54 protein-coding genes and 4 tRNA genes (2 of these 58 cut by a window edge) are annotated in these 57,671 nt (G+C 43.3%); 26 read left to right on the forward strand and 32 right to left on the reverse strand.

Going from position 1 to position 57,671, the window contains the following annotated elements:
• Window positions 1-1,131 carry the 3' portion of a hypothetical protein gene (locus tag EJ419_RS01330; RefSeq protein WP_131283120.1) on the forward strand. The gene continues 228 nt to the left of window position 1, outside the view, so the window shows 1,131 of its 1,359 coding nt (coding positions 229-1,359); its start codon lies off the left edge, out of view; the stop codon is at window positions 1,129-1,131.
• A 32-nt stretch (window positions 1,132-1,163) separates the two neighbouring features.
• On the opposite strand, the gene EJ419_RS01335 is transcribed toward EJ419_RS01330, so the two are convergent.
• A complete protein-coding gene (locus EJ419_RS01335; RefSeq protein WP_131283121.1) occupies window positions 1,164-2,036 on the reverse strand; it encodes a PAC2 family protein in 873 nt (290 codons plus the stop codon).
• Between the two features lie 192 nt (window positions 2,037-2,228).
• Between EJ419_RS01335 and EJ419_RS01340 the strand changes: the two genes are divergently transcribed.
• The 17 genes from EJ419_RS01340 (at window position 2,229) to EJ419_RS01420 (ending at window position 16,028) form a co-directional block, all read left to right on the forward strand.
• Window positions 2,229-2,301 (forward strand) — tRNA-Gly (locus EJ419_RS01340).
• Between the two features lie 24 nt (window positions 2,302-2,325).
• A tRNA-Cys gene (locus EJ419_RS01345) sits at window positions 2,326-2,396 on the forward strand.
• A gap of 11 nt (window positions 2,397-2,407) precedes the next feature.
• Window positions 2,408-2,480: transfer RNA gene (locus EJ419_RS01350), tRNA-Val, on the forward strand.
• 182 nt (window positions 2,481-2,662) lie between these two features.
• Window positions 2,663-4,726, forward strand: coding sequence for a threonine--tRNA ligase (thrS, locus tag EJ419_RS01355; protein WP_131283122.1), 2,064 nt, complete (start codon window positions 2,663-2,665; stop codon window positions 4,724-4,726).
• A 134-nt stretch (window positions 4,727-4,860) separates the two neighbouring features.
• Window positions 4,861-5,475 carry an HIT family protein gene (locus tag EJ419_RS01360; protein ID WP_131283123.1) on the forward strand — a complete coding sequence of 205 codons (615 nt, stop codon included), beginning with the start codon at window positions 4,861-4,863 and terminating at the stop codon, window positions 5,473-5,475.
• A gap of 26 nt (window positions 5,476-5,501) precedes the next feature.
• A complete protein-coding gene (gene pgsA / locus EJ419_RS01365; RefSeq protein ID WP_131283124.1) occupies window positions 5,502-6,140 on the forward strand; it encodes a phosphatidylinositol phosphate synthase in 639 nt (212 codons plus the stop codon).
• A gap of 105 nt (window positions 6,141-6,245) precedes the next feature.
• Window positions 6,246-7,001: a YebC/PmpR family DNA-binding transcriptional regulator gene (locus tag EJ419_RS01370; RefSeq protein WP_131283125.1), complete on the forward strand. Its 756-nt coding sequence runs from the start codon at window positions 6,246-6,248 to the stop codon at window positions 6,999-7,001.
• Window positions 7,002-7,583 (forward strand): crossover junction endodeoxyribonuclease RuvC, encoded by a 582-nt coding sequence (ruvC, locus tag EJ419_RS01375; protein WP_131283126.1) that lies wholly within the window; start codon window positions 7,002-7,004, stop codon window positions 7,581-7,583. It begins immediately after the preceding gene.
• Between the two features lie 82 nt (window positions 7,584-7,665).
• Window positions 7,666-8,307 carry a Holliday junction branch migration protein RuvA gene (gene ruvA / locus EJ419_RS01380; RefSeq protein WP_131283127.1) on the forward strand — a complete coding sequence of 214 codons (642 nt, stop codon included), beginning with the start codon at window positions 7,666-7,668 and terminating at the stop codon, window positions 8,305-8,307.
• A complete protein-coding gene (gene ruvB, locus EJ419_RS01385) occupies window positions 8,307-9,353 on the forward strand; it encodes a Holliday junction branch migration DNA helicase RuvB (protein ID WP_131283128.1) in 1,047 nt (348 codons plus the stop codon). The genes ruvA and ruvB overlap by 1 nt, the downstream gene beginning before the upstream one ends.
• A 36-nt stretch (window positions 9,354-9,389) precedes the next feature.
• Window positions 9,390-9,761, forward strand: coding sequence for a preprotein translocase subunit YajC (yajC, locus tag EJ419_RS01390; RefSeq protein ID WP_131283129.1), 372 nt, complete (start codon window positions 9,390-9,392; stop codon window positions 9,759-9,761).
• A 47-nt stretch (window positions 9,762-9,808) separates the two neighbouring features.
• The gene (locus tag EJ419_RS01395; RefSeq protein WP_131283130.1) at window positions 9,809-10,387 is read left to right on the forward strand and encodes an adenine phosphoribosyltransferase; all 579 of its coding nucleotides are present in this window, start codon (window positions 9,809-9,811) and stop codon (window positions 10,385-10,387) included.
• A 9-nt stretch (window positions 10,388-10,396) separates the two neighbouring features.
• Window positions 10,397-11,608, forward strand: a complete 1,212-nt coding sequence (sucC, locus tag EJ419_RS01400; protein ID WP_131283131.1) for an ADP-forming succinate--CoA ligase subunit beta — start codon at window positions 10,397-10,399, stop codon at window positions 11,606-11,608.
• 11 nt (window positions 11,609-11,619) lie between these two features.
• The gene (sucD, locus tag EJ419_RS01405; RefSeq protein ID WP_131283132.1) at window positions 11,620-12,561 is read left to right on the forward strand and encodes a succinate--CoA ligase subunit alpha; all 942 of its coding nucleotides are present in this window, start codon (window positions 11,620-11,622) and stop codon (window positions 12,559-12,561) included.
• 4 nt (window positions 12,562-12,565) lie between these two features.
• Window positions 12,566-14,044 (forward strand): cell division protein PerM, encoded by a 1,479-nt coding sequence (locus EJ419_RS01410; RefSeq protein ID WP_131283133.1) that lies wholly within the window; start codon window positions 12,566-12,568, stop codon window positions 14,042-14,044.
• On the forward strand, window positions 14,037-15,632 hold the full coding sequence (purH, locus tag EJ419_RS01415; RefSeq protein WP_131283134.1) for a bifunctional phosphoribosylaminoimidazolecarboxamide formyltransferase/IMP cyclohydrolase: 1,596 nt from the start codon (window positions 14,037-14,039) through the stop codon (window positions 15,630-15,632). Before EJ419_RS01410 ends, purH begins: the two co-directional genes overlap by 8 nt.
• Before the next feature lie 123 nt (window positions 15,633-15,755).
• Complete coding sequence (locus EJ419_RS01420) at window positions 15,756-16,028, forward strand: DUF3017 domain-containing protein (protein WP_131283135.1); 273 nt, start codon at window positions 15,756-15,758, stop codon at window positions 16,026-16,028.
• A gap of 86 nt (window positions 16,029-16,114) precedes the next feature.
• Here the strand turns inward: EJ419_RS01420 and EJ419_RS01425 are convergent, their stop codons facing one another.
• Window positions 16,115-17,119 (reverse strand): MIP/aquaporin family protein, encoded by a 1,005-nt coding sequence (locus EJ419_RS01425; protein WP_131283136.1) that lies wholly within the window; start codon window positions 17,117-17,119, stop codon window positions 16,115-16,117.
• 95 nt (window positions 17,120-17,214) lie between these two features.
• On the opposite strand from EJ419_RS01425, the gene EJ419_RS01430 reads away from it, so the two are divergent.
• From EJ419_RS01430 to EJ419_RS01460, 7 genes are all read left to right on the forward strand, one after another.
• A complete protein-coding gene (locus EJ419_RS01430; RefSeq protein WP_131283137.1) occupies window positions 17,215-17,988 on the forward strand; it encodes a pseudouridine synthase in 774 nt (257 codons plus the stop codon).
• The gene (gene der, locus EJ419_RS01435) at window positions 17,985-20,165 is read left to right on the forward strand and encodes a bifunctional cytidylate kinase/GTPase Der (RefSeq protein ID WP_131283138.1); all 2,181 of its coding nucleotides are present in this window, start codon (window positions 17,985-17,987) and stop codon (window positions 20,163-20,165) included. The genes EJ419_RS01430 and der overlap by 4 nt, the downstream gene beginning before the upstream one ends.
• 236 nt (window positions 20,166-20,401) lie before the next feature.
• Complete coding sequence (locus tag EJ419_RS01440; protein ID WP_131283139.1) at window positions 20,402-22,342, forward strand: helix-turn-helix transcriptional regulator; 1,941 nt, start codon at window positions 20,402-20,404, stop codon at window positions 22,340-22,342.
• A gap of 3 nt (window positions 22,343-22,345) precedes the next feature.
• Window positions 22,346-22,741 (forward strand): hypothetical protein, encoded by a 396-nt coding sequence (locus tag EJ419_RS01445; RefSeq protein WP_131283140.1) that lies wholly within the window; start codon window positions 22,346-22,348, stop codon window positions 22,739-22,741.
• A 21-nt stretch (window positions 22,742-22,762) separates the two neighbouring features.
• On the forward strand, window positions 22,763-25,384 hold the full coding sequence (locus EJ419_RS01450) for a DEAD/DEAH box helicase (protein ID WP_131283141.1): 2,622 nt from the start codon (window positions 22,763-22,765) through the stop codon (window positions 25,382-25,384).
• 95 nt (window positions 25,385-25,479) lie between these two features.
• On the forward strand, window positions 25,480-25,827 hold the full coding sequence (locus EJ419_RS01455) for an RNA polymerase-binding protein RbpA (RefSeq protein ID WP_131283142.1): 348 nt from the start codon (window positions 25,480-25,482) through the stop codon (window positions 25,825-25,827).
• A complete protein-coding gene (locus EJ419_RS01460) occupies window positions 25,799-26,536 on the forward strand; it encodes an HAD hydrolase-like protein (RefSeq protein ID WP_131283143.1) in 738 nt (245 codons plus the stop codon). The genes EJ419_RS01455 and EJ419_RS01460 overlap by 29 nt, the downstream gene beginning before the upstream one ends.
• Window positions 26,537-26,678: 142 nt before the next feature.
• Here EJ419_RS01460 and EJ419_RS01465 read toward each other — a convergent pair whose 3' ends face one another.
• From EJ419_RS01465 to EJ419_RS01550, 18 genes are all read right to left on the reverse strand, one after another.
• Entirely contained in the window at window positions 26,679-27,323 is a 645-nt protein-coding gene (locus EJ419_RS01465) for a MerR family transcriptional regulator (protein ID WP_131283229.1), read from the reverse strand.
• A 108-nt stretch (window positions 27,324-27,431) separates the two neighbouring features.
• Window positions 27,432-27,866, reverse strand: coding sequence for an FHA domain-containing protein (locus tag EJ419_RS01470; RefSeq protein WP_131283144.1), 435 nt, complete (start codon window positions 27,864-27,866; stop codon window positions 27,432-27,434).
• Between the two features lie 4 nt (window positions 27,867-27,870).
• On the reverse strand, window positions 27,871-28,767 hold the full coding sequence (locus EJ419_RS01475; RefSeq protein WP_131283145.1) for a DUF881 domain-containing protein: 897 nt from the start codon (window positions 28,765-28,767) through the stop codon (window positions 27,871-27,873).
• 9 nt (window positions 28,768-28,776) lie between these two features.
• Entirely contained in the window at window positions 28,777-29,109 is a 333-nt protein-coding gene (locus tag EJ419_RS01480) for a small basic family protein (protein ID WP_131283146.1), read from the reverse strand.
• A complete protein-coding gene (locus EJ419_RS01485; protein WP_131283147.1) occupies window positions 29,109-30,101 on the reverse strand; it encodes a DUF881 domain-containing protein in 993 nt (330 codons plus the stop codon). The genes EJ419_RS01480 and EJ419_RS01485 overlap by 1 nt, the downstream gene beginning before the upstream one ends.
• Complete coding sequence (locus EJ419_RS01490; protein ID WP_131283148.1) at window positions 30,098-30,796, reverse strand: CDP-alcohol phosphatidyltransferase family protein; 699 nt, start codon at window positions 30,794-30,796, stop codon at window positions 30,098-30,100. Before EJ419_RS01490 ends, EJ419_RS01485 begins: the two co-directional genes overlap by 4 nt.
• Before the next feature lie 191 nt (window positions 30,797-30,987).
• On the reverse strand, window positions 30,988-31,653 hold the full coding sequence (gene rpe / locus EJ419_RS01495; protein WP_131283149.1) for a ribulose-phosphate 3-epimerase: 666 nt from the start codon (window positions 31,651-31,653) through the stop codon (window positions 30,988-30,990).
• An 89-nt stretch (window positions 31,654-31,742) separates the two neighbouring features.
• Window positions 31,743-32,882 carry a prolipoprotein diacylglyceryl transferase gene (lgt, locus tag EJ419_RS01500; RefSeq protein WP_131283150.1) on the reverse strand — a complete coding sequence of 380 codons (1,140 nt, stop codon included), beginning with the start codon at window positions 32,880-32,882 and terminating at the stop codon, window positions 31,743-31,745.
• Window positions 32,883-32,961: 79 nt separating this feature from the next.
• Entirely contained in the window at window positions 32,962-34,155 is a 1,194-nt protein-coding gene (gene rlmN / locus EJ419_RS01505) for a dual-specificity RNA methyltransferase RlmN (RefSeq protein ID WP_131283151.1), read from the reverse strand.
• A 141-nt stretch (window positions 34,156-34,296) separates the two neighbouring features.
• Complete coding sequence (locus tag EJ419_RS01510; RefSeq protein ID WP_131283152.1) at window positions 34,297-35,286, reverse strand: phosphatidate cytidylyltransferase; 990 nt, start codon at window positions 35,284-35,286, stop codon at window positions 34,297-34,299.
• An 84-nt stretch (window positions 35,287-35,370) separates the two neighbouring features.
• Entirely contained in the window at window positions 35,371-35,925 is a 555-nt protein-coding gene (gene frr / locus EJ419_RS01515) for a ribosome recycling factor (protein ID WP_131283153.1), read from the reverse strand.
• Between the two features lie 62 nt (window positions 35,926-35,987).
• The gene (gene pyrH / locus EJ419_RS01520; protein WP_205668799.1) at window positions 35,988-36,704 is read right to left on the reverse strand and encodes a UMP kinase; all 717 of its coding nucleotides are present in this window, start codon (window positions 36,702-36,704) and stop codon (window positions 35,988-35,990) included.
• Window positions 36,705-37,007: 303 nt separating this feature from the next.
• Entirely contained in the window at window positions 37,008-37,862 is an 855-nt protein-coding gene (tsf, locus tag EJ419_RS01525) for a translation elongation factor Ts (RefSeq protein ID WP_131283155.1), read from the reverse strand.
• 30 nt (window positions 37,863-37,892) lie between these two features.
• The gene (gene rpsB / locus EJ419_RS01530) at window positions 37,893-38,705 is read right to left on the reverse strand and encodes a 30S ribosomal protein S2 (protein WP_131283156.1); all 813 of its coding nucleotides are present in this window, start codon (window positions 38,703-38,705) and stop codon (window positions 37,893-37,895) included.
• Between the two features lie 255 nt (window positions 38,706-38,960).
• Complete coding sequence (gene def, locus EJ419_RS01535) at window positions 38,961-39,446, reverse strand: peptide deformylase (RefSeq protein ID WP_131283157.1); 486 nt, start codon at window positions 39,444-39,446, stop codon at window positions 38,961-38,963.
• Between the two features lie 56 nt (window positions 39,447-39,502).
• Window positions 39,503-41,584: an AMP-dependent synthetase/ligase gene (locus EJ419_RS01540; RefSeq protein WP_131283158.1), complete on the reverse strand. Its 2,082-nt coding sequence runs from the start codon at window positions 41,582-41,584 to the stop codon at window positions 39,503-39,505.
• Window positions 41,585-41,704: 120 nt separating this feature from the next.
• Entirely contained in the window at window positions 41,705-42,172 is a 468-nt protein-coding gene (locus EJ419_RS01545; RefSeq protein ID WP_131283159.1) for a hypothetical protein, read from the reverse strand.
• 161 nt (window positions 42,173-42,333) lie between these two features.
• Window positions 42,334-43,455, reverse strand: coding sequence for a GuaB3 family IMP dehydrogenase-related protein (locus tag EJ419_RS01550; protein WP_131283160.1), 1,122 nt, complete (start codon window positions 43,453-43,455; stop codon window positions 42,334-42,336).
• Window positions 43,456-43,750: 295 nt separating this feature from the next.
• Between EJ419_RS01550 and EJ419_RS01555 the strand changes: the two genes are divergently transcribed.
• Window positions 43,751-45,229 (forward strand): type 1 periplasmic-binding domain-containing protein, encoded by a 1,479-nt coding sequence (locus EJ419_RS01555; protein ID WP_131283161.1) that lies wholly within the window; start codon window positions 43,751-43,753, stop codon window positions 45,227-45,229.
• Here EJ419_RS01555 and EJ419_RS01560 read toward each other — a convergent pair.
• From EJ419_RS01560 to EJ419_RS01615, 12 genes are all read right to left on the reverse strand, one after another.
• Window positions 45,204-45,785 carry a M23 family metallopeptidase gene (locus EJ419_RS01560; protein WP_240680297.1) on the reverse strand — a complete coding sequence of 194 codons (582 nt, stop codon included), beginning with the start codon at window positions 45,783-45,785 and terminating at the stop codon, window positions 45,204-45,206. The genes EJ419_RS01555 and EJ419_RS01560 overlap by 26 nt on opposite strands.
• A 150-nt stretch (window positions 45,786-45,935) precedes the next feature.
• Window positions 45,936-46,008 (reverse strand) — tRNA-Asn (locus tag EJ419_RS01565).
• A 191-nt stretch (window positions 46,009-46,199) separates the two neighbouring features.
• Complete coding sequence (locus tag EJ419_RS01570; RefSeq protein ID WP_131283162.1) at window positions 46,200-46,850, reverse strand: nitroreductase; 651 nt, start codon at window positions 46,848-46,850, stop codon at window positions 46,200-46,202.
• A gap of 47 nt (window positions 46,851-46,897) precedes the next feature.
• Entirely contained in the window at window positions 46,898-48,178 is a 1,281-nt protein-coding gene (gene clpX, locus EJ419_RS01575; RefSeq protein WP_131283163.1) for an ATP-dependent Clp protease ATP-binding subunit ClpX, read from the reverse strand.
• A gap of 145 nt (window positions 48,179-48,323) precedes the next feature.
• Window positions 48,324-48,971 carry an ATP-dependent Clp protease proteolytic subunit gene (locus EJ419_RS01580; protein WP_131283164.1) on the reverse strand — a complete coding sequence of 216 codons (648 nt, stop codon included), beginning with the start codon at window positions 48,969-48,971 and terminating at the stop codon, window positions 48,324-48,326.
• Window positions 48,972-48,983: 12 nt separating this feature from the next.
• Complete coding sequence (locus EJ419_RS01585) at window positions 48,984-49,586, reverse strand: ATP-dependent Clp protease proteolytic subunit (protein WP_165496190.1); 603 nt, start codon at window positions 49,584-49,586, stop codon at window positions 48,984-48,986.
• Between the two features lie 70 nt (window positions 49,587-49,656).
• Window positions 49,657-50,955 carry a chloride channel protein gene (locus EJ419_RS01590; RefSeq protein WP_131283165.1) on the reverse strand — a complete coding sequence of 433 codons (1,299 nt, stop codon included), beginning with the start codon at window positions 50,953-50,955 and terminating at the stop codon, window positions 49,657-49,659.
• A gap of 293 nt (window positions 50,956-51,248) precedes the next feature.
• A complete protein-coding gene (gene tig / locus EJ419_RS01595; RefSeq protein WP_131283166.1) occupies window positions 51,249-52,613 on the reverse strand; it encodes a trigger factor in 1,365 nt (454 codons plus the stop codon).
• A 64-nt stretch (window positions 52,614-52,677) separates the two neighbouring features.
• Window positions 52,678-53,976, reverse strand: coding sequence for an HRDC domain-containing protein (locus tag EJ419_RS01600; protein WP_131283167.1), 1,299 nt, complete (start codon window positions 53,974-53,976; stop codon window positions 52,678-52,680).
• Between the two features lie 69 nt (window positions 53,977-54,045).
• Window positions 54,046-54,918, reverse strand: a complete 873-nt coding sequence (gene pflA, locus EJ419_RS01605) for a pyruvate formate-lyase-activating protein (RefSeq protein ID WP_131283168.1) — start codon at window positions 54,916-54,918, stop codon at window positions 54,046-54,048.
• Window positions 54,919-55,050: 132 nt separating this feature from the next.
• The gene (gene pflB, locus EJ419_RS01610; protein ID WP_131283169.1) at window positions 55,051-57,408 is read right to left on the reverse strand and encodes a formate C-acetyltransferase; all 2,358 of its coding nucleotides are present in this window, start codon (window positions 57,406-57,408) and stop codon (window positions 55,051-55,053) included.
• A gap of 161 nt (window positions 57,409-57,569) precedes the next feature.
• Window positions 57,570-57,671, reverse strand: the end of a protein-coding gene (locus tag EJ419_RS01615) for an NAD+ synthase (RefSeq protein WP_165496191.1). The gene runs 1,560 nt beyond the window's last position; 102 of the gene's 1,662 nt are visible here — the last part of the coding sequence; its start codon lies off the right edge, out of view — the gene reads right to left on this strand; the stop codon is at window positions 57,570-57,572.

The following is a 57,671-nucleotide window of genomic DNA, read 5'->3' on the forward strand; positions in this document are numbered from 1 at the left end:
AAAGACCGATCGCAACTCGTGTTCGTTTTCAAAGATGGTTCTTATAAAATTCAAGACAATCATTATATGTTCTTAAAGCAAATCGCTTGGACCGATAAAGGAGTGTTCTATTCCGATAGGAAAAATGATTATTTTATCGATGCGACGACGAATATAATACACGTCACAAAGCATGAAAAGACAGATTTCGAGTACACTACCTATGCATTAGATGATACTCATTCCATGACCATGTACAACAAAGGCTTAGGAGTGAAAAATGATGGTATTCTCAGCGTAGCATCATCACATGGAGATTTTCAAGAAATTACCTATGATACAGGAGATCACTCAGGTTTGGGAGATAATGTTGCTCTATGTGAGAATGGTAATTCATATGAAGTAAGTAACAATAGTTGGACAACCCATCGCGATACTACTGTTATGTACCAATTATCGGAAAAGCATATGCCTGTGTATAAGAAGGTACAAGAAATCACGAGAGTTTCCGCGCGAGATTTTGAAAACTCATCTGACATACTAGCGATAACGCATAATGATCCCGCAATCGAAATCCATGGAGAGGGGAGCCACACGACTGTTTGCAAGGATAACTGGATATATAGCACTATTCAAATTGGTCATGATCTTACTAGCTACTTAAATATGCCGAAAGGATTTCCACTCGGAATTCTTAAATGGAACGCCGTAACCGGAGAACATATCATAATAGTATTACGGGATGAAGAAGGGAATCTTCTGCGTACGCCTTATGGTGATCAGTGGAATTGTATACAACAATCACGAGGGTCTCTATATCGCAACTCGTTTATCATCATGAGTTGCGATAGTGGAACTATCGCGGATGTAGATTTAAGCACTGGAAAGACACGAGAAATTATTACGGGTCTTGTGCCTAAGGAAAAAATGCCAGCTGGCCGCTTTTATCTTGAATGTACGGATAAATATGTTTACCGATCATGGATTCCAATTAATGATAATTTAGGAAAACAGTCTAGTATCACCAAATATTCCAGATATACAAAGGCTGTAATGGAAAAGATAAATATAGACGACAAATTCACGCAGTACGAGCAAACAGACACGGTGCAACCAGGGTACGTAGCTTTCAACCCGAAACTACTTAAGTAAGAATGTGTCGAAAGATGCCATAAAAGATATCATTATTTGTCAGCAAATCCGCGTAAGAATTTTTCCGTTTCTGTAATCAACTCAGAAGCTGCATCAGGGGAAAACGCATTGATTTTTTCCTGATTGTCATAGTACTTTTCCATCGTTGATATATAGTCAGTGATCTCAGAATTAATTGAAGCAACCATATCTGCTTTCGTTTGCCATTTCAAAGAAAGAACTGGTAATGACCCTACTTCTAATGGTTCACCAATATAACGTGATAATTCATCAAGAACACGCAAAATAGCCATCGGATTATCTTGAGAATCAATATATTGCGCATATGAGGGAAGAGAAATCCATAAAGCTCGTGTAGGGAATCCGTATTCTACCGCAGAATAATTAATCATGCTTGTAATTCCAATTGGACCCTCATAAGAATGATCAGTTGCTGTATTGTCGGACACGTCATTGAAATATACAGGTAGTGGTCGCGTATGCGTACAATCAGCAAACATTGATCCGATGGTTATGATTTCGTCAACCTCACGTTCTTCCGCAATAGCCATAGTTTGTTGAGTAAATTCAGTCCAACGGAAATTTGGCTCAGGACCTATTTGAATAAGTAATGTAAGAGAATCACTCACTTCAATTTCCGTAAAAGTATTCTCTGGCCACATGATTTTTCGTTTACCGTCAACATTGAGTATGACCGGGCGCGTAACTGTATAATCGTAGAAACTTCCGCAGCAAATATGATTGACCTCTCGAGATTTTTCTGAATAAACATTAATCAGGTGCTTCAACGTCTGAGTTGACACCTGAGATGCGTCATTCCATCCTTCAAATGCGCACAGCATTACAGTACGATGTGGGGTAGCGGGAATACCCTCATTAGTAAAAATCTCTTCAAATTCACTCATGTTTTAAGAATAAAAGATAATATATGATTTCAGAGTTGTTTCTCGCCACCGGCATATTTTTATGCTCACGATGAATACCTACTAAGAATCTTAATGCCATCGACCAACACGCCGTGACTTGACCCTTAGCATACTGACCGTTATAGTTATATCTCGTGCTCAGCAAGAAGGTTGACTTCAAGCAGAAGCATTGCGGACATAGCTTAGTTGGTAAAGCGCGACCTTGCCAAGGTCGAGACCGCGGGTTCGAGTCCCGTTGTCCGCTCGGTCAGTCGAGTTGACCTCTTACGGTGAGTTAGCCAAGCGGTTAGGCAGCGGCCTGCAAAGCCGTATAGACGAGTTCGACTCTCGTACTCACCTCTCTTATATTTGGGCGGTTGGCGCAGGGGCTAGCGCACTTCCCTGACACGGAAGGGGTCACAGGTTCAAATCCTGTATCGCCCACAATACGTGTTTAATTTCAGTTTAAATTTTTAGAATACTCGTAGTCAACACTCTATTAATCTCGATCAGCACTTCGTGACAACGTATATTTATATAAGTCCTCTCATACTCATAGTCTGTTATTGAACAAACAAGCGGTCTGCACCTGTAACGCGGACCCACGATTGAAAAGGATAAAGACTGTGTCAACAGCTTCTCTTCATATCACCGTTAATGGTGAACCTCAAGAAATTGAATCTCATGTAACTGGTACTGAACTATTCTCCGATAATAAAGACATTATCGCAGTTCGCATCAATGGTAATCCTCGCGATTTGTATGCTCCTTTGTCTGAGGGCGATAATGTCGAGCCGATTTCGATTGACAGCGAAGATGGTTTGGCGATTATGCGTCATTCCGCAACTCACGTTATGGCTCAAGCGGTTCAGCAAATTCGTCCAGATGCAAAGCTGGGCATTGGACCTGTTATTAAAGACGGCTTCTACTACGATTTTGATGTAGATGAACCATTTACTCCTGATGAGCTCAAAGAGATTGAAAAGCGCATGCAGCGCATCATTAAGGAGAGCCAACGTTTCGTTCGTCGCGTAGTAACCGAAGAGGAAGCACGAGCTGAAGAAGCTGACCAGCCATACAAGTTAGAACTTATCGGTGCTGCTGAAGATCAAATTAGCGCTGAGGAAGCTGTAGAAGTTTCTCAAGGAGAACTAAGCTTCTATGACAACGTAGACCGCGATGGTAATGTAGTATGGAAAGATCTATGCCACGGTCCACATCTGCCAAATACTCGTTTTATTAAGGCATTTAAGATTCAGCGTGCAGCAGCTGCGTACTGGCGCGGAAACGAGCATAATCCTATGCTTCAGCGAATTTACGGTACCGCTTGGGCTTCCAAGGATGATTTGAAGTTGTATCTTAATCGTCTTGAAGAAGCTGCTAAGCGTGATCATCGCAAGCTCGGCGCTGAAATGGATCTGTTCTCATTCCCAGATGAGATTGGCTCTGGCTTAGCAGTATTCCACCCAAAGGGTGCTGCGATTATCAACGCTATGAAGGAATATTCTACTGAACTTCACAAGCGTCACGATTATTCATTCGTACAAACGCCTCATATTACTAAGGGTGGCTTGTATGAAACTTCCGGTCATTTGCAATGGTATAAGGATGGTATGTATCCACCAATGCATTTGGATGAGGAACGTGACGAGCAGGGCAACATTACTAAGGAAGGCTTTGATTACTACCTCAAGCCGATGAATTGCCCAATGCACAATTTGATCTTCAAGTCACGTCAGCGTTCTTATCGCGAACTTCCATTACGACTGTTTGAGTTTGGAACGGTTTATCGCTACGAAAAGTCTGGTGTTGTACATGGTCTAACTCGTGTACGCGGTTTGACTCAGGATGATTCTCATATCTACTGCACACGAGAACAGATGCGCGATGAGCTTAAGAGCTTGTTGAACTTCGTATTGAATTTGCTTCGTGATTTCGGTCTTAACGACTTCTACCTCGAGCTTTCAACCAAGGACGAGCATAAGTATGTCGGTTCTGACGAGATTTGGGAAGAGGCTACGAATACTTTAGCTTCTGTAGCAAAAGAATCAGGTCTTGAGCTTGTAGATGACCCAGCAGGTGCAGCTTTCTACGGTCCAAAGATTTCCGTTCAAGCACGCGATGCTCTAGGACGTACCTGGCAGGTATCGACCATTCAGCTCGACTTCAACTTGCCTGAGCGTTTTGACCTTGAATACATTGCCGCAGATGGCACACGCCAGCGCCCAGTAATGATTCACCGTGCGTTGTTCGGTTCTATTGAACGTTTCTTTGCAATTCTTCTTGAGCATTACTCAGGGGCATTCCCAGCATGGCTTGCACCTGTTCAGGTACTTGGTGTCCCAGTTGCTGAAAATTGCTTAGATCATCTTTATTCTGTTATCGAAAAACTCGATAAGAATATGGTTCGTACAGAAGTTGACGCATCAAATGATCGCTTCGGCAAGAAGATTCGCAATGCTTCAAAGTCGAAGGTACCTTTCATTCTTATCGTGGGTGAGGAGGATATGAACAATAATGCAGTATCCTTCCGATTCCGTGATGGAAGCCAGCTCAATGGAGTTAATGTTGAGACAGCTGTCGAATGGATTAATCAGGCTCTTCAATCTCATGGTCTTATTAATTCAGTAGAGGATTTTGCTCAATTCACTGATGCTGAAGTACCACAAGCATCTGTCGAAGACAAGTAAATTTATCCGTACAGTGCGAATTTTAAATATATAGTAAATATATATAGTAAAGACCTTGATTGTATGTATGCAGTCAAGGTCTTTTACTATGCGTAGAGTTCTGTATGTATAGGGTTGAAGGAAGGCGTGTATTTATGTCAAGTAATGATTCTGATGGTATTCGCATTGATGATCCGCATAATTTTCCTCCTCAAGAGGATCACTATGAACGTTTATGGACACCTCAACGAATGAGCTACGTGTTACGCGATAAATCAGAAGAAGATAGGGGCAATAACAATCAGAATGATTCAGCCAATACTAAATCATGTCCATTTTGTGATGCTCTTACGAAAACCGATGAAGACGGTCTTATCGTTTGGCGCGGAAAGAATGTTTTTATCATAATGAATCTTTATCCATACAACAGTGGTCATGTTATGGTGTGTCCTAAGGAACACGTTGCGATGCTTACCGACCTGCATGATGATGTAGTAATTCTTGAATTTGAGAAGGCAACTCAGTTAGCTATGACTGTTATGCGTAATGTCTCTCGTCCCGACGGCTTTAATCTTGGCGTAAATCAGGGTGAAGCTGGGGGAGCAGGTGTTGCTACACATTTGCATCAGCACATCGTACCTCGTTGGAATGGCGATTCGAATTTTATGCCAATTGTTGCCCAAACACGAACCATGCCGATTTTACTGGAAAATCAACGTGTTGCGTATGCTCAAGAGGCAGCACGTATTGCTAACGAATTTGGTCTATAGCTTTTATAGAGCTTCTAGGGATTCTTATGCTTGAAAATTTGCGCGCACCATTTAAAAAAATAATTAATCCGATAGCACGATTCCTCGTGAGGATGCATCTTACTGCCGATTTGATTACTATTATCGGCGCTTTCGGAACAAGCATTTCCATAATACTAACTGCGATATCTGGTCATCTTTTTATTGGCGTCCTGATTAGCACGTTATTTGTTCTTTTTGATTCGCTTGATGGTTCAGTTGCAGCTATTACTACAGGAGGAACGACATTCGGCGCATTTCTTGATTCTACATTGGATCGAATTGCTGATTGGGCAATCATGTGTGCCGTTGCCTTGTATTTCGTATTACATTGCAATCTTACTGATATATGGAGCATCATTGGAATTGTAGCGACGATGGTTGCTATGATGACTTCATTTGTCACTCCGTATGCACGAGCTCGTGCCGAGTCAGTCGGCTATGAGGCGAAGAATGGAATCGCTACAAGGTCTGACCGTATACTCATCACATTTGTAGGTATGGGCATAACTGGATTAGGACTTCCTTATCTTGTTTTGAGCATTTTCATGGTAGTGCTAGCAGTACTTGGAATAATTACTATATGTCAACGTATACATACCGTGTACTGCCAAGCGCAAGAGAGCAAAGCCTTTCTTGAAAAGTGAAGTTGTGAACCAGATTTCATAGCATTTCGCATTTAGAATATCATGTGTCTGAAGGGGCACATAAAATATCAAACGGTTTAATTTGTCACAGTAACGAGGAGAGTCATGTCAGGACATTCCAAGTGGGCTACCACGAAGCATAAGAAAGCAGCTATTGATGCCAAGCGCGGTAAGCTCTTCGCAAAGCTCGTAAAGAACATCGAAATTGCAGCACGTAATGGCGGTGGAGACCCAGATGGTAATCCAGCACTTTACGATGCAATTACTAAGGCAAAGAAGAATTCTCTTCCAGCTGATAACATCACACGTGCTGTAAAGCGTGGTTCAGGTGAAGAAGCTGGTGGCGCAAACTATGAAGAGATTACTTATGAAGGTTATGCTCCAGGTGGAATTGGCCTTATTATTAATTGCTTAACTGATAATCGTAATCGTGCTGCAGCAGACGTTCGCTCTACCTTGTCCAAGAATGGCGGTTCCTTAGCTGAAAATGGTTCTGTTTCCTTTAACTTCGAGCGCAAAGGACAAATTGTAGTACCAGCAGAGGGTGTAGATTTCGATGCACTCTTTGAAGTTGCTGCTGAAGCTGGTGCTGAGGATGTTGTAGATGATGAAGATGTATTTACAATCACCACACAGCCAAGCGATGTCGTAGCTGTTCGTAAAGCAATCCAGGATGCAGGTTTTGATTACGATTCCGCAGAATCGACTCTTCTTCCATTGAATGAAGTAGAGCTTGATTATGATTCTGCAGTCAAGGTAAATCGTCTTATCGATGCATTAGATGAACTTGATGATGTTCAGGATATCTTTGCAAACTGGACAGCTTCCGATGAAGTCATGGCACAGTTAGACGAAGAATAAATGATTATTCTAGGAGTTGACCCCGGGCTTACACGCTGCGGAGTCGGCGTTATAGAAGCCGGCCGTTCGCGCCGGCTTTCTTTTATGCACGTCGATGTCATTCGTACACAGCCAAATACACCACAGGACGCTCGTCTTCTTACCATTTTTAATGGACTGTGTGCAAAACTTGACGAATTTGCGCCCGATATTGTCTCTATTGAGCGCGTTTTTGCTCAGGAAAATCGCAATACAGTTTTAGGTACTGCACAGGCAGCGGGGCTTGCCATGGTTGCTGCTGCTCAGCGTGGAATTCCAGTTGCACTGCATACGCCTACTGAGGCGAAACTCGCTGTTACTGGCAACGGTCAGGCTAGCAAAATTCAAGTCCAAACCATGGTTACGAAAATCCTTGGTCTTAATACCATTGTTAATCCACCGGATGCCGCTGATGCTTTAGGTATCGCAATTTGTCATGCCCTTCGTCCAGCCGGAGCTATCGAGGGTGGTGAGCGTGAGCAACATTTAACCACTGCTCAAAAGCAATGGGCTGATGCGCAACGCAAGGCAAGACCTGGTCGAGGTGTCCGTAGAGATATGTAAAGTTATATTCGAACAGATGTTCGAATAATGAATAACTGTTCGAATATCGTATGAGTAGTTTATCGATAATTGAAGGGGCAAAATGATAGCGAGCTTACGTGGCGAAGTGATTGCCATAGACGCTGCTCAAGCCATTATTGAAGTGAGCGGCGTAGGTTATAGCGTTCGCATGTCCAGCAAAGATTTAAATCAGTTGCACCAGGGCAGAGAGGTCTTCGTGCTTACCACGATGACTATGTCACAGGATGCAGTAGCTCTCTATGGTTTTCTGCATAAAACTACTCAAGATTTATTTTCCCAATTACAGAAAGTAAGTGGTATTGGCCCAAAAGTTGCTATGGCAATCTTATCTACTCTTTCTGGAGACGAATTAGCACACGCAATTCGCGAAAATAATGTAACCGCTTTAACGCGTGCTCCAGGTCTTGGTAAAAAAGGTGCTCAGAAAATAATTGTCGAATTAAGCGGCTCGGTGAACTTAGCCTCAATCATCTCTGATAAAGACGGTACTAATTCTGTTAATTCAACCTCCGCATCTCTTGATGTAGATGCGAATGTATATCAAGTGATACAAGGTCTTGTATCATTAGGATGGCAGCAGCATGATGCACAGCGTGCGGTTGATCAATCTATCGCAGATTTACATATAGATATTCCTATGAGTTCCGACTTGGTCCCGACTGTGTTGCGTCATGCACTTTCGAGGTTAGATAGGGGACGCTAATGCCACAATTATTCAATGATGCGAATGAAGAATCACTTCGCATGGTCTCTGCCGAGCCTCAAAGTAATGAGCAAGTCAGCGATGAAGAATTGCGTCCTGATACGTTAGAGACGTTCATCGGGCAACCTCATTTGAAAGCGCAAATGAAGCTCTTCCTCGACGCTGCACAGCTGAGAGGCGTTCCACCAGATCACATTCTTCTCGCGGGGCCTCCGGGACTTGGTAAAACAACGCTATCTATGATTGTTGCACATGAATTAGGCGTACCGATTCGTGTAACATCTGGTCCAGCTATTCAGCACGCAGGCGATTTGGCGTCCATTGTTTCTTCTCTTGACGAAGGTGAAGTTCTTTTTATTGATGAGATACATCGTTTGCCACGTGCGGCCGAAGAATTACTATATATAGCGATGGAAGATTTCCGAGTCGATGTTATGGTTGGGAAGGGCCCAGGGGCTTCATCAATTCCTCTCACTTTGCCTCGGTTCACGGTTATAGGTGCGACTACGAGGGAAGGGATGCTCCCTTCTCCTTTGCGCGCTCGTTTTGGTTTTACCGCGCATCTTGACTATTATCCACATAGCGAATTAGAACGATTAATTCTTCGTTCAGCAGACGTATTAGGAATTACCGTGGACAAAGACGCAGCGTATGAGCTATCGGTACGTTCACGAGGAACACCACGTGTTGCTAATAGATTGCTACGACGAGTTCGAGATTGGGCGATTGTACATAGTCTATCTCGTGTAAGTTCTGAGGCCGTGTTAGATGCACTTGAACTATATCAAATTGATTCCGAGGGACTAGATCGTCTTGATATTGCAGTGCTTACTGCTATGTGTAAGCAGTTTGCCGGTGGACCTGTAGGATTGAACAATCTTTCTGCGATGGTAGGAGAAGAAGCCGAAACAGTGGAAACCGTTTGCGAACCTTATCTTGTTCGTGAAGGCTTTATGGCTCGTACACCTCGTGGTCGTATAGCAACATCAAAAGCATGGAATCATTTGGGTCTTACACCACCTGATGATGTCACATCGCTGTTCTAAACTCAATAGAGTCTTATATATTTCAAGGAGCCACCCATGCCAAATATCATCATGCTTGTCCTCTTAGTTGTCCTTATTGGTTTTACCTTCTGGTCTACTCGTAATCAGCGTAAGCAACAAGAAAAAATTAATGATTTTAGAAATAATCTTGCACCGGGCACTGAGGTTGCAACACATTCTGGCCTACTAGGCACGATTGAGTCTGTTGATTTAGATCACGATTTTGTTATTCTCAATTCGGAAGGAAGCCTGTCAAAGTGGCGTATTCAAGCAATCACTGAGCCTCCAGTGATTCCAGCATATGTCAGTGATGACGAAGTTGATGAGAATGGAAATCCACTAGACCAAAAAGATCTTGACACTGCTGATGAAAATTCAGCTGGTGATAATGCTGCAGAGAATAAATAATAACGTTTTAAGCTTGTACGTCTGAAAAAGAATAGAGTTTATTCCATATGACTTCCGATATCATGCTCTCTGATAGTACCTTACTTCCACATGATGATGCCCAGTATTTATGCTCGCTTATCCGCAGTATTCCTGGCTTCCCTCAAGAGAATATTTTATTCCGCGATTTTATGCCAGTTTTTGCTGATCCTCGTGGACTTGATTTACTAATACAAGGACTAGTTAACGCTTTACCTGTCAAACCAAGTGAATTTGACTATATTGCAGGCCTTGAGGCTCGCGGATTTCTTATAGGTATAGCGCTTGCACAGAAACTTAATAAGGGCTTCATCGCGGTTCGCAAAGCTGGTAAGCTTCCACCTCCTGTTGTCTCGCAAAGTTATGACTTGGAATACGGCTCAGCGACGATGGAGATTGAAAAGGACTTAGTCCCATCACACTCGCGTATTTTAATCGTCGATGACCTTATCGCAACAGGTGGAACTGCATGGGCTGCGATGAAACTCTTTGAGAGCATAGATTGCACTGTTTCAGGTTTTAGTTTTGTTATGAAACTTGACGGGCTTGATGGATTAGCAAAACTCGAAAATCATCCTACATCAACCATGATGGTTATGCCGGCTTAGGAGCTTTACATGGACTTATATGAGTATCAAGCACGCGAACTTCTTCAGGAGAAAGATGTACCAATTCCTGAGGGGATATTTGCCTCAACTGTAGAGGAAGCTGTTCAAGCAGCTAATACAATTGGCTATCCATGCGTTCTTAAAGCTCAAGTACGTATAGGTCATAGGGGACAAGCAGGCGGAGTAAAGATCGTTCATGACGAGGACGAAGCTCGCTTTATGTCTGAACATATTCTAGGCATGACAATTCATGGTCATAAGGTTCGTGGTCTTCTCGTTGTTGAAGCGGCATCTATTCTTCATGAATACTATGTTTCAATATCTGTAGATAGATCTTCGCGCGATTATGACGTTCTGGCTACTGCAGCAGGTGGTACCGAGGTTGAGGAGATAGCGAAAGAACACCCAGAATTTGTTAAGCGTCTTCATATCAATCCTCTTGATGATTTTGATATTAATGCTGCTGAGAAAATGGCCCAAGAAATTGGTTTCCATCATGCTGATACTTCACAAGCGGCGCACATTTTACTTGAAATGTGGAAGGTATTTATTGAGAATGATGCAACACTCGTCGAAATCAATCCTCTAGCTAAGGTCGGAATTCCAGATGACGAGGCATCTAAACATTTAATGGCACTCGATGCGAAAATTTCTCTTGATTCCAATGCCGCATTCAGACATGATGGATGGTCACGTTTTGCAACGTCGTATGGACACGACGAACTTGAAGCACAAGCTGCGCAATTAGGTTTGCACTATGTTCATTTAGATGGAAATGTCGGTGTCATTGGTAATGGCGCAGGACTAGTTATGAGCTCGATTGATGCTGTTGCTGATGCTGGTCAGGATTTTGATCCAAAAATTAAACCAGCAAACTTCTTAGATATTGGTGGTGGAGCTTCTGCACAATTAATGGCTCAAAGCCTCGATATCGTTATGTCTGATCCGCAGGTCAAGTCCGTATTCATCAATGTGTACGGCGGAATTACATCTTGCAAGCAAGTTGCACAAGGCATTATTGAAGCTGTCGATAAGCTTATACAGAACGGTACAACACTATGCGACATCGTTGTTCGTTTCGATGGAAATGAAGCAACAGAAGGTCTAACGATACTCGATAATGCTCATCATGACAATATTCATGTAGCACAAACAATGGATTCAGCCGCAGAAGAAGCAGTGAATATTGCTGCACGTATTTTAAACTGTGAGAGCAAGTAGAGGAAAATTGTATGAGTTTTATCAACCCGAATGCTCCAGTAATTGTACAAGGTATGACAGGCCATCAAGGAATGACTCATACCGCACGCATGCTTAAAGCAGGTACAAATATCGTAGGTGGGGTAAATCCACGAAAAGGCGGACAGACACTCACTTTTGATGACATTCCAGACGCAGATGGATTAGGTACAAAGTCTCGAGAAGTTCCTATCTACGCAACGTGTTCTCAAGCCAAAGAAGCAACAAATGCTCAGGCAAGTGTTATTTTTGTTCCTCCACGCTTTGCAAAGTCTGCAATGGTCGAAGCAATTGAGGCACGAATTCCGCTGATTGTAGTAATAACAGAAGGAATTCCAGTCGCTGACACTGCATATTGCGTAGCCTTAGCTCAAAAGCAAGGTATCCGAATTGTCGGACCTAACTGTCCAGGATTATGCACATACACCTCACATGATGAGCAAAATAGTGGAATACGCGGTGTTAACCTTGGTATTATTCCTGACGATATTGTAGGTTATGGTTCTCTTGGTCTTGTTTCTAAATCCGGCACATTAACCTACCAGTTGATGTCAGAATTATCAGATTATGGCTTCGCAGCAGCTATCGGCGTAGGCGGAGACCCAATCGTAGGTACTACACAGCAAGAAGCACTTGAAATACTCAATGATGACCCACGTGTTAAAGCCTGTGTCATTATTGGTGAAATCGGTGGTAGCGCGGAACAGGAACTTGCTTTGTGGGCAAAGGATCATATGACGAAGCCTGTTGTCGCTTATATCGCTGGTTATAGCGCTCCCGAAGGAAAACAAATGGGACATGCTGGAGCTATTGTCTCAGGTGGTAGCGGTACTGCACAGGGTAAAAAGGAAGCACTTGAGAAATGCGGCATAAAAGTTGGTCGAAATCCTAGTGAAACGGCTCAACTCATGCGCGAAATTATGGAGACATTATAGATATATGGCACGAGGACGTTCGATTTCATCAGCTTCAATTACCCCCGGAGAGGAAAACGCTTCCAAGTCTTCTTCTGCGAGTCAGCGGATTGTGCTCATAAATCGTGGTCGTGATTTCTTACGTGGGATACTCACAGCCATTTTCGCTATGGGACTTTATGCCCTGTCGTTGCTCCTGTTCGTTTCCTTGTTCATACTTGTAGCCTCGATGGAGACCGGAGTAGATTTAAGTACTGTGAATTACAGTTTTACTGCTGTTCTCATAGTGCTTTCTCAGGGGATTTCGATACAGACAGATGCACTAGCCATTTCCATTATTCCACTTGGATTGACTGTTTATAGTGTAATTATTCTTAGATTACTCATGATACGTAGACGAACTCAGCTCTTGGGATATGTGGCTACAGCAGTCGTATGGGTATCCCTTGTAGCCGGTATTTCGTACGTTATTCGTGACTTTATCACGTCGTCAATAGTAGAGATAATTGTTCATCCTCTTATAGTCTTTGCAGTTGCTTTCGTATTATCGTGTACCCGAGACTCCATTGTGTATCAAGCAATTCGTAAGAAAATAACTACGTATTGGTCAGCAAGCATTCAAAAAAATATTTCTCTTGGATTGCGTACTTCACGTAGGCTTATTCTTACTTATTGCGGTATTGCCTTAATAACTGCTGTGGTCTGGATTGTCCGTGGTTTTGCATCGATGCAAGCCGTATTCGCCATGACTCATATGGGCATTGGTGCTCAAATAATGAGTTCGATTTTAACCCTGGCATGGCTTCCAAATCTTCTAATCTGGGCATTAGCTTGGACACTCGGAGCCACGCTTAATATTGGAACACTTGGAACCTTCAACTTATGGATTGGACAATCGAACAATCTTCCTCCGATACCGGTATTTGGCCTTTTCCCTGAACCAATTACGTCCTCAATAGCTAGAACAGTAACTCTTGTTGTCCCTATCATCATAGTTGCTTGTATCGGTCTGTATTGTCTCGTGCGGAAGAATGAATATGGACTGCTTAAACCTGAACATTCAGTACAAGGTGTTTTAGCATATATCTATCCAATCGGTTCATTTATTATCAGTGTAATCGTCACTATAATCGTTTCTGCTTTCGCCATAACTCTTTCATCAGGTTCCCTTGGCTCCAAAAATCTCTCTCACCTTGGTTTAACAGTCTCTTCTAGCCTCAATAATTTCGGCAGACCTGTCCAATGGGGATTGCTCGCTGCATGGCTAATAATAATAGTTGTAGGATTGGCTCAATTTTCTATTTCGTATTTGCGATCATATTTCATTCATCGGGTCGAATTAAACAATGAATTAGATGATGAATTAGACACTAATCCTGAAAATGACCTAGAAGAAACTGATATTTCCACAACGCATCACGACAGAACAACCGTTTCTGTTGACAGCGAAGAAACAGTTTTATCCGATCAATCCACCACAAAACCGGAGGAAAACCATGAGTGAAACCACCTCACGTCCAATCAAGCGTGCGCTTGTATCCGTCTTCCACAAGGAAGGCCTCGAAGTTCTTGCTGCCGCCTTTAAACAAGCTGGAACGACTGTCGTTTCTACTGGATCCACTGCAAAATTCCTTGAGAATCTTGGTGTAAACGTCACTACAGCCGAGCAAGTAACTGGATTTCCTGAGTGTCTAGAAGGTCGTGTAAAAACGCTTGATCCACATATTCATGCGGGGATTTTAGCCGATATGACTAATCCTGATCATGTTGCACAACTCGACAAGCTTGGGATTGCACCTTTCGATGCTGTAGTCGTTAATCTCTATCCATTCGCAGATACCGTAAGAGCTGGAGCCTCCGAACCTGACATTATCGAAAAAATCGACATCGGTGGCCCGTCAATGGTCCGAGGTGCCGCTAAAAATGCCGCAACAGTTGCAGTTATCACAGATCCTCAGGATTATTCGGTGCTTGCAGAGCGTATCGTCAACGGCGAAGGTTTCACTCTTCCTGAACGACGTTATTTAGCAGCAAAAGCATTTGCTCATACAGCATCGTATGATGCAACAATTATTGAGTGGGCTTCACATCATTGGACGAAGCCTGAGAGCCTAAATAGTGACGATGCCTCTGCTACGTATACTCGCACTTGGGACAAAGCTGCCGTGTTGCGTTACGGAGAGAATTCTCATCAAAATGCAACCTTGTTCGTAGACCCATTGTCCTCTGGCGATTTTGCACATGTTGAGCAACTCGGCGGCAAGCCTATGAGCTACAACAACTATGTCGATGCAGACTCTGCGTGGCGTAGTGTATGGGATTTCAAGAATGAGATAGCGGTAGCCGTTGTAAAGCATTCTAATCCATGTGGTTTAGCTATTGGGGATACTGTTGCACAAGCACATAAGAAAGCTCATGCATGTGATCCTATGAGTGCATACGGTGGAGTTATTGCTGCGAATGCTACAGTAACACTCGAAATGGCACAGTCGGTTAAACCTATTTTTACCGAGGTTATCGTCGCGCCAGACTACGATGACGATGCACTTGAACTATTACAGACAAAGAAAAACCTTCGAATTCTTAAAGTTCCTGTACCACCAGCATCACATGAACAGTTCCGCCAAATTGATGGAGGGATTCTTGTGCAGGACATGGATGTTTTCCAATCTGAAGGAGATAATCCAGATAACTGGACGCTCGTAGCCGGGAAGCCTGCTGATGAAGAGACTTTCAAGGATCTTCAATTCGCATGGAAAGCGGTTCGAAGCGTAAAATCAAACGCTATTCTTATCGCTCATGATGGCGCAACTGTCGGTATTGGCATGGGGCAAGTCAATCGAGTTGATTCATCACATCTTGCTGTAGAACGTGCAAATACCTTAGCCAATGGTGAAAATCGCACACAAAATGCTGTTGCTGCTTCCGACGCATTCTTCCCATTTGCTGATGGTATGAAGATTCTCACAGATGCAGGAGTAAAGGCTACCGTTCACCCAGGCGGATCAATCCGAGATAACGAAGTATTTGAAGCTGCAAAAGAAGCTGGCATAACAATGTATGTCACAGGCACTCGTCACTTCTTCCACTAAACAAGAATAATCATTATCCGATGCGCCCTACAATTTGATTAATCATAATCCACTCACTAGGAGAGCGCATCGGATGATGTATCAAGTACTATCACAGTTATTTTGGAATCAGATCGGACAGTAATGCCAAAATCACAGCCACATCATATACAACCTATTTGGCCAAGTTTGACAACTGTAGTTATACTCATAGTTTGTTCAGTTCTAGCTTGGTTCGGTTTTGTTGACATTGCGACGTATCTTATTGCAGCTTATGCGTTGGTCATGGGAATAGCTCGAGTAATTTTACGAGATAAATCCCCATGGAAAGTACGTTCTGTTATATTTGATTCAATTATTAGCTTCGGGTTAGCAATAGGCTTAGTAGTAACGTATATCAGTATTATTCTCATCTGAAATACGTTACAACACATAAAAAAGTTGGGCCTCACCAGTAGCTTTTAACTGGTGAGGCCCAACTCTTAGCTCTAGTTCAAATCTATCTATTCTTTTGATTGACTATCTTTATCTGTACTAGATTCATTGATGGTATCAGTTTCAATAATTACTTCAGGTAATTCTTGTTCATCAATATCGTCATTTTCATCTACCGATTCGGAATCGATATCATCATCCTCTTCAAGAGCAGCAGCTTCTTGCTCTAAACGCAATGCAGCTACTGCAGCCTCTGTCTCAGCACGCTGAGCTTGAACTGAGTCGCGAATAATGAAACCAAATGCCACAAGAGCAGCAGCTACAAAAGGCGCGACCCAAAATACCCAAAGCTGAGTGAGTGGGTCAACTTTCATAGAACCAAAATGCCCGATGATGGCAATACCAGTTGAACGAGCAGGGTTCATACCGGCTCCATCAAGAAGGAAGCTTGCCATTGCACCGATACCATAGGCACCTGCAATAGCGATACTATGATTCTTGTGAGCAGAGCCATTAGAACGTACGGTTGCAAAGAATGCAGCAACCACAATTATGGTGAATATAATCTCAACAGCTACTGCTGCACGAATTCCAAATGTCAAACCAGTATTTTGACCAAGAAGAGCAGAAGCTGGATTATTTGAATCGAATCCATTTACTCCTAATGTGAGCCATGTGCTCATCTGGATTTGTTGTGATGTAGGTGTGAGAAGGTACCAAACGCCTGCACCAGCAAGAGCACCCAAAATTTGAACAACAATGTACAAGATGCCATCAAGCCAGTTAGTGACGCCAGTAAGAATGCCTGCAAAGGAAATGGCTGGGTTGAAGTGGCCGCCCGAAGCTCTTCCAAAAGTAAGAGAAGCCACACCATAAGCAAGAGCAGTTCCTACACCTACAACTAGAAGGATTGAATTTGAATTGATAATCGTTCCCCAAGTACTCAAAGCATAAATCGCAAAAGTGATGAAAGCTGTACCAGCAAATTCTGCTGCAACTCGCACCAGTCGATTTGGGCTCAACATATGAGAAGCCTTAGGAGACTGAGATGTATACACTAAGTTATCTGTCATAATACCTCGCTTTTAGTGAACTTAGTTATTCTATCAAGGGCTACACCTATAATGAATATGTTCATATTCAATATATAGGCCACGTTGGGAGAACGATGCCACATCCATATTCCCGCGCTAAGAAAGCGCATGAAGAAACAAATTCCGGAATTCGCTTACAAAAGGTACTTGCTCAAGCAGGCTTTGGTTCTCGTCGTAAATGCGAAACAATGATTACTGATGGAAGAGTTGAAGTAGATGGCGAATTAATTACTGAATTAGGTACACGTGTTGATCCTCAAAAACAGGAAATTCGCGTCGACGGTTCACGTATACGTTTAACGAATAAGCACATCACTATGGCGTTAAATAAGCCAAAAAGAGTGCTATCAGCAATGGACGATAAAAAAGGTCGCTGGACTCTTCGAGATATCATCGGGGACGGGTATGAAAGAGTATTCCACATGGGAAGACTCGATTATGATTCCGAAGGTCTTATCCTTATGACGGACGATGGAGAGCTCGCTCAGCATGTTATGCATCCGAAGTACGAGGTTGCAAAGACATATATCGTCACGGTTGAAGGACACATTGGTGGAAATGTAGCTCGTCGTCTTGTCACTACAGGTGTTCAACTTGACGATGGTTGGATTAAGCTTGATCAATGCACTGTCTTAGATCAGTCACGTGAATTTTCTATGCTACGCGTAGTTTTGCACTCGGGTAGGAACCGAATTGTACGTCGTATTTTCGGCGCACTTGGTTTCCCAGTAGTAAGACTCGTGCGTACACAGATTGGCCCAATCAAGCTTGGCGAAGTAAAACCCGGCTCGTATCGTATCCTTTCTAAAGCTGAAGTTGATTCTTTGTCTAAGGCGGTGGGGCTATGATTACCGTTGCAATTGATGGACCATCTGGTGTAGGAAAGTCAAGCACTTCTCGAGCGCTAGCTCAACATTTTGGCTATGCTTATCTTGATACAGGGGCCATGTATCGTGCATGTGCATGGTGGTGCATGGACCACGGTGAAGCTCTTGATATGACTGATACCGATAGTCAGACAGAGCATCGGTTAACTGAGCTCGTTGCTCAATTCTTTACTGACGATCATTTTGATATTTCTCTTGATCCGTCCCATCCAGGAGTTTTCTGTGATGGCAAGGATTTGAGCGAAGTAATACGTTCTGATGAAGTAGCTCAGCATGTTTCTGCAGTATCATCAATTATTCCTATCCGTAATCTGCTTATTGCTGCGCAAAGAGCGTATATTGCTGGCGAAGAAAATCCTCAAGGATTTTCTAATGGGGCAGGAATAGTCGTTGAAGGACGTGATATCACATCTGTCGTTGCTCCTGATGCTGAAGTTCGTGTATTGCTAACAGCCCGAGAAGATGTTCGTCAGCAACGCAGAAATAAGCAGAATAGCGAGAAGACCGTAACCTCGTCTGATACGCTATCTGCAACGTCAGCTATTTCCGGAGATGATGTAGCTGCTCGTGATGCAAAAGACTCACAAGTAACATCATTCCTCGAAGCTGGTGACGGCGTAACAACTGTCGACAATTCCGATATGAGCTTCGAACAAACTCTCCAAGTACTCATCGATATGGTTGACAATGCTATTGATGAGCAGCTCTTCGGCACATATGTTGATAACCTCAACGAGTACGAGTTGGAAGAGGGAGATGAAGCCTACCTTACCGGTGACGAGCTTGAGGAACACGATAACGATGACGCCATAGATAATACAGTAGGAGTTCTTGCTGTAGTTGGCCGTCCAAACGTTGGTAAATCAACATTAGTAAATCGTATATTGGGACGTCGTGCTGCGATTGTAGAAGACACTCCTGGTGTTACCCGCGATCGTGTCACATATGAGGCTGAATGGTCAGGTACTCGTTTCCAGCTGGTCGATACAGGTGGTTGGGAGGCCGATGTAGAGGGCATTGATTCAGCTATTGCTTCACAGGCTCAAATTGCTGTTCAACTCGCTGACGCGGTTTTGCTCGTTGTTGATGGAATTGTTGGTTTAACAGCGAGTGATGAAAGAATCGTTTCTATGCTTCGCGCTGCTGGTAAACCTGTAGTCGTCGCAGTAAATAAGCTTGATACTCAGATGCTTGAGTACCAAGCTGCTGAATTCTGGAATCTCGGATTAGGTGAGCCGTACGCTATATCTGCTATGCATGGTCGCGGTGTTGGTGATTTGCTGGACGTTGCTTTGAAGAAATTAGCGCAAGCAGAAAAGACTTCAGGACTACTTACACCAACTCATCTTCGCCGAGTGGCATTAGTTGGACGTCCAAATGTAGGTAAATCATCATTGCTCAATCAGCTATCCGGTGAGAATCGTGCGGTTGTCAGCGATATAGCGGGAACTACAAGAGATCCTGTGGATGAAGTTGTAAATGTCGGTGGGGAAGACTGGCTCTTCATAGATACTGCTGGTATTAAGCGTCGCCTTCATAAGCAATCCGGCGCTGATTACTATTCGAGTTTACGTACTCAGGCGGCTATCGAACGTTCTGAACTCGCTTTGGTTCTTTTCGACGTATCACAGCCAATTTCTGATCAAGACTTAAAGGTCATGAGCCAAGCAGTTGATGCTGGTCGAGCTGTTGTCCTCGTGTTCAATAAGTGGGATTTGCTCGATGATTTTGGTCGTCAACGTATTGAGCGTTTGTGGGCTACTGAGTTCAATCGCGTTACTTGGGCGCAGCGTATTAACTTATCGGCGCTTACCGGGTGGCATACGAACCGTTTGAAGTTAGCAATGGATACTGCATTAGAGAACTGGGAAAAGCGTATTTCCACTGGTCGCTTAAATTCCTTCCTTGGCCAGCTTCAAGCAGCTCATCCACATCCACTTCGTGGAGGAAAGCAGCCTAGAATCTTGTTCGCTACTCAAGCATCAAGTCGTCCGCCACGTTTCGTTATTTTTACGACCGGATTCTTGGATCATAGTTATCGACGCTTTATCGAGCATTCTTTACGTGATGAATTTGGTTTCGAAGGTACGCCAATTCAGATTTCGATTAACGTTCGAGAGAAGAAAAAGCGTAAGTAATTCTTCAAGAAATAGAGGATGATCACGTTTCCTAATGATGGGGCTAAGCATGTAATTGTTTAGCCCCTCGTCTTATATACCCGTAGCGTTCATACACTTAAAAGACATATTTCTCTGTACTAAAAACGACACGCAGAATTTCACAGTACGGTGAAACGTCCACACAAAGTGCATTTTTGCGAAAAGTACTCTATAATGAATGTGTTATTGAGAATTTATACTAAACGCGAGGACTGATGGCTGAAGGATCTTCTCACGGAAGGCGACGTTTTTCTGATAAGTGGGGAAAGCACGAGTTAGATGTATTAGCAGTGCTTTCATCTGCATTCCCACAATGGTTAACATCTCGTCAAATTGCACAGCGAGTTAAAGCATACGCAGATTCATATGGAGAGCTTGCGGATCAGGCTGCAAAAGCAGCTTTCGCAAAGCAATTCCAAAGAGATCGTGCAAAGTTAACAGCAATGGGAATTGCAATTGAATCGAGGCAACCAGAGTATTCATCAAAATCTGAAGGACAGGATTTTGCATCATACCGGTTGCAATTAGGGGATGAACCACGCACCCGTATGCATTTTGAAGCTGAAGAGTTACCAATTCTGGCAGCAGCTAATTATTTAGCACGCTCGTTGGCCATGTCAGCTAAGCCTACAGACAAGAAAAGCGACGATAAGCGTGCGCATAAGACATCACGTACTCAACCGCATGTAGCTCAAACGCCAACGCCTGGTCTTGGTCTTGATTCCATTGCTCCAGGTATTGGAACTCAATCAATTCCTGAGAATCTCATTCGTGTCGTTGATTCGCGACGTTTTACGGCTACAGTTATGGTTGATGGCGAAAGCATTAATGTAGCGTATACTGATTCAGACGATTTGGCATCATACGTTCTAGAACATCCCGGAGCTACGATTGTTAGCCCTCAAGAAGCCGTAGATGCTTTCGTGCGACGATTGAACTCTGCAGTGGCATTCAAAGAAGCGGATGTCAAACCATCCAAGAAGAGCGCATTGATACCAGTGGATCAGTTACAAAAGCAGTTAGATTCGCAGGCTTCTGACGAGGATTCGGATTCAAAGTCTGATCGCAAAACATCAACTTTCCAAACTGGATCTGAGGTTGACCGTCGTTTACGTTTGATGCTCTTCCTGTCTGCACACTTGGGAGAAGAATATCTTTTAAGTGAATTGGCGGAAAGGTTTATAGCTGTTCCAAAGACCCCTGAAGAGGAAAAGAAGAACGTACAAACTATCCGCAAGGATATTGGTACGTTGACAACTGTTTCAGATGACGGCGAGCTGGCTGGAAGTCAGTTCTTCGATATTGATTGGTCTTTGCTTGAAGCTGAAGGAATTGTATCCGCAACAAATTCCTTAGGTCTTGAACGACTCGCTGGTGTTTCGCCACAGTATCTAAGTCTGCTGACGGCATCAATTAGTTATCTTGCGCATTCTCCATTAATGTCAGATGAATATCGCAAGAGTGCCGATGATTTGTATGATCGATTACTTGAAGAAACAACCGCTCCAAGCGACGCCCCTTGGCTAAGTCTTACCGGATATGAGTTAGAACCAGCAAGTTATCAAGTTGTTAATGATGCCATTTCACGTGGTAATTTGCTTGATATGGACTACACTGACGGAGCTGGACGCACTCGCCATAAGCTCGTTGCACCTGCACGAATTTACGTTGATGAAGGCGTGTATTACGCAGCCGTATGGACTGGGGTAACTGACGAGGATCGAAAGTATCCGAGTGATCGTGCGTATGATGCTGATGTACCACGTCATACGCCACTTCGTAATGAGAAATCTGCTCAATGGCAGACATTACGCCTTGCGCGCATTGGCCGTGTTGAAAGCGTAGAACCAAGTCATGCTATAGACATCCCGGATGTGCCATTGGCAGAACTTCGTGAGTGGAATTTTGAAAACGGTACACCTGCCGTATTCGTAACTGATGAAAAGAACCTCCCATTTATCTTCGGTCTTCAAGATGCGAAGGTAGAAGATTATGAGAACGGCCAGAAGATTCATTTGACTGTTTCTTCTGACTCATGGTTTGTTGCTTTCTGTATTGCCCATGCACGTCATATCACTGCTGTAGGTCCTGCTACTTTGCAGTCCATGTGCGTTGCACGTGCGGAGCATGAGCTTAGTTTGAATACGGAGAATTAACGCATGGTACCAGTCTGGGTATGGATTCTTCTGTGGATTTTTTTGTTCGCTAATTTCAGTTTTGGCGTATATTATGTTATCCGTCATGGACTTGATGCCCTCACAAAAGCAGGGAAAACAGGCTCTGAAATTAGCGATATTCTTTCTCGTATGGAAGACAAGGACTCTAGCATAGAGCCCGAAGATGCTTCACCATACTTCACCCGTCCTCTTAGCGACGTCGCAGATAGATATACACGTACTCGGCAAAGGGTAGAAGAACGTCATAAGAAGCGCGATATCCGATACGCTCGCATACGTGAGCGTTGGAATGATTATTCCCACAATGATCTTGAAGATATCGCACAATCTATAGAATCTACCGCTCAAAACAGCGATAACCGCGCACAAGAAGCTTAAAGCGAACTGTAATTACATTATATGACTTTTGAAGAGAATCTTAGCCCATCTCAAAGATATGCCGCTTTTCGTAAGCGACGAGCTCAAGAAAAGAGCATTGTAGGCATTTTTTCTGAATCTTTACCTTTCGAGATGGATGACTTCCAAAGAGATGCCTGTTCAGCACTGAGTAACGGGCATAATATTCTCGTCGCTGCTCCAACCGGAGCTGGTAAAACAGTTATTGCTGATTTTGCTATTTATCTGGCGCAGTATGAGAATGTTAAAGCATTCTATACTACTCCTATAAAGGCTTTAAGCAACCAAAAGTATCACGAGCTAGTTGATCTTTACGGTAATGATAGGGTAGGTCTTCTCACCGGGGACATGTCTATCACCCCTGATGCAGACATTATCGTAATGACGACAGAAGTTTTACGTAACATGCTTTATGAGCGTTCAACTACACTCGATGCATTACGATACGTCATTTTAGATGAAGTTCATTATCTTGCTGATCGCATGCGTGGACAGGTGTGGGAAGAAGTTATCATCCATCTTCCACAAACTGTAAAGATTATTGGATTATCAGCAACAGTTTCAAATGTTGAAGATTTCAGTGCATGGATTCGTTCTGTACGCGGAGACACCACACTTGTTATGACGGAGAAACGTCCTGTCGAGCTTCTTCAGCATGTGATGATTCAGGAGAGTCCACGCAAAGAACCTGAGATTTTTGATTTATATCGTTCGCCGAACTCTGAGAAAATTAATCCTTCGCTTATTCAGGCTCTTAATAATCTGGATCAGATAGCACGTAGCAAATCAAAAAAACTAGAGGGAAAGCCTTTCGGATACACTAAGAAAGGCCGCAAGCGTGTCTCTCGACAAAATATCGGTCCGATAAGGCACAATACGCCTAAGCGCTGGGCGGTAATCGACGAACTCGATTTTCTCGATATGCTTCCAGGTATTTACTTTATCTTTTCCCGAAATGGATGTGATAAAGCAGTTTCGCAATGTCTCCAAGCTGGTTTGGAACTTACAACTGAAGATGAAGTTCGCCAAATTCGTCATATTGTAAATGAAATGATTGATGGCCAGCTCACGCCAGACGAGATGAAGGCCTTACATTTTCCGCAATTTTTAGCGTCTCTTGAGCTTGGTTTTGCCTCTCATCATGCCGGAATGATTACACTCTTTAGGCATATCGTTGAGGCATTGTTTGAGAAAGGGCTTATAAAAGTCGTTTTCGCTACCGAGACGCTTGCTTTAGGCATTAATATGCCTGCGCGCACGGTAATTGTGGAAAAGCTTGAAAAATATAATGGGGTAGGACATGTCTCTCTAACTCCTGGAGAATTTACCCAGCTTACAGGACGTGCTGGCAGACGCGGAATAGACACGATTGGTCATGCACTAGTTGTAGATCATAACGGTTTTGAACCGTCTGCCATGGCTAATTTGGCTTCGAAACGTGTCTATCCTTTACATTCAAGCTTTGCTCCGTCATTTAATACGGCGGTAAATCTTCTCCATACTCACACTCTTGAGGAAACACATGCCACCCTTGATAAATCGTTTGCTCAATGGGAAGCTAATGCTTCTGCAGACAGTTTATATGGAATGATTGAAGATACTCATCGTATAGTTTCTGACTATGAGCGTGCAATGCATTGTAGTCGTGGAAATTTTGCTGAATTCATGCGCATTCGTATGAAAATTTCTGATATTGAAAAGCGGGATAGACGAGTCCTCAAAACACGAGTTTTTACTTCTGATAAAGCTCGTAAAAAAGCATTCGCAGAACTTGATAAACGTCTATCAGCCTTGCGCTCAAAGGAACATAATCATCCTTGTAAGGCGTGCCCTGATTTTGCTGAACATATACGATGGGGACATCGATGGGCACGGCAAACGAGGGAATTAGAGCGTCTAGAAAATCGTTTTGCTTCACGTACACAGTCTGTTTCACGCCATTTTGATCGCATATGTGACGTTTTAGAGCATATGGGCTATATAACCAGAGATGATGATTTTGCGTATACTGGTTATCTTACTTCTAAACCTTACCAATACGATGCCTCTGCATATAGCAATCAGCACAAAGCGCAGGGGGAGAAGCGTACAGAACTTGTCCTCACTGAGAAGGGTGAGGTGTTACGACACATTTATAGTGAGAATGATATTCTCCTTGCTCAGTGCATAATGGATGGCATCTTCGATAACCTTACTGCTGAGGAATGTGCCGCAGTGATGTCTGCGTTTATCTATGAATCTCGACATGATTCGCCAAGCGAGCCGGCTCATCTTCCGGGAGGAGCTAAAGGAACGATAGCAAACGCTATTAGTTCTATCAAATCTCATGATATACGTATACATCTTATTTTCGAATCATTCGATCTGGATACACCATCAACTATCGATTATGGTTTAGTAGAGATAATGTTTAATTGGGTTACTGATAAACCGCTTACTGAAATTCTACGCTCGAGTGATTTAACAGCTGGTGATTTTGTACGTGCTTGTAAACGCGAAACTGACGTCCTTCGTCAGATTGCAAATATCGCACAATTACGCGGTAACACACAACTTAAAGATATCGTCCTTCAAGCAAGTGACCTGGTAAACCACGGAATTGTGGCGCTTAATCCGTTAGATTAATGCTTATAACTGAATAGTATAAAGAACAGGAATAATACTTCCGTCTGCTGTGTTTTGTACGGTAGATAGTAAAAGAAAACAAGGAGAAAAAGGTCATGGCAGAACGCAGCCTTCGTGGTATGAGTATCGGTGCCAAGTCTCTCGAATCTGACGATAACGTTGAGTTCGCAGAGCGCACTGAAGTGGCATATATTTGCCCTCTCGGACATAAAACAATTTTGCCTTTATCAGCTGAGGTTGATCCTCCAGCAGAATGGGAATGTCGTTGCGGACGAACCGCAAAAATTGAAAATGGTGAGAATGAAGAGGCTGATGAAATTACAAAGCCAACTCGTACTCACTGGGATATGCTTCTTGAACGTCGTTCAGAAGAAGAACTTAAGCAATTGCTGGACAAGCGTCTACAGATGAAGCGTGAAGGATGGTTCCCAGATTATGAGTAATCGTCGTATTGTTTTACTTGATTTAGATGGAACAACTGTAGAGTCAGATCCAGGTATTTTAGCATCGGTTAAGCTTACTTTTGAGCATTTTGGAAAAGAATTACCATCTGCCGATGAACTTCAAACCTTTATCGGGCCACCTTTACTTGATTCATTTAGTACCCACGGTTTTGAAGATAATGCACAGGATGCAGTTGATTTCTTCCGTGAATCGTACACAAAGCCTTATTTTGATGACCCACAAAGTCCTGGACAGCTTATCCCGGGATTGTACCTTAGTCGTATGTATTTTGGCTATCTAGGACAGCTTCAAAAGTTACGTGAGGCAGGATATGTACTTGCCGTGGCTACGGCTAAGCCTCAGACAGAAGCTATCAGATTGTGTCAGCATATTGATATGGAATATTTAGTTACTGGCATTTACGGAGCTTCTGAAGGATCTGATACAAGCCGTCTGCACAAGTCTGAAGTCATCGCTTATGCATTTGAGAAGCTCAATTACGATGAATCAGCTGGAGACCGAGCTGTTATGGTTGGCGATCGTTGGACTGATATTGACGGTGCTCACGACAATAATATTCCTGCAATCGGTGCCGGTTGGGGTTATGCAGCTCCAGGTGAATTTGAAGAGCATAACTGTGATGCTATTGCGCAAACAGTTGATGATTTACTTGATACAGTGAACGATGTATTCGCAAAAATGGATTAGACGTCATATTATTCGATAATATACAGTTAGCCGATAATGTACGTTATGTCAGATTTGATGTAGTATAAAAATATCCGGTGTATGATCTTCATATACACCGGATATTTTATTATTTACAAACTCATACTCTACTTTATAGATACTAAATTATCTGAGCTTGATTCATTGCTCGTCTTTGCAATTCCAGCTTTCTCTTCATACGACGCTCTGCAAGTTCATCAATATTGTATACAGTCGATTGAATTTGCGATTTCTCAGAATTGCTCTCAGAAGATTCTTCGTTTTTCAGCGCTTCAGAAATTTTATGCCAAATCACGCCGACAGAAAGACCATAAACAGCGCAACCATTTTTCATTAAATCAAGCATCTCACGTTCGCTTGTACATTCATAAATATTAATACCGTCGGAAAGGATAATAATATCTTCCAATGAGCGTGTGCTACGCTGCAACAAGAAGCTTAAAGCTACAGTGACATTATTCAAATTCACGCCTGTATCCAAAAGCTTTTTAGCGACAGCTAAAATAACGATGTCTTTAAAAGAATATAGACGACGTGAACCAGAACCTGAAGATGGAGTAATACTCGGCTCTACTATATGCTTGCGTGCCCAGTAATCGAGCTGACGATAGGTTATTCCAGCTACTTTCGATGCTACAACTCCCCTATATCCTACTTCGCTATAGTCGGAGTCAAATTCGAAAAGCTCTCCTTGAATAGCATTATCGCTACCTAAATCGCTACGATCCGCTAAACGAACATGCAGGCTCAGCTGCGGACGTTCCATATCTCCAGACATTCTCTCACCTTCTGACTTAATCTATTAGTTATTTTAGGAGGTGAATTGTGTCGATTTTGTCACTAGCACATTTTACATCAGTATAGCGTGGCGCAATTATGCAGAAATAGCTGACTTAGTAAAGAAAACAAAGCGGAACCGGCCGATTATTATTTCATCTCCGCTCTTAAGAACTACGTCATCAACACGTTCTCGGTTTACATAAGTGCCATTAAGGCTACCAGCATCAACAACATGGAAAATACCGTCAACACGTTTAAAAATCGTATGTTCACGAGAAACAGTATTATCGTCGAGCAAAATATCACTCTTTGAATCTCGTCCAGCAGTTATTAAGTCAGCGTCAAGGAGATATCGAGCACCATTTGCACCACGTGTGGCAATAAGCAAAGCTGCTTGATCACCAATATGTGCTATTGTATCGATATCTTCCTGAGTAAGTGGCCTCTCACCAGTTGCCGTAATAGGAACGGTAACGGCTGGCATACCAATAATTGTTGTCTCTCCTGCGGTTGGTATTGAAATTTCCATACTTTTATTCTACTGTCTGTGTGTACTTATATTCAAAGGTGTTTGCTACTGCAGTAATTTCCACATCATTACTTTGTCTCACGCTCACGCGAGCTCCATAATTAACGCGCAATGATGACCCCACTCCTCCACTGATGTCTACAGCATTTTGAAGATTAGATTTATCGCCAATAGCCTTAATAAGATATGGAGATTCGAGATATTTTCCGTCACTCATTAATCCTGAAGATGTATCAATGACATACGTTGATGTAATAACACGGACATCGCCAATTTGTATGACCTCAGCACCTGCATTGCGCAACTCTTCAATTAGTGTAAACAGAATTGCTGCTGAAATATCGCGCTTCGAGCCCTGTGAAATTGTTATCTCTACACCCTGACCATATGCAGGCACACGCCCGCTTATAATATCGTTCGCATCCCGATTTTCTTGAGCTACGCGTTCGATTTCCTGTTGCTTATCAGCTGCAGTCTGGATAGACGATAGCTGCTGATTCAGCTGTGAGCGTTGCGTTTCCAATCGGGAAATTTGATTATTTGTTTCATCAAGGAGGGTTACTAATTCAGATTCACTTAGTGCTGCATACGAAGTGTCTGTAATACGCTGTTGAGCCATGAATCCATACCCCAGTAACGCTCCAAGAATAACCAGAACTATTGAGCTTATAAAACTCTTTGTATGCCTGCTATGTCGCAAAGTCTGAACAAAATCGCTCCACGTATGAATCGCACGATCTGCTCTTTGACTAATACGTTCAGGGGTAATTTGTGGGAAAATACCTGTCTGAGTATCATCTGCAACGGTATGCTTAATTGCTACTTCTTCAGACGTAACTTTACTGTTCTTAATTGAAGATTCAGATTCTTTTCGTATACGTTGTAGCTTTTTTCTAACCATCGTTTCCTCTTAAGAACTAAAAATAAAACGACGGATAGCAGAAACATTCGAGAAAATACGAATTCCCAAAACCACGATTACTGCTGTGGTAAGTTGCGAGCTTACGCCAAGTAAAGTGCCAATATACACGAGTAAAACTGCAATGACGACATTCGATAAGAAGGAAATGACGAAAACACGATCAGAAAAGTTTCGTTCAAAGAATGCACGCGCTGCTCCGAGAAGTGCATCAAGCGCTGCAACTACCATAATAGGAAGATACGGTTGTAGCCATACTGGGATATCAGTATGCACAAAAAGCCCGATAACGACACCAACAATAATGCCTAGAACTGCTGCCATTATTCTTTTTCCTTTCGTGCATAATCATTTACTAATGTACTCGCAGCCGGCAACTGAAGTCCACCTCTATGTGCAAAAGTAATACCTATGCCTGCAGAACGCAGCATTTGTTCCGTACGTCCTCGTGCTCGGCTGGCAGATTCCATCTGGCTTGCATCTCCTATAGCTTGTATAGTATAAGGGCTTTGAATCCCCGTAACTCCTATAAGAATAGTATCTCCTGCTGCTCGAACAGATGTTTGTGGCCCCAAGCGTAAATCGTTAACGCTTATGGCTTCAGCACCGCCAGCCCATAACAGTGAAATGATATATTGCAATTGATTATCCGTAACTTTGGTGTTATTTTGACCATCAGTTACTCGTCCTTGGGGCGAAGAATCATTCGCGGAGACTGAATCCGTCAATGTCACTACTAATCCGTCTCCGACTACAGCACTTTGTGCTGTAGTGATATTTGTATTTTGCAATTTCTCAACAGTTTCCGCTTCACTTTGCGATTGCCGTGTAAGCCGCGATAGTTCTGAACGCTGTTGCCTAACACTATTTTCCAAACGCTGTGCATCTTGCGTAGCACTTGTAACTTGCGATGCAAGCTCCGTACGTACTTTTTCTCGAGAATCTCCTTGTAGGTTTCGCACTACTTGAGTCCCTGCTATTCCTACAGCTACACAAATCAGAAATGAGAAAAACTGCGTTATATAGCGTCGTACAGGAGTAATCGTATGAGCTGTCAATGTGGCATCTTCGAACATCGGATCCAAAGGATGCTGCATGAGGTCTTCAAGAAGCTGAGAGGAACTACGAGTACGATATCGCTTCGAACTTTCTCTCTGCTTGTCATCTGTAACAGAACGATGAGGCGAATCAATACGGTGGCGTCCAAGCTTAGTAGCCCCTGACGAAAATGCGGAACGCACACGTGTAGGCGATTCTTCCGATGCCGGAGGAATAATATGCGGAGCAGTTGAAGTATGTGAGGATTCTTCTGTCATTTGTCAGTCCCTCGCCTGTTTTCTAGCTGGGCTGCTTGTACAGAGTTCGTCGCTTTATCTCCCTGAGAAAGAGCTGAATGTTGATTCTTAATCTCGTGCCGAATAAGACGGACTCCTTGACGAATATAAATTAGTCCAGCTACCCAATACAGCGCAATGCCCCACACTGCCATAGCAATGCCAATATGCCCAATTACTTGAAATAGTGGCGACGTGCCCATCCTAGAAATCATGAGAATCGGTACATCACACATAATCATTGCAGTAGCAGTTTTCCCTACAAAATGAACAGGTAAAGGACCATAATCATACTGAGCAAGGATAAAAACGAGAACCGCAAGAACAGCTTCACGAGAAGCGACAACGATAATAAACCACCATGGAATAATATTCGCAAATCCAAGAGCTAAAATTGAAAAAACTATTAAAAGTCTGTCAGCTAGTGGATCAAGAATTTGCCCAAGCTTTGTTATTTGATTAAGCGTACGAGCTAAATAACCATCGAGAGCATCAGAAAGTGCTGATATCGCAAGAACTACAAGACCAGCAAATAGGTGTCCTTTATCAATAAGTAATGCGATAACTGGAATCGTAAGAAGCCGTATTAAGCTCACAAAATTTGGCCAAGTAATAATCTTGTTACTCGGCTTGAGTTTAAGCGTTAATTCATCTTCCTCAGTAATTTGTTCGTCCATTACACTCTATTGTACGTTCAACCTCTACAAATGGATACATTAGACAAGAATATGTCGTCAGATTAGCCAATTTTATTTAAAAGTTGCTCTTGTATCTTATAAATGTGTCCGTAACTCAATAATAAATTCCCATATATGAACACTACTTATGCATATTCATAAGCACTATCCATACATGGGAATTGAAAAAACTATGCTCTGAAAGCCTTCTCAGCTTCTTGACGAATGGATGCAATTGCTTGTGCTGGATCGTCAGCTCCATAAACAGCAGAACCAGCTACCAATACGTCAGCACCTGCTGCAGCTACAATAGCTGCAGTTGATGGGCTTACTCCCCCATCAACTTGAATCTTAGTTTTCAAACCACGACGAGTAATTTCATCGCGAAGACGACGAACCTTATTCATCTGGTTATCAAGGAACTTCTGTCCTCCAAATCCAGGCTCTACCGTCATGATGAGAATCATGTAGAATTCGTCCAAGATATCAAAAATTGGTTCAACTGGCTCAGCTGGACGTACAGCAAAGCATGCACGAGTACCCATATCATGGAGCTGGCGTGCTAAGCGCACAGGTGCATGAGCTGCTCCCATGTGGAATGTAACAGAGTCAGCGCCGGCCTTTGCAAATTCAGGAGCCCAACGGTCAGGATCTTCAATCATTAAGTGCGCGTCTACTGGAATAGGACTTACTTCACAAATTCGCTTGACGATTGGCTCCCCTAAAGTCAAGTTTGGAACGAAATGATGGTCCATAACATCTACATGAACTAAATCAGCCGTCGAGATGGCTTTGAGCTCGCGTTCAAGATTAACGAAATCCGCAGATAAAATACTTGGTGCAATTTGAATAGTCATAGTACATCATATTAAACTTTATTGCCGACTGAATTGATTTTCAGTCGGCAATAATATCAATTTCATGAGAACTTTAAATTCCTACGATACTACTCGTTAGATGTCTTGTCATCCTTCTCGTCTGTATCAACTGCACCATCTGATTCAGCATTCACCGTTTGCTCCCTGCGAGCCTTTGTCACAAGTCGCTTAGCTTCCTCATACAGGGCTTTTTCAGACTCTTGCTGTTCCTTCTGAGCATGCTTTGCTTGTGAACGCTGCTTCTTTACAGTTTCTCGTTCTTGAGATTCTTCCTCATTGAGCACAACTCTGAGCTGATGAGAGGTCATCGTTCCCTCTGTAACCTGTGCTTCGAGAGCACTTACGTGAGTCAAATGGTCACTTAACTCAGCGGTCGATTCGCTCATACGCTGGACTAATACGAATGCTACCACCGCAAGCATGAAAACTAGTAAAGATACCCAGACATTTACACGAAGACCCAGAATTTCATGTGCGCGATCAATGCGTAACATTTCAATCCAAGCTCGGCCAGCTGTATACCACATCACATACAAAACAAAAATTGTCCCAGCTTTAAATCTTTTAATAATAATCTTGCCAAGTACGATGAGCAACGCTGCACCGATGAAGTTCCAGATCATTTCATACAAGAAAGTCGGATGATAAAGTACACCCGACGGGCATGAAGAACCGTCATAGCATGCTTCGGACGCCCCAATTGCTGATGCATTATCATTAAGTCGCAATCCCCATGGCAATGTGGTTGGAGAACCATAAAGTTCCTGATTGAACCAATTTCCAAGACGACCGATTCCTTGAGCAATAAGAAGTCCTGGAGCAACTGCGTCAAGGAGTAAGGCGATAGGATACTTCTTATAACGGCACCATCCCCATACAGCAAGTGCCCCAACGGTTACAGCACCCCAGATTCCCAGACCACCATTCCAGATACGGAAAATGTCGCCGAAGTTTCCACTAGGACCGAAATATAGTTCTGGCGTAGTAATGACGTGATACAAACGCGCGCCAATTATTCCAGTAGGAACAGCAACTATAGTTACATCAAGAATTTGGTCAAACGTACCGCCTACTCGTTTCCATCGTAGACTTGTCGTATATACTGCGACACAGATCCCGACGAGTATCGCTAAAGCATAAAAACGAATTGTTAACGGACCTAAATTAAAGCTAGAAATCGACGGTGACGGAATATACGCCAAATTCATAGTACCTCCTCATTACTTTATGGTAATAAGATTATGCATTCGATACTCATAATCTTATTACCACTAATCTTCTATGATTTTATGATCGTTGTACAAGATTTTCTGCTAATTCTTTTGCTGCTAATTGTCCGCATGCACCATCTATATCGCTACCGCGCGTATCGCGAAGGGTCGCAGAAATTCCAGCATTTCGCAAAATCTCGATGAACCGTTGCTCATCTTCGGGCTTAGATGCAGTCCAAGGAGAACCTTCAATCGGGTTAAGCGGTATCGGGTTAACATGTACCCAATCATCCCCGTAATGGTTTAAGCGCTTTGCCAGCAGCTGCGCATGTTCAGCCTGGTCATTAATACCTTTCATCAACGCATACTCAATACTGACACGACGTTTTGAGCTCAAATAATAATCATGAGCAGCATCAAGTACTTGGGTCGTGTTAAAACGACGATTCATCGGTACGAGTTCATCGCGGAGTTTATCGCTTGGGGCATGTAATGATACAGCTAAGCGAATAGGGATATGCTCGTTGATAAGTTTGCGTATTCCCGGAACTACTCCAACCGTCGAGAGTGTAATATTGCGAGCCGAAATTCCGAATCCTTCTGGAGGCAATGCACTGATTTGTCTGATAGCTTTCATCATTGCTTTGTAATTTCCAAGGGCTTCACCCATGCCCATGAAAACTATATTGCTTAAACGTGTAGGCCCTCCTGGCAAACGCCCTGTTTCACATTGTAAAGCCGCGATACGCACCTGTTCTAGTATTTCACCAGCAGACATGTTTCGTGTCAGTCCTAAACGACCGGTCGCACAAAATGGGCAATCCATGCCACATCCAACTTGGCTGGAAATACATAATGTCGTTCGTGTTGGATACTTCATCAAAACAGATTCGATACGTGAATCGTCGAACAATCGCCAAAGCGTTTTAATTGTTTCGCCGTTATCTGCTTCTTGTTCGAGAATTGGTTCGATGAGAGTTGGGAAAAACTTCTCTTGGGCAATATCAGCAAATTTGCTTGGGAAATCAGAATAACCGCTCACATTAGTATCCCAATGTGCAAAATAGTGCTGTGCTAATTGTTTAACGCGAAAAGCCGGCATGCCAAGTTCTTTTGCCAGTTCCTTGCGTTCTTGATCATCCATATCTACGAAATGTAGTGGTGCTTTACCACGACGAGCATGCTTTGTGGATAGTACATCGCGGAATGCGCCTTGCGTACCGCCTTCAGTAATACCGCTTTCTGGTTCCTCGTGATGAGTAGATACCATAGCTCGTTGCCTTTCTGTTCAAGAAGTATTTAGTATGCCACTGTATAGCACAGTACTAATACAGAGACTCAACACTCAACATACAATGCGTTACGTGTCAAATTATCGAATTTATTGTTTAATACTCATATCTTTCGGCTACTAGAGTCCAAAAGCCATCACAAACATACATATAACAGGTGCACACATCAAAATCGAATCTACGCGGTCAAGAACACCGCCGTGTCCTGCGAGTATATGCCCCATATCTTTGAGACCCATATCACGTTTAAGCATTGAAGCACACAAATCACCAAAGAGACCTACTATGCCAACACAGATGCCCATTAGAACCAGAACAAAAGCATGCTGGATAAAATGATTAACATCATATGTAAACCAGCCAATTGCAATTACACCAATTACTGAAAACAGAATGGATCCGAGTAATCCTTCTACGCTCTTCTTTGGAGAAATACGGGGAGATAACTTGTGTTTACCAAATGCAGCACCAAAAATTAACCCGCCGATATCTCCAAGCGATGGAAGAAAAATAATCATAAATTCAAACGCGACCGGGTGTGATCTTGTCAGAGGCAGAACAATGAAGCTAGCTAAACATGTAACATAAAATACTGCTAATAATGATGCACCTACGTGTGTAAGTCTCAATGGCTCAGATTCTTGGTGAACATCGAAATCTACTTTATCCGATGCATTACCGGAAACTGATTTGTTCAATTTCTTTTTTACTGCGCGCTCGACTCTTTCATGATTAGAACGACGAATAGTGGAGACAAGAGCAACAACTGCTGCAGTAAGAACTACGCCAATTGCCGCGACAACCGAATGAGATGAACGAACTGGTACATAATAAATCGCAAGGAATGTAGCGACAGTCATAATCCACAATGCAACGATAGGAATACGAATACCAATCGTCGCAAAATCAACACGCAGTTCCCATAACGCGACACAAACAAAAGCAATTATAAGCCAGAGGAAAATTTGCGTGTTAAAGATAAGGCTTGCTACAACTATAAATACAAGAAGAGCACCTGTGAGCACAGCCTGAACCATATTGCGTCCTGTTCGCTTATTAATCGCGTCCATACGTTGACTAATATGTGTCCACAATGAGCTGTCTTCCATAGGTGCCCTCCCTACATAAAGTTGTAATCGTATTAATATTCTAAGAATGCAGATTCTAAAATTCCAGAACTCAGAAAGTTAGAATCAGACAGAAAGAATTTCTTTTTCCTTTGATGCAAGCATGGAATCGATTTCATCAGAAATCTTCTTCGTCAAGTCATCTAATTCCTTGAGTAGACGCTTGCCTTCATCCTCACCGTATTCTCCGTCCTTGATGGAAGCGTCAATACCTTCTTTAGTCTTGCGGCGGATATTGCGCACAGCGACCTTTCCATCTTCTGCCTTGGTACGAGCAATCTTAACGTAGTCTTTACGACGCTCTTCTGTAAGCTCAGGCATAGTGATGTGAATGACATTACCATCACGACGAGGGTTCACACCCAAATCAGAGTCACGGATAGCCTTTTCCACTGCATTAGCTTGAGATGCATCAAATGGTGTTACTGCCAAAGTACGCGCATCTGGAACGCCAATAGTTGCCAATGACTTCAATGGTGTTGGAGATCCGTAGTAATCAACTACGATGGAATTCAAGAAACCTGGATTTGCACGTCCGGTACGAATTCCAGAGAAGTTTTCCTGTGTGGATTCCACAGTTTTCTTCATTTGCTCTCGAGCTTGATCAATTACTGTTGCCATTATTTCTCCTGTATAAGTGGATTATTAATGTCTAATAAATCCTCTATGAATTTTTTACTTATTTAGTCTTCGTTAGATACTAATGTACCCAATTTTTCACCAATAATTGCAGCTGTTACATTACCAGCACCTTCGAGTCCAAATACTCGGATATGCATGTTGTTATCACGTGCCATGGAAAGTGCGGAAGCATCCATTACAGCCAAATTATCGACAAGAGCACGCTTATAGGAAACCCTTTCAAGTAATGTAGCATTTTCGTCTTTACGAGGATCGGCAGTATATACGCCATCAACGCCGTTCTTCCCCATAAGAACTTCTTCACAGCCGATTTCAAGAGCACGCTGAATAGACACAGTGTCAGTAGAGAAATATGGCATACCAGCTCCAGCGCCAAAAATAACCACTCGGCCTTTTTCCATGTGTCGAATTGCTTTTAATGGAATATATGGTTCTGCTACCTGTCCCATTGTGATTGCTGTTTGCACTCGTGTAGGCTGTCCTTCTTGTTCAAGGAAGTCCTGTAATGCTAAGCAATTCATAACCGTTCCAAGCATACCCATATAGTCTGCACGACTTCTTTCGAGACCTGCTTGGCTTAGTTGTGCACCACGGAAGAAATTACCCCCACCAACAACGATACCAACCTGTACACCTTGATTTACAGCGGCATGAATCTCTTGCGATATGCGACGGATAACTTGTGTATCTATTCCGATAGAGCCCCCACCAAAGGCTTCACCCGAAAGCTTCAACAAAACGCGACGCTGTGCACTCACTATGACGTTCCTTTCGTCAGGCTACAAATTGCTTTAAGTTTACCTTTTTGACCATACAATGCCCAAGACCTCGGGTCGTCAACTGTTTATCTTATAAAGTATCAGTGTTCCATTTCGATGGAAATCTTTACACGAAAGAGGGTAGATATACGATGTATATCTACCCTGTGAAAGTTTAAGCAATATCATAGCGATTGATGGCTATAATCTTAAATTTACATCCAACTATGTGCCGTGATATGCTTCAGCTTTGATTTTACTTTGTTAGTAGCACCACTATAAAGCAGAGCGACCTAAGTAAAACTACTCAGCGTCAGAATTCTTGCCAACCTCGATACGAGTGTATGCAAGTACCTGACCGCCAACCTGCTTCAGGAGATCGCCAATAGTCTTGGATGGATCCTTAACAAACGCCTGCTCTACAAGAACAACTTCCTTGTAGAAAGCATTCATACGACCAGCAACAATCTTAGGAACGATTGCTTCTGGCTTTCCTTCTGCAAGAGACTTCTCGGTAGCTACGCGTTCTTCAGATGCAACTACGTCTGCAGGAACATCTTCGCGGGTGAGCCACTTTGGAGACATTGCAGAAATCTGCAATGCTACATCATGAGCCACCTCTGCTCCAGCTTCATCAGTTGCAACCATAGCAACAATGGAAGGTGGAAGTTCAACGGACTTACGGTGAGCATAAATCTCAACGCGAGGACCGCTTACTGTAGTTACCTTGCCAAGCTTAACGTGCTCGTGGAAGAGTGCGCCAGCCTCGTCGATGGTGTCCTTAACAGTATCTTCTGCAGTTGCTGCAGCAAGAACTGCATCTACATCCTTAGCGTCAGCTGCAACAACAGCAGCTACAACCTTGTCACCAAGCTCAACGAAAGCATCCGTCTTAGCAACGAAGTCGGTCTCAGAATTAAGCTCAACTGCATAACCTGTCTGACCTTCAGCAGTATCAGCAACGGTAGATGCAATAAGACCTTCTTCAGCAGCGCGACCTTCACGTGCACCAGCAGCCTTAATACCACTAGCACGAATGATTTCCTTTGCGCGTGCGATGTCACCTTCAGCTTCAGTCAAAGCCTTCTTAACATCCATCATGCCTGCGCCGGTAGCCTCGCGTACTTCCTTAATAAGAGCAGCAGTAATCTGTGCCATTTTATTCTCCTAAAAACGTGGAATCGCTAATTACTTAGCTGGTTCTTCCTCAACGACAACAGTTTCTTCTACTTCTGCTGGAGCGTCTGCCTTCAAGAGTTCGGTTTCCCACTCTGCAAGTGGCTGATCTGCAGCAGCTGCAGCCCCCTTGCCACCACGAGCAAGCAAACCGTCTGCAACAGCATCTGCCATCAAAGCAGTAAGAAGTTCGATTGCGCGAATTGCGTCGTCATTTGCTGGGATTGGGTAATCAACCAAGTCTGGATCGCTATTAGTATCAACAAGAGCTACTACAGGAATTCCCAACTTGTGAGCTTCTTCTACTGCAAGAGCTTCCTTGTTAATGTCTACAACAAACATTGCAGATGGAGTACGATCCATATTGCGGATACCGCCAAGCTGCTTTACAAGCTTTTCCTTTTCGCGCTCAAGAAGAAGAAGTTCCTTCTTGGTCAAGCCGCTCGCACGTACATCATCGAAGTCCATCTCTTCGAGTTCCTTCATACGCACTACACGCTTAGAAACTGTTTGGAAGTTGGTAAGCATACCACCCAACCAACGTTCAGAAACGTATGGCATGTTAACTCGGGAAGCTTCAGAAGAGATTGCCTGTGCAGCCTGCTTCTTGGTACCTACGAAAAGTACAGTACCGTTATGTGCTACAGTCTGCTTGATGAAGTCATATGCTTGATCAATAAGATCAAGAGACTTGAACAAGTTAATGATGTGAATGCCGTTGCGTTCCATCAAGATGTATTGCTTCATCTTTGGGTTCCAACGACGGGTCTGATGACCAAAATGAACGCCAGCCTTGAGCATCTGGCTCATGGTAATTTCTGCCATGATATACCTTTCTGTCGGTTCTTGCCTGGCTATGCAAATTCGTATGCAACGGTTGTACATAAGTACGTACCATCGACCGACACGAATTGTCGCACACATAGCGCGTTTTACATATCAATAGACAACAAAACTTCACGAAGTATTCGTGCGAATATACTCCTTGAAAAAGCGATATGCGGGTTCTAATATACAAGAACCCGCATACAATAATGCCATATATGACCATGGTAAAGAACGATATTTACACGTTCAATCTTAAGACTGATGTGCACGCATATATCTCAAGGCTTCGCGCCTCTCTTCTTTTTCCAAACGATCGAGATAAACATGTCCATCTAGGTGATCACATTCATGCTGAAGCATACGCCCCATAAGACCAGTGCCTTCTAGAATAATCCGTTCACCTTGAAGATTAATACCTTCTACCTTCGCATAATCGCTTCGACGTGTTTTATACCATAGTCCGGGAACTGATAAACAACCCTCATCGCCGTATTGCTCGCCGGATTGTTCAACTAAAACAGGATTGAGAATATATCCTACTTCCCCGTCGATGTTATACGAAAATGCACGCAAGCTAACTCCAATTTGATTTGCAGAAAGTCCAGCTCGACCAGGGTCATTGACCGTATCTAGTAAATCTTGTACTAGACGTTCCACTGCTGGAGTAATCTCTGTAATTTCATCACAGGCTGTGCGTAAAACTGGATCAGGTACTACACGAATATCGCGTAATGCCATATTTAGTTCTCCTTATTATCGTTTAGTGCGCGAATATCTCGCAAATACCACTTCATTTAATTCTTTTCGGTATGTTCCTCTGATTCTTCATTACGAGAATTCTTTTCAGCGTTCTTCTCGGACGCCTTTTCAGCATTAAGAACACTATTTTGAGCATCTACCAAGCTACGTTTAACATTTTCGACTGCTTTGTTGTACATAGGTTCGAGATGCTCACGTGCGGCTTTGACTGTTGGTTGCATTTGCTTGTTAAGCTGAAGAGCTGCTTGCTCTGCTGCCATCATAATTTTTGCAGTAGCTGCATCTGACATACCAGTTGGCTTCGGAGCGTACAAAACTTTATCAATAACTTCGCGGTACTGATCGATAATACGCGCACGGACAATCTTCATACTTGGAGTCAAAGTACCAGCTTCTTGCGTAAATTCAGCAGGTAATACAACGAATTTACGTACTGATTCAGCACGCGAAACAGATGCATTAGCGCGATCAATATACTCTTGGATGAAAGCACGGACAGCTTCATTTTCTGCTGCCTCAAGTGGGGTCATCTCGGAGTCGAGGCCACGACCTTCTAACCACTGACGCAACATCTCTGGTTCAAGTGTGATAAGAGCACCAATGAAAGGCTTATTATCACCGACAACAATAGCGTGTGAGACAATCGGGCATGTCGAGATAACATCTTCGAGCGGCGCAGGTGATACGTTCTTACCTCCCGCAGTAATAATGAGATCTTTCTTACGCCCTGTAATATAGATATACCCATCATCGTCAATCGCTGCTAAATCACCAGTGCGGAACCAGCCATCGTCGAAAACTTCTTTAGTTTGTTCTGGATTATTGTAGTATCCCAAGAACACACTTGGTCCCTTAATTTCTAGTTCATCATCTTCGTCAGTTAAACGAACGCTAAACCCTGGAGCGATACGTCCGACTGAGCCCACTCGATTCATGGCTTCAAAGTTCACAACGCATGGCGCAGCAGTTTCTGTCAAACCATATCCTTGGATAAACGTCAAATCATCGATTCCATTGAAGAAATGAGCCAAGTCTTCGTTCATTGGCGCGCCACCGCATGCCATGAATTTCATACCGTTACCCATAGCAGAATGAATTGATGAGCCCACGGCGCTCATGAAGAAATTATGTTGAAGCTTCTCACTCCAGCTATGCTTCTTACCATCTTGCTCATCCTTGCTCCATTTAACAAAATGTTTGAATGCTGAAGCAAAGATACGACCTTTAATCCCATTTCCAGCCTTCTGAGAAGCGGCATTATAAACTTTTTCATATACACGAGGAACAGCAAGCATATACGATGGTTTAAAGCCTCGAAGATCTGCGAGCAAATGCTTTGTATCGGACAAATATCCGATAATACCGTGTGCGCCTACAGCGCAGTACTGTATGTAACGTGCAAATGCATGTGCCAATGGCAAGAACATAAGAAGTCTTGTCGGATTAGCTGCAAGCATATTTGGTAGAACTTCCCAGCCGTTCTTTGCTGTATGAACGAAGTTACGGTTTGAGATAAGCGCGCCTTTTGGTTTGCCCGTTGAGCCTGAAGTAAAGATAATAGTTAATGGATCGTCAGCTGTCACATTGTCAATAGCTGCATCCAATGTCTCATCCGAAATATCTTTTCCCCAGTCAGCAACTGCTTTTAATCCATTTGTCTGAATATTAAATGAATATTCAACAGAATTATCATCAGACTGACGAAGCCCCTCAAGGACGAGAGAACGTTCTTCTCCACCTGCAAAAGCAACTACAGGAGAGGTTGCAGACACAATTTGAGCAACTTGCTTAGGCGAATCAGTGTCGTATACAGGAACTGAGATAGCGCCGATAGCTGCACACGCAAAATCGATAACTCCCCATTCATATGAGGTTGGTGCATAGATAAGAACAGTATCGCCCTTATCTACTCCCATTGCAATAAGCCCTTTCGCAACTTCACGGACTGTAGAAAGCATCTGAGCAGCTGTAATGTCTGTCCACTGACGACGTGGTACTCGTAAAGCCTGAGCAATTACACTTTCAGGTTCACGGGTGGCACGATCCTTGAGGAGCTTGAAGACTGTATCATCATCAGTTGTTGAATAAATAATATCCGTTGAATATTCGCGTAACATACTTTAAGTATATTGTGCACGCCTAACAATGTAACTAATTAGCTAAGCGCCTAGGTGTGATATAGACACGAGGCATCATGTTAAATTTCGCTAATCGTATACGGCGTACACGCGTGAAATTCACCAGAAATCACAACTCGTGCATACCCATTTTCGACCATTAAAGCGAAAAACGACGTATGCCCAACACGGTTTCCCTGCGAGCATAAGTCCCACATTCGCGTTAAATCTGACGGGTGAAACGGCAAAACCATTGAATGTTCGAATTATTATCGGTAAATGTTTGCACGCTCGATCCGCCCATACAATCTGTGAACTGCCGTTTTCTTCGCACAAAAGCACAGATAGAGAGTTAAGACGGCTGATGACTTTCGGATGCGCCAATGAATTGAGCATATTAAATCCGAGTCTGCCTCGTACAACATCGATAGCAAGACATGCCATGTTGCATGAGCTATACGCTAATTTAATACATGTTTGCTTGTCGATGTCACCATTGACACATTGGGCAATATGAAATTTTATATTTTCTTTTTTAGTTCCTATGTGATAATACGTGTCAAAAGTAAGCTCGCTATTATCAATCATGATAGTGTTCCTTCACTATCACCCTCTTACAATTGAGCGATGGAAAGCGCTCGCTACAAGAAAACCTGCAGTATGTCTTAGTATACTGCAGGTTTTCATATAACTGGACGATATCGTCACATTATTTTCTAAAAATCATCGTAAACAATTGTATTAGAAAATTATGCTCCGTATGGTGTTGCAATAACTGGGCAGTCCTGGAAATGACGCAAGTTCGTATATCCAGTTGATGCCATAGCCCGCTTAAGAGCGCCGATATAATTCATTGAACCGTCAGCGCGGGTGCTAGGACCAGTCAGAATCTGTTCCATAGTTCCTACTTGTTCAAGAGATACTCGACGTCCACGTGGCAAACTCTTATGAGTAGCTTCACGTCCCCAATGTGTCCCCTGTCCTGGAGCCTCGTATGCGCGCGCCAAAGCGCTACCCATCATCACAGCGTCAGCTCCCATAGCGAATGACTTGACAAAGTTACCCGTGGTTCCCAATCCACCATCGACTATCACAGGAACATAACGTCCATCAGACTCTTCCATATAGTCTTTTCGAGCAGCTGCGATATCCGCGATTGCTGTAGCCATAGGAACGTGCATGCCCAAGATTGTACGAGAGGAAGATACAGCCGATCCACCTGCACCTACAAGTACACCTGCAGCACCGGTTCGCATAAGGTGCATGGCAGCACGATACGTTCCAGCGCCACCTACAATGACTGGAACATCTAATTCGTAGATAAATTTCTTTAAATTCAATGGTTCATGTGATTGAGAAATATGCTCAGCAGAAACAGCAGTTCCACGAATTACGAATAAATCGACACCAGCATCAACAACTGTCGAATAGAATTCCTGCGTACGTTGAGGAGTTAAGGCTCCAGCAACAGTGACACCAGCATCACGAATTTGCTTAATACGTGCAGTAATAAGCTCTGGCTTAATCGGTTCAGCATAAAGCTTCTGTAGTAAGACAGTGGCTTCATCATCGCGAGCTTGAGCAATCATACGTAGCTGAGGAGTTGGATCTTCATATCGCGTCCATAAGCCCTCTAGGTCAAGTACACCAAGACCACCTAGCTTTCCAAGCTCGATAACAGTATCAGGACTCATTGAGGAATCCATTGGTGCTCCAATAACTGGAATTCCAAACTGATACGCATCGACTTGCCACGTTGTATCAACATCTTGTGGGTCACGAGTACGTCGAGAAGGCACGATTGCAACATCATCGAGCGCATAACACATGCGACCTGACTTACCCATACCGATTTCAATTTCCTGTGTCATGTTTATAAGATTAAACCGCGCATATGACGTACGCACAATCACCTGTTACAGGCGCAAAATTACCAACTAGAATCGCAATAGATTATTCGTTTCATTTCGCTTCCTGTGTCTCATTTAGCCGACGCTACATTATTCTTAGAGCACTTGCGGTAATATTCTATGTAATTACTCATCACACTATGAGATACTAATGCGATAACTTTTGGAGGGAATTGACGTGCATTTCAAAGTAGGCAAAATTTCTTTGAAGATTTTTTTACAGCGAATTTTATCTCGGTGGATTCCAGCCTGTGTAATGGCACTTGCACTGTGTACATGTGCGTCATGCAGCCCTCGTACAGCATCAAGTAATTCTCAAGCTTCTTCCCTCACTGGAACTGTCGATATCGTTACACCTACTGGTAATTCTGCGATGAGTTCGAATTTACCCCTAAATAACTGGGAAAGCATCCGATCTTCACTTGTGAAATCATTAAAAACTCACGGCTTTGTAGATTCTCAAATTTCTGAATCACATTATTCTGATCTTTCCGCTCAGATTAATCAAATTAAAAGAATAACAAATACATATAAGGCAGAAAAAGATAAGCACCCTCATACGCTCATTTTCGCACCGCATCAGCCAATTAAAACTTCGTATGCAACCGCTATAGCTCAACGTTTCGGTGATACTGTTACACAAAATACGCTCAACAACGATGAGCTTGAATTCGATAATCTTTCTGACAGTCAGCAAGATGAATATACGAGTCTTCATAAGCAGCTTGCTAGTGCTCTCAAGGATGCACAAGACAATGGAATTACTGTCGTGCTCATGTCGCATAAGGTTCCAGATTTTTCCGAAAACTATTTTATTTCTTTCGCTACTGCTCAATCTATTGCAAGAATACAAACGGATAATCTGGTCAGAAAATTACAGCTTGACAAGGCTACTATTAAGAATCCACAAGCAATTGAAATTATTATTCCTCTCAATGTAGGCGCACAATTTGCTCAGCAACTTTTTAGTGCCTCATGGAAGATTCTTAAACCGTATTACACAACTGGCGTCGCTTTTAGTCCTTCTGGTCTCCTTGATGCTAACTCGACAGAAGATGATTGGCGCAATGTATCTGTTCCTGATGATTCAGCTGATTCAATATCATCGGCGCTGAAAGTGCGTTTAACTTCTTCAGATGAATCAAGTAATAATGCGATTGTTAATGTTGACGGAATCTTGGCTTTTAATGATTATATCGCTCAAGGAGCAGTATCTGCTCTTACGGAGTTAGGTTTTACTGGATCAAGTGCACAGGTGAATCCAGATGTCACATTAGATAGCATTATCAAGAAACTCTCTGACAACGTAGATGTTCATAAACAACGTGTGCCACAACCAAATAATTCTTCTACCGATGATACGAATACTACTGATAGTAATTCACAAGATTCACAAAGCACTCCATACAAAAAGCGCAATCCTCAGCCGAATCATACGATTTTAACCTGGCCTATAGTAACGGGTTTTGGTACTTATATTGATGCCATAGCTGATATTGTGAATGGAAAAATTTGGATTTCAAGCGCTGAAGAACGAAATAGTGTTGTGTCCTCTATTGCCGCATTAAGTCGTGCGATTTGCGAGAAAAAGACCTCTCCATCTCAGCTTGAAAAGTCCGTCCCAAATATACAAAATAACACTGTAACTGCCCCTTTGTTTGCAGTTAATTCTGATAATTTGAAGAAGACGTTGCTTGATACAGGTTATATTACTCCTGCGGAAGCTGGATTGTAATTCGCCGTGCTTTAACCATTCGTGATGGATTGAGATATTGAGTATGCGTGATGCGACGACGCGCAGCACGGCTATCGCTGTGCTGAATGCTAATCCGCTTAATCCCCCAATGTACACACGAGTTTGAGCAATGGTCACTTTTCCCCGATGAGCGCGTGGCAAACTGCTGTCCACGCGCTACTTTTTGCCCTTTTTCTAGACGTGTAGTTGCGGGTTCAAAGGTGCTACGAATGCCATACGCATGCATAAGCACAACAACATCTTTTTCGGCAACTTTTCCTGCAAAAAATATTTTCCCATCGGCAGGAGCTAAAAGTTTAGTTCCTTCGCCTGCGTCAAGGTCCACTCCTCGATGTCCTGCTAGCCATGGTTTACCCGGAGGATCGAACTCCCGAATTACCCGCACATTTTCTAAGGGCCATGACATCAGAGATATGCAACGTGAATCTATGGGCGTACGGTCAAGTGCAAACGCCGGTATATTCGTGATGATAACGGTGTGGATAATCATAAATACCGTTACCCATACAGTGCAGGAATGCTTTATTGTCCTCATGCATTTATCGTTCCATAAGTATCTCCGTTCAAGCTACTTTTAAAGGACTTGTGAACAAATGTGAAAAACCGTACTCGCACCATCAATCTGCTGGGGCATCCATGCCATCATAAGAAAACAAAAAAGCCGAGGTATTAACCTCGGCGATTGCTCCCCGTGCTGGACTTGAACCAGCGACATTCTGATTAACAGTCAGACGCTCTGCCAACTGAGCTAACGGGGAATGTAAGCTACTGTGTAGTTGCTGTGTGCTGTGCACAAGACATATATAGTAGCGATGTTTATATCGTTGCGCAAGCCAAGGGCGTGTCGCAAGTGTTTTAGCGTTATTACCACACTCTCTACTTGTTTGCACGTTACCTGCACGCTCTCTTCGAAGCTTATTTGATTTTAGGCATATGCATGAAAAAAGCATTAACTTTCCACGACCGTCATAACGTCATCCACGCTAGCTCTGGATGGAACGAAGGTATTAATATCATCTTTACTAGCGTATCCTAAGCCGATTCCGATAACAAGAAGCTCGTCCTCCGGAATATTTGCGATAGTACGGACAACTTCAGGATAGATAACTGTCGCATATGCGGCTATCGAATCCACACCAAGACTTTTCGCTGCTAACATTAATGTATTGCTATATGCTCCAGCATCGAAAATAGCCCAGTCAAAGATTCCCTTAGGGATAGTAATAAAAGCGAATACAGGAGCATTAAATAGCGTTTTCTGGGCATGGTTGAAATGTACCTGTCCAGGTTCAAATTGCTTCTTAAATTCGATGGTCCATCGACCCATTATGTTCTGATTGCGTTCTGGCCATTTCTCGCGAGGCATTGGTTCTATATCGCTATGCGCCGGCTCGTTATCATTAATTCGCTTTTCATACTCATGCCGAAGTCTTAACGCAGCATCTTTGGTTACAAAATACACTTTTGCCGGCTGCTCGTTAACCCATGTCGGTGTTTTCTGCGCCAACTGAGTAATTTGACGTAACACATCTACTGGGATTTCTTCTTGAGTAAAATCCCTCACTGAATGACGCTCATTAACGACTGTAGCGAATTCCATTTTCTCTCCTTTGAGTTAGATAAACCATAAATTCAGTTCATTACCATCTATTGTAGTTCGAGTTGCGCGGAATCATGTCCCTGAACCACCTGTTCATCTATAACTACGCGCAATACGTCATCTCGATCGGGAATAACATACATAGACTCTTCCAAGATATTCTCCATAATAGAGCGCAAACCTCGTGCCCCCGTTCCGCGTTCTAATGCGAGATGAGCTATTGCATGTAAAGCTTCATCAGTAAACACTAGTTCTGTGCCTTCTGCAGCAAATAACTTTTGATATTGCTTTACCAATGCGTTGCGCGGTTTAGTTAGTATATCTATCAAATCATTTTCGTTCAGCGAATTAAGAGACGCTACGACAGGCATTCGACCGACGAATTCTGGTAATAAGCCGAAATCTGCTAAATCTTGTGCTGTTACATGTTCAAGCAATTGTTCGTCACTCATCTCACTAACTGTCCAGTCAGCGCCGAATCCTAAAGCATGCTTGCCTAGTCGTTTACGAACTATATCTTCCAATCCAACAAAAGCTCCAGCACAAATAAAAAGAATACCTTGAGTGTCGATTTGCACCATTTCTTGCTCTTCGTGTTTACGGGTGCCCTTAAGAGGCACAGTAGCTCTTGTACCTTCGATGAGTTTAAGAAGAGCCTGCTGCACTCCCTCCCCACTCACGTCACGTGTTATAGAGGTATTTTCTCCCGATTTACGCGCTATCTTATCGATTTCATCGATATAGATAATTCCTCGTTCAGCTCTTTCAATATTTCCATCTGCCGCATTGAGTAACCGCTGAAGAACAGTTTCAACGTCATCGCCTACATAGCCAGCCTCAGTAAGAGTTGTTGCATCAACAATGGTAAATGGTACGTTCATAATTCGAGCTAAAGTTTGCGCGAGATACGTTTTACCCGTACCTGTTGGACCGAGCAGTAGGACATTTGATTTTGAAATTTCTACCTCAGCGAGTAAATCATCAGAGGCCTTGATAGCATGAGAAAGCTTGTTAGCACCATCGACTATCTGCATATTGACTCGCTTATAGTGGTTGTACACTGCTACAGCAAGCGTTCTTTTTGCATGTGCTTGACCTACGACATAGTTGTCTAGGAAAGAAGTAATTCGACTTGGTGAGATGAGTTTAACGCTGTCATGGTCAGCTTGAGTAAGTCTATCTTCAGAGATTATGTCAACACATAATTCAATACATTCATCGCAAATGGCAACATTAGATCCTGTAACAAGTTTATGCACTTGATCTTCTGTCTTGCCACAAAAACTGCAGCGTGGAACATCGTCGTAATAGCTGACAACTTCGCTCATTGCACTCCTAAGATAATAAAAACGCATCTCTAGTCTAACAAACCAGAGATGCGCAATACAGATTGTAGTGTTGAATTTTATCTAACACATCACATTTTTATCGCATGAATGCTCAGACATGAATTCAACTCAGATATAAATTTCACTACTCGCGCTTTCCTAATACAGCATCAACCATGCCGTATTCAAGAGCCTGAGGAGCTGTAAGAATTGTATCCGTCTCGATATCCTTGTGGATTCTTTCGATATCTTGGCCAGTATGATGTGCCAAAGTTTCCTCCAGCCATGTACGCATACGCTCCAATTCGCGTGCCTGAATCTCGATTTCAGTAGCCTTACCGAAATCTTGTCCCATAGCAGGCTGATGAATCAATACGCGCGCATTTGGAAGCATCAGTCGCTTTCCATGAGTTCCTGCTGCAAGAAGAACTGCAGCTGCCGATGCAGCTTGACCAAGACATACTGTTTGAACATCTGGCTTAATGTATTGCATCGTGTCATATACTGCCGTCATTGCAGTCATAGAACCACCAGGCGAATTAATATACATCATGACGTCGCGATTCGGATCTTGACTTTCAAGAACCAAAAGCTGAGCCATAATATCATCTGCAGACGCATCATCAACTTGAACGCCCATGAATATAATACGATCTTCAAACAGACGGCTATATGGATCAGAACGTTTAAATCCATATGCCGTTTTCTCCTCGAACTGAGGCATTACATAACGAGCCTGTGGGCCAGCAAGACGTTCAGCTCGAGCAATAAATTGTGCTTCTTGAGATGCCATGCTCTCCCCTTTCTAGTTCATGCTTTCTGGAGTGTCAACGATTTTATCTACAAAGCCATAATCTAGGGCTTGCTGTGCAGTAAACCAATGATCATATTCGTTATCACGATAAATTTCTTCGACAGTATGTCCAGTTTGCTGTGCAGTTAATTCAGACAAGGTCTTCTTCATGTCCATGATCAACTCTGCATTAATACGTACTTCGCTAGCTGTGCCGCCCACACCGCCGGATGGCTGATGCATGAGGACACGAGCATGCTTAGTAATATAACGCTTTCCTGGCGTACCGCTGGACAACAGGAACTGTCCCATTGAAGCCGCCATACCAACTGCTACGGTAGCAACATCTGGCTTAATCAGTTGCATTGTGTCGTAAATAGCCATGCCAGCTGTAATAGATCCACCTGGGGAATTGATATACAGCCATATATCTTTATCTGGATCTTCAGCGGCAAGCATCAGCATTTGAGCGCATATCACATTTGCATTGGAATCTTTTACTTCGTCGCCCAACCAGATAATACGGTCTTTAAGCAAGCGAGAAAAAATCGGATCTCCCGCCATAGCTGCTTCACCCTCTGCCATGATTGGCATCTGTGGTGTCGAAAGTGCCATAAGTATCTCCTTTATTTCTTATAACTTCGACAATACAGGTTTTGCTTGACCAAGCAATGTATTTGCGCACTCAGCGCAACTTTTCACTCTGAGAAAAGCCATTATGAAGTTGTACTTGCTGTTCCATTTTATCCAGTGTCATAGAAACAAGAACAGATAATGCTACAGCTACACCCACAGCTACCATCGTATTGACGGAACTATGGCTAAGCTCAATCATCAGACATGAAGCCATTAACGGTGCTTTTTGACTCGTAGCCAAGAAAGCAGCCGAAGCAATTAAAGCAATAATCGATATATTTAATCCCGGTAAAAAGGTTGTACATAGAATGGCGATAATTGCACCTAATGCACCTCCGACCGCAATTGCCGGTGTCAAAACTCCCCCAGAAGCTCCGCTACGGATAGTCATAACTGTAACAACCCATTTAACGCTTGCTAGAAGCAAGAGTATACCGACAGCTTGTAAACCGACTGAATTATACGAAAATTGCGCTAAGGCGCGACCATTTCCCATGATTTGAGGAGCAAAATACGCAATCGCAGCAGTAACTGCCCCCATAAGAGGAAGTTGCCATACGATATACACATTATGAGTTTGCTTCGATGATGCCCACGATGTCGTTCTCCTAAAGAAATACGCAATCGCTCCCATAAGCGGACCGATTATAAGGCACAGAAGCATTGTTTGCCATGAGACTTCCACGTTTGCAACATTGTAAAAAGCCTTATGCCCTTTTATTAGACCTGCTGTGAAAGCCGCAACCGCACTTGTGCCGAAGGATAACATAACGATATACATGCTCACATTAGCAAGCAAAATTTCAACGGCAAAAAACATTCCGGCTAACGGTGCATCATAGACACCAGCAAAGCCCGCTCCCGCCGCCACTGCAGTAATAAGCGAAATATCTTTGTCCGTAAGTTTAAGAAAATTTCCTAGTCTCTGTCCGAAAAGCGAACCTAATTCACGAGGAGCTGTTTCGCGGCCAACCGACATACCAGCACCAACGATAAAAATTTGGAGAACAACGTGGACAAGCGTTGCAAGGAAAGGCATTTTTTCGCCTTTAACTGCTTTGCTGACGGATGGAACATGTGCTTTCGCTCGCAAAACCCACCATACAACTGCAGCTATAATACTTGCCAGAATTATACTTGCCACTCTACGCCATGGATTTCCAGCACCGGATGGATTTGAGACACTTTCAGTTGCACCTAAAAGATGAGATTGGACTTCTTCAAGCAGTAAAGATAGAAGTGCAGCACCCAAACCGATAATAGCCCCAAGACCAAATATGATGACAATTGCGATGAGAATTTTAGTACGAGGTTTTTTATCGTTGAATGCGGTGGTTTCTTGAGGCATTGTGGTTTTCCTGCATATCCTGAATTTAAATATTTAATACAATGAGAAGATACTAAAGTCGAATAGCCGTGGTGTGAGATAGTTATGTATAATTTTCGCGTATCGCTGTTCTATTTATTTTATCAATTTAGTATTCTGAATTCGCTTATTCTCATTGCAATATTTTATGCCCAATATTGATGTCATATAGTCATATATACGTGTGGGCCTCGAATATCGAGACCCACACGTATCTGGATTAAGAGCAAGCCGATCAGGGATGCCCGTTATCGCAGTAGAATTAATTACTGAGCTTACTTAGCTTCATTAGCAACTTCGTCAGCTACTTCAGCAGCTGCACTTGCTGCAGCAACGCTCTGATTCTCGTCTGTTTCGTCGCTACCGAGGAAACGAGAAAGGTCTACTACGTTGCCTTCAGGATCCTTGAAAGTTACCTGACGCATTGCAGTAAGCATACCCTTAGAGCGTGCAACTTCCTGTACAGCTGATGGAAGCTGGCCACCCTGAATGATGGAGTTGATGAAGTTGTTTGGATCCATGCCGTACTGCTGTGCGACAGAAGCCAAGAAGTTCATAACATCAGACTGGGAAACCTGAACATCCATGGTTTCTGCCAATGTATCGAGAAGAATCTGGTCGCGCAATTCTTTTTCAGCAGACTCTGCTGCTTCCTTCTTCTCATCTGCAGTTGCAGTTTCAGCAGTCTTGCCAATGTTACGCAAATGCTCATCGGTATGATTTGCAAGCAATCCCTTTGGTACAGGAATTTCAATGCCCTCTACTACCTGAGCGAGGAATGCATCACGTGCAGCATTTGCCTGACGACCTTCTGCATCGAGTTCTGCCTGCTTCTTGATATCTTCCTTCAACTCATCAAGAGTATCGAATTCAGAAGCATCCTGTGCAAAATCATCATCAAGTTCAGGAAGCTGCATTTCCTTAACGGAGTTCAAGGTTACCTTGATTTCAGCTTCTTCACCTTCATGTTCGCCTGCAGCAAGCTTGGACTTGAATGTAGTCTTTTCACCAGCAGAAAGACCGATCAATGCTTCATCGATACCGTCAAGCATGTTTCCAGCACCGATTTCATAGCTAACGCCATCTTGAGAATCAACAGTTTCGTCATTGATGACAGCTTCAAGGCTGATGTTTGCATAGTCACCCTGTGCTGCCGGACGGTCAACACTTACGAGTGTACCAAAGCGTTGCTGAAGAGCTTCAAGACGAGCATTGATATCTTCTTCAGTTACTTCAGGCTTTGCAACTTCAACAGTCATACCATCAAGTGCAGGGAGCTCGAACTGTGGGCGAACTTCTACTTCAGCTGTGAACTTAAGCTTTACGCCATCGTCCTTTGCCTGTGGAACATCCTTCAAATCAAGGGTAGGTTGATCCATTGGACGCAAGTTCTTTTCTTCAATTGCATCATTGTAGAACTGTGGAACAGCTTCATTAATTGCTTCGCCAACAACTGCTGCATAGCCTACGCGCTGATCAACAATCTTTCCAGGAATATGCCCCTTGCGGAAACCTGGCACATTAATCTGGTTTGCAATAGACTTACGAGCCTCATCCAAATGAGGGTTGAGTTCTTCCTGATCTACAGTGATGGTGAGCCTTACCTTAGTTGGCTCGAGATTCCTCACGCTAATCTTCACGTGGCACTCCCATTCATACTAGTCTTACCTAGCCTTGTCCGCGATAATAAGGACGAGGCAACCTTTATATAATAACTTTACTTAGGGACGGAGCAAGTAATTCCACTTGCCAGTTACGTACCCCTTGCTTAGTTAAAAATTCTGATATTGATTCTAAATCTTCTTTTATATCGTCTTGCCAGCATAAATTGCGCAATACTTGTGGCTTCAGCAAAATTTCAACAGGAGTATGAGTATCCTGACTTATCTGACCAATAATCCCTTTTGCATTCTTTAGACGCTCAAATCTATCTGGATGATGTTCACGCCAATACTTCATTGAGCGTGGAGCACTTGTCCCCTCTTTTTCGATTTGCTGTGTGTCATGAAGAACGTCGCGATAAGGCTTATCTAATGCTCTCTCTATCGCATCTTTCCAAACCTTTGGTTTAACCTGTCGCTGGACAGCAGCATAGCGCTCGAACATTTTTGCTCGGTCAGGGTCAGTTTGTACACGTACACGGTCATTTAATAATTTAATTTTGCTAAATTCTTTAGTGTTTTTTGGCTTTCTAACAGCAGCTTCAATAATACCAGCATCGCTAAGTAACAATGTCGGAGCAATATCAAGCTCTTGTGCTAATTTTTCGCGCTCTGTCCATAACTCCTGTACGATTGCAAGACCACGTGCATCATTGCTCAAACGAGTTATATGTGAAACTTTTCTCCATGGTTGTGGATGGGGTTCTTTTTCTTTGAGTCCCTTAGCTCGAAGATATTCAAAATCCTCGTATGCCCACTCTAGCTTTCCTGTTTGTTTCAAATCATGAATAAGAGCTTCACGTAGCTCAATCAATATTTCAACATCCAAAGCTGCATAGTTACGCAAATCTCTATTCAACGGCCGATAGGACCAATCAGCAGCAGAATGCTCTTTAGCTAGAGTCACATGTAAATAATGTTCGGTAACCGCAGAAAGTCCAAATCTTTTAAGCCCTAATAAACGCGCAGCATGCTCCGTGTCAAAAAGCTTATCAATTGAAAAACCAATTTCTTTAAATCCGGGAATATCTTGAAGGCTATCGTGAATAATCCATTCATCTCCGCAAATCAATGCATTAAAAGCCTGCCAATCAACCCGTTCCTCCTGTAATGCAATCGGGTCAAGAAGAGCAATTGGAGCTCCTGCGCGTTTAAATTGCACGAGATAATCACGATGACCATAACGAAAACCCGAAGCTCGCTCAGCATCAGCAGCCAACGGACCGTAACTATCCTCATAGCTGTGAATAAACGTATCAAACTGCTGGCGAGTACGAATTACATCAGGTACTCCCCCGGCAGGCTCAGCAAGTAAACGGATATCGTCATTTTTTTCACTCATAGCACGAAAAAGTCTAACACTGAGGACGGAACGTACAATTCAACGTTTCTCTGGCGATAAATATAGGACCTAGTACACCACGAATCCGTGTGATTCGAATTGCTCCGTCACGCGTTTTTTCAGAGCAGCGGATGGCCCCTTTGCATCTTCGAGTGGGTACGGTATACGCATTTCATGCCACTTTGGTCGACCAAGTTGATGGAATCCAAGTACATCGATATGTTCTACAGCCTCACCAAATTGTTCGCAGATTTGAGCTACTTGTTCGACATTTTCTTCCGAATCTGTCAATCCTGGTACGAGAACAAAGCGTACCCAAATTTTCTTATTCTGCGCCGCTAAGCGTTTACCAAACTCGATTGTAGGAGCTAGCGTTCCACCGGTGACTTCTTTATATGTCTCTTCATTACCGGATTTAACATCAAGCAAGCATAAATCAATGTCGTCTATCTGATCATCTGTGTAATTTCTTCCCAAAAAACCGGAAGTATCAAGGCAGGTATGCACGCCCATCTCTTTAGCCGCACGAAATACTCGCGATACGAATGCTGGTTGCATCATGGATTCGCCGCCAGAAAAAGTGATACCACCACCGGTTGCTTTAAACAAATCTTTATAACGCTCTACCTTTTTTACCATCGCATCGAGGTAGACAGGCTGCCCATCGCGCATTTTCCAGGTATCAGGATTTTGGCAATACTGACAACGAAGCGGGCACCCACTCATAAAGACGGTCATACGTGTACCTGGACCATCAACAGATGTGTTAATATCCCATGAATGCACAAATCCAATGTCACCAGATTTTAATGCTTGTAAACGGTCTCTTCTGTCGAGACCTATAGGAGACTCAAAACCAGACAGGCCACCCATAAGCGTCTGACTCGCGTATTCCTTTGATTCGCGAAGCATGTGAGCTGTCGTGCTACGAAAAGCTGGCATCTAAAGTCTCCTTTGACTCTTGTACTGTCATGAGTACAATCAGGAATCTAATATTTTAATAATTTCTTATACGAAGGGGCGAGGTATTGCCTCGCCCCTCTTGAGGATTAACCTATTCGGTTAGTGTAGTTCTTAGTCAGAAACTGCACCTGCATGGAAGGTACGAGAAATGACGTCGAGCTGCTGTTCCTTTGTAAGCTTGACGAAGTTTACAGCATAACCAGATACACGCACTGTCAAGTGAGGATACTTCTCTGGGTTCTCAACTGCGTCTTCAAGCTGTTCCTTGCGCAAAACGTTGATGTTTGCATGGTACAAACCGTGTCCATTACCAGCATCAAGAATGCCTACAAGGTTGTTGATACGCTCAAGTTCATCGCGGCCAAGACCATCCGGAGTGATGGTGTTAGTCAAGGAGATGCCGTCGAGAGCATCATCGTAGTCAATCTTGCCGACTGAGAACATTGATGGGAGCATACCGTGAGAATCCATACCGTTCTCAGGGTTTGCACCTGGAGCAAATGGGGTGCCCTTCTTGTGACCTGATGGGAAGGAACCTGTGTTCTTACCATACTCAACGTTCGAAGTGATTGTAAGAACGGACTGGGTAGGTACAGCGCCACGGTATACAGGCAGGCGGCGAACCTGACCCATAACTGTGGAAACAACCCACTTTGCAAGGTCATCAGCACGATCATCATCGTTACCGTATACAGGGAATTCACCCTCTGTACGGAAGTTAACAATCAAATCATCTGGTGCACCTTCTACGTATTCAGGAGTGCCTTGTGCATCCTTGTTGTAGATTGGGAATACCTTTGCATACTTAACAGCAGCCAAGGAATCAGCAGCAATTGACAGACCAGACATACCGCAACCAAGAGTACGGTATACTTCCTTGTCGTGTAGAGCCATTTCGATGGACTCATATGCATACTTATCATGCATGTAATGAATAATGTTCAATGCTTCTACGTATGTATCAGACAACCATTCAAGAGCCTTCTCATAGTTTGCCTGAACAGATTCGAAGTTCAAGGAACCATCTTCGTTGAACTTGACTGGATCGATAACGCCTTCATCGATAACGCGCATACCGCTCATCTCGTCGCGTCCATCATTCAAAGCATAGAGGAATGCCTTTGCGGTGTTCACACGAGCTGCGAAGAACTGCATCTGCTTACCAACACGCATTGGGGATACGCAGCATGCGATTGCTGCGTCATCGCCCCAGTGAGAACGGATATCCTTATCTGATTCGTACTGGATTGCAGAAGTATCGATAGAAATCTTTGCGCAGAAGCGCTTGTATCCTTCAGGAAGCTTTGGATCCCAGAAGATAGTAATATTTGGCTCTGGACCAGGTCCAAGATGCTCAAGAGTCAAAGTGTTGAGCAAACGGAAGGAAGTCTTTGTAACCAAAGTACGACCATCATCACCGAAGCCTGCATCAGACCAAGTAGCCCAGTAAGGATCACCAGAGAAGATGTTGTCATAATCCTTGGTACGCAAGAAGCGGACGATACGAAGCTTCATAACGATATTGTCGATGATTTCCTGTGCTTCTGTTTCAGTCAAGGTACCGCGCTGGAAATCACGCTCGATATAAGCATCAAAGAATGCAGACAAGCGACCGATGGACATAGCTGCACCATCTTGGCTCTTAACGGAAGCAAGGTAGCCCATATAAGTCCACTGTACAGCTTCCTTAGCGTTCATTGCTGGACGAGAAAGATCAAGACCATATTCCTTACCAAGTACGATGAGCTTCTTCAAAGCCTTGATTTGCTCATCATGTTCTTCACGGAAACGAATCCAATGTTCAATTTCGGTCTCGGTAAAATCATTACGGTAAGGGATGGAATCCTTATCGCGCTTCTTGAACTCAATAAGAGTATTAACACCGTAGAGTGCTACACGACGATAATCGCCGATGATACGTCCGCGACCATATGCATCTGGAAGACCGGTAAGAATCTTTGCGTGACGTGCGCGCTTAATACGTGGAGTATATACACCGAATACACCATCATTATGTGTCTTACGGTACTTAGTGAAGATCTTCTTTACTTCAGGATCTGGCTCTTTACCAGCTTCGATGATAGCCTGCTCAACCATACGCCATCCACCATTTGGCATCATAGCGCGCTTGCAAGGAACATCAGTTTGGAGACCTACGATTACATCGTCTTGGTCATCAATATAGCCAGCAGGGAATGCATCAATATCTGCAGGAGTGTGAGTATCTACGTCATACACGCGCTGCTTGCGTTCGACTGCGAGGTATTCGTCATCAAGCTTCTTCCACAGATGCTTAGTCTTATCAGTTGCGTCTGCTAAGAAGGATTCGTCACCTTCGTATGGGGTGTAGTTCTTCTGGATGAAGTCACGAACGTCAATGTCAGACTTCCAATTACCGTCTGCGAAGCCTTCCCATGCCTGAGCTTGGAGCTCTTCAACGGAAACAGCATTTGTATCTACAGCTGCCATTATTTCTCCTTGTGGTTGCTTTACAGCTGAGGATTTTATTCCTCGCTGAACACTTTCTAGTGTAATCTAGTTTTTCGTAGAAAAGACCAAAAATAAAGTGAGGTTGCTCACACTCGCAACCTCACCACATAGATTCTACCTCAATTTATTGAACATATATTTTACTCACGGAACGCATTTGTCACCGGCAAACGTCTATCGCGTCCGAATGCTAGCGCCGTAACCTTTGGACCTAGAGGATATTGACGACGTTTCCATTCAGC

The sequence above is a fragment of the Alloscardovia theropitheci genome (assembly GCF_004332295.1).
Classification (GTDB): domain Bacteria; phylum Actinomycetota; class Actinomycetes; order Actinomycetales; family Bifidobacteriaceae; genus Alloscardovia; species Alloscardovia theropitheci.

Coding starts and splice junctions, on each gene's coding strand:
- EJ419_RS01335 (WP_131283121.1), bottom strand. CDS start 2,036: ATGAGTGAATTTGAAGAGATTTTTACTAATGAGGGTATTCCCGCTACC.
- EJ419_RS01360 (WP_131283123.1), top strand. CDS start 4,861: ATGTCAAGTAATGATTCTGATGGTATTCGCATTGATGATCCGCATAAT.
- pgsA (WP_131283124.1), top strand. CDS start 5,502: ATGCTTGAAAATTTGCGCGCACCATTTAAAAAAATAATTAATCCGATA.
- EJ419_RS01370 (WP_131283125.1), top strand. CDS start 6,246: ATGTCAGGACATTCCAAGTGGGCTACCACGAAGCATAAGAAAGCAGCT.
- ruvC (WP_131283126.1), top strand. CDS start 7,002: ATGATTATTCTAGGAGTTGACCCCGGGCTTACACGCTGCGGAGTCGGC.
- ruvA (WP_131283127.1), top strand. CDS start 7,666: ATGATAGCGAGCTTACGTGGCGAAGTGATTGCCATAGACGCTGCTCAA.
- ruvB (WP_131283128.1), top strand. CDS start 8,307: ATGCCACAATTATTCAATGATGCGAATGAAGAATCACTTCGCATGGTC.
- yajC (WP_131283129.1), top strand. CDS start 9,390: ATGCCAAATATCATCATGCTTGTCCTCTTAGTTGTCCTTATTGGTTTT.
- EJ419_RS01395 (WP_131283130.1), top strand. CDS start 9,809: ATGACTTCCGATATCATGCTCTCTGATAGTACCTTACTTCCACATGAT.
- sucC (WP_131283131.1), top strand. CDS start 10,397: ATGGACTTATATGAGTATCAAGCACGCGAACTTCTTCAGGAGAAAGAT.
- sucD (WP_131283132.1), top strand. CDS start 11,620: ATGAGTTTTATCAACCCGAATGCTCCAGTAATTGTACAAGGTATGACA.
- EJ419_RS01410 (WP_131283133.1), top strand. CDS start 12,566: ATGGCACGAGGACGTTCGATTTCATCAGCTTCAATTACCCCCGGAGAG.
- purH (WP_131283134.1), top strand. CDS start 14,037: ATGAGTGAAACCACCTCACGTCCAATCAAGCGTGCGCTTGTATCCGTC.
- EJ419_RS01420 (WP_131283135.1), top strand. CDS start 15,756: ATGCCAAAATCACAGCCACATCATATACAACCTATTTGGCCAAGTTTG.
- EJ419_RS01425 (WP_131283136.1), bottom strand. CDS start 17,119: ATGACAGATAACTTAGTGTATACATCTCAGTCTCCTAAGGCTTCTCAT.
- EJ419_RS01430 (WP_131283137.1), top strand. CDS start 17,215: ATGCCACATCCATATTCCCGCGCTAAGAAAGCGCATGAAGAAACAAAT.
- der (WP_131283138.1), top strand. CDS start 17,985: ATGATTACCGTTGCAATTGATGGACCATCTGGTGTAGGAAAGTCAAGC.
- EJ419_RS01440 (WP_131283139.1), top strand. CDS start 20,402: ATGGCTGAAGGATCTTCTCACGGAAGGCGACGTTTTTCTGATAAGTGG.
- EJ419_RS01445 (WP_131283140.1), top strand. CDS start 22,346: ATGGTACCAGTCTGGGTATGGATTCTTCTGTGGATTTTTTTGTTCGCT.
- EJ419_RS01450 (WP_131283141.1), top strand. CDS start 22,763: ATGACTTTTGAAGAGAATCTTAGCCCATCTCAAAGATATGCCGCTTTT.
- EJ419_RS01455 (WP_131283142.1), top strand. CDS start 25,480: ATGGCAGAACGCAGCCTTCGTGGTATGAGTATCGGTGCCAAGTCTCTC.
- EJ419_RS01465 (WP_131283229.1), bottom strand. CDS start 27,323: ATGGAACGTCCGCAGCTGAGCCTGCATGTTCGTTTAGCGGATCGTAGC.
- EJ419_RS01470 (WP_131283144.1), bottom strand. CDS start 27,866: ATGGAAATTTCAATACCAACCGCAGGAGAGACAACAATTATTGGTATG.
- EJ419_RS01475 (WP_131283145.1), bottom strand. CDS start 28,767: ATGGTTAGAAAAAAGCTACAACGTATACGAAAAGAATCTGAATCTTCA.
- EJ419_RS01480 (WP_131283146.1), bottom strand. CDS start 29,109: ATGGCAGCAGTTCTAGGCATTATTGTTGGTGTCGTTATCGGGCTTTTT.
- EJ419_RS01485 (WP_131283147.1), bottom strand. CDS start 30,101: ATGACAGAAGAATCCTCACATACTTCAACTGCTCCGCATATTATTCCT.
- EJ419_RS01490 (WP_131283148.1), bottom strand. CDS start 30,796: ATGGACGAACAAATTACTGAGGAAGATGAATTAACGCTTAAACTCAAG.
- rpe (WP_131283149.1), bottom strand. CDS start 31,653: ATGACTATTCAAATTGCACCAAGTATTTTATCTGCGGATTTCGTTAAT.
- lgt (WP_131283150.1), bottom strand. CDS start 32,882: ATGAATTTGGCGTATATTCCGTCACCGTCGATTTCTAGCTTTAATTTA.
- rlmN (WP_131283151.1), bottom strand. CDS start 34,155: ATGGTATCTACTCATCACGAGGAACCAGAAAGCGGTATTACTGAAGGC.
- EJ419_RS01510 (WP_131283152.1), bottom strand. CDS start 35,286: ATGGAAGACAGCTCATTGTGGACACATATTAGTCAACGTATGGACGCG.
- frr (WP_131283153.1), bottom strand. CDS start 35,925: ATGGCAACAGTAATTGATCAAGCTCGAGAGCAAATGAAGAAAACTGTG.
- tsf (WP_131283155.1), bottom strand. CDS start 37,862: ATGGCACAGATTACTGCTGCTCTTATTAAGGAAGTACGCGAGGCTACC.
- rpsB (WP_131283156.1), bottom strand. CDS start 38,705: ATGGCAGAAATTACCATGAGCCAGATGCTCAAGGCTGGCGTTCATTTT.
- def (WP_131283157.1), bottom strand. CDS start 39,446: ATGGCATTACGCGATATTCGTGTAGTACCTGATCCAGTTTTACGCACA.
- EJ419_RS01540 (WP_131283158.1), bottom strand. CDS start 41,584: ATGTTACGCGAATATTCAACGGATATTATTTATTCAACAACTGATGAT.
- EJ419_RS01545 (WP_131283159.1), bottom strand. CDS start 42,172: ATGATTGATAATAGCGAGCTTACTTTTGACACGTATTATCACATAGGA.
- EJ419_RS01550 (WP_131283160.1), bottom strand. CDS start 43,455: ATGACACAGGAAATTGAAATCGGTATGGGTAAGTCAGGTCGCATGTGT.
- EJ419_RS01555 (WP_131283161.1), top strand. CDS start 43,751: ATGGCACTTGCACTGTGTACATGTGCGTCATGCAGCCCTCGTACAGCA.
- EJ419_RS01560 (WP_240680297.1), bottom strand. CDS start 45,785: ATGAGGACAATAAAGCATTCCTGCACTGTATGGGTAACGGTATTTATG.
- EJ419_RS01570 (WP_131283162.1), bottom strand. CDS start 46,850: ATGGAATTCGCTACAGTCGTTAATGAGCGTCATTCAGTGAGGGATTTT.
- clpX (WP_131283163.1), bottom strand. CDS start 48,178: ATGAGCGAAGTTGTCAGCTATTACGACGATGTTCCACGCTGCAGTTTT.
- EJ419_RS01580 (WP_131283164.1), bottom strand. CDS start 48,971: ATGGCATCTCAAGAAGCACAATTTATTGCTCGAGCTGAACGTCTTGCT.
- EJ419_RS01585 (WP_165496190.1), bottom strand. CDS start 49,586: ATGGCACTTTCGACACCACAGATGCCAATCATGGCAGAGGGTGAAGCA.
- EJ419_RS01590 (WP_131283165.1), bottom strand. CDS start 50,955: ATGCCTCAAGAAACCACCGCATTCAACGATAAAAAACCTCGTACTAAA.
- EJ419_RS01600 (WP_131283167.1), bottom strand. CDS start 53,976: ATGAGTGAAAAAAATGACGATATCCGTTTACTTGCTGAGCCTGCCGGG.
- pflA (WP_131283168.1), bottom strand. CDS start 54,918: ATGCCAGCTTTTCGTAGCACGACAGCTCACATGCTTCGCGAATCAAAG.
- pflB (WP_131283169.1), bottom strand. CDS start 57,408: ATGGCAGCTGTAGATACAAATGCTGTTTCCGTTGAAGAGCTCCAAGCT.